At 57.3% G+C, this 57035-nt stretch carries 50 protein-coding genes, 1 tRNA gene, 1 pseudogene and 1 riboswitch (1 of these 53 only partly in view); of the genes and pseudogenes, 25 read left to right on the top strand and 27 right to left on the bottom strand.

All coding sequences use genetic code 11. The annotated features are described in order from the left end of the window. Positions 1 to 266 precede the first annotated feature (266 nt). A complete protein-coding gene (locus AC6I7A_RS16475; RefSeq protein ID WP_058956442.1) occupies positions 267 to 1688 on the top strand; it encodes a GGDEF domain-containing protein in 1422 nt (473 codons plus the stop codon). A gap of 21 nt (positions 1689 to 1709) precedes the next feature. On the opposite strand, the gene ddlA is transcribed toward AC6I7A_RS16475, so the two are convergent. From ddlA to AC6I7A_RS16440, 7 genes and pseudogenes are all read right to left on the bottom strand, one after another. Continuing rightward, the gene (gene ddlA / locus AC6I7A_RS16470) at positions 1710 to 2807 is read right to left on the bottom strand and encodes a D-alanine--D-alanine ligase (RefSeq protein ID WP_058956441.1); all 1098 of its coding nucleotides are present in this window, start codon (positions 2805 to 2807) and stop codon (positions 1710 to 1712) included. 92 nt (positions 2808 to 2899) lie between these two features. Continuing rightward, positions 2900 to 3451, bottom strand: coding sequence for a DUF1120 domain-containing protein (locus AC6I7A_RS16465; RefSeq protein ID WP_058956440.1), 552 nt, complete (start codon positions 3449 to 3451; stop codon positions 2900 to 2902). Continuing rightward, entirely contained in the window at positions 3448 to 5811 is a 2364-nt protein-coding gene (locus AC6I7A_RS16460) for a fimbria/pilus outer membrane usher protein (protein ID WP_082668163.1), read from the bottom strand. Before AC6I7A_RS16460 ends, AC6I7A_RS16465 begins: the two co-directional genes overlap by 4 nt. 18 nt (positions 5812 to 5829) lie before the next feature. Continuing rightward, positions 5830 to 6510, bottom strand: a complete 681-nt coding sequence (locus AC6I7A_RS16455; protein ID WP_082668162.1) for a fimbria/pilus chaperone family protein — start codon at positions 6508 to 6510, stop codon at positions 5830 to 5832. A 63-nt stretch (positions 6511 to 6573) separates the two neighbouring features. Then, positions 6574 to 7263 (bottom strand): DUF1120 domain-containing protein, encoded by a 690-nt coding sequence (locus AC6I7A_RS16450; RefSeq protein WP_058956438.1) that lies wholly within the window; start codon positions 7261 to 7263, stop codon positions 6574 to 6576. A 753-nt stretch (positions 7264 to 8016) separates the two neighbouring features. Next, positions 8017 to 8331, bottom strand: a complete 315-nt coding sequence (locus AC6I7A_RS16445; RefSeq protein WP_009087309.1) for a DUF5862 family protein — start codon at positions 8329 to 8331, stop codon at positions 8017 to 8019. An 872-nt stretch (positions 8332 to 9203) separates the two neighbouring features. Then, a pseudogene (locus AC6I7A_RS16440) lies at positions 9204 to 9764 on the bottom strand (sigma 54-interacting transcriptional regulator); the annotation flags it as partial. Positions 9765 to 9898: 134 nt separating this feature from the next. Here AC6I7A_RS16440 and AC6I7A_RS16435 point away from each other — a divergent pair. Continuing rightward, on the top strand, positions 9899 to 10249 hold the full coding sequence (locus tag AC6I7A_RS16435) for a hypothetical protein (protein ID WP_153009167.1): 351 nt from the start codon (positions 9899 to 9901) through the stop codon (positions 10247 to 10249). A 218-nt stretch (positions 10250 to 10467) separates the two neighbouring features. On the opposite strand, the gene AC6I7A_RS16430 is transcribed toward AC6I7A_RS16435, so the two are convergent. Then, positions 10468 to 10543 (bottom strand) — tRNA-Ile (locus AC6I7A_RS16430). Positions 10544 to 10917: 374 nt separating this feature from the next. Here AC6I7A_RS16430 and mug point away from each other — a divergent pair. Continuing rightward, positions 10918 to 11448, top strand: a complete 531-nt coding sequence (gene mug, locus AC6I7A_RS16425) for a G/U mismatch-specific DNA glycosylase (RefSeq protein ID WP_058956436.1) — start codon at positions 10918 to 10920, stop codon at positions 11446 to 11448. A 42-nt stretch (positions 11449 to 11490) separates the two neighbouring features. Here mug and rpoD read toward each other — a convergent pair whose 3' ends face one another. The 3 genes from rpoD to rpsU form a co-directional block, all read right to left on the bottom strand. Continuing rightward, positions 11491 to 13332, bottom strand: a complete 1842-nt coding sequence (gene rpoD / locus AC6I7A_RS16420) for an RNA polymerase sigma factor RpoD (protein WP_009087305.1) — start codon at positions 13330 to 13332, stop codon at positions 11491 to 11493. Positions 13333 to 13563: 231 nt separating this feature from the next. Then, entirely contained in the window at positions 13564 to 15309 is a 1746-nt protein-coding gene (dnaG, locus tag AC6I7A_RS16415; protein WP_009087304.1) for a DNA primase, read from the bottom strand. A 118-nt stretch (positions 15310 to 15427) separates the two neighbouring features. Then, positions 15428 to 15643: a 30S ribosomal protein S21 gene (gene rpsU, locus AC6I7A_RS16410; RefSeq protein WP_001144069.1), complete on the bottom strand. Its 216-nt coding sequence runs from the start codon at positions 15641 to 15643 to the stop codon at positions 15428 to 15430. Positions 15644 to 15920: 277 nt separating this feature from the next. Here rpsU and tsaD point away from each other — a divergent pair, with 277 nt between their 5' ends. Then, entirely contained in the window at positions 15921 to 16934 is a 1014-nt protein-coding gene (gene tsaD / locus AC6I7A_RS16405) for a tRNA (adenosine(37)-N6)-threonylcarbamoyltransferase complex transferase subunit TsaD (RefSeq protein ID WP_046102564.1), read from the top strand. Between the two features lie 29 nt (positions 16935 to 16963). On the opposite strand, the gene plsY is transcribed toward tsaD, so the two are convergent. Continuing rightward, complete coding sequence (plsY, locus tag AC6I7A_RS16400; RefSeq protein WP_009087302.1) at positions 16964 to 17569, bottom strand: glycerol-3-phosphate 1-O-acyltransferase PlsY; 606 nt, start codon at positions 17567 to 17569, stop codon at positions 16964 to 16966. A 108-nt stretch (positions 17570 to 17677) separates the two neighbouring features. Here plsY and folB point away from each other — a divergent pair, with 108 nt between their 5' ends. Beyond that, positions 17678 to 18037 carry a bifunctional dihydroneopterin aldolase/7,8-dihydroneopterin epimerase gene (folB, locus tag AC6I7A_RS16395; RefSeq protein ID WP_010249061.1) on the top strand — a complete coding sequence of 120 codons (360 nt, stop codon included), beginning with the start codon at positions 17678 to 17680 and terminating at the stop codon, positions 18035 to 18037. 190 nt (positions 18038 to 18227) lie between these two features. Further along, complete coding sequence (gene bacA / locus AC6I7A_RS16390) at positions 18228 to 19046, top strand: undecaprenyl-diphosphate phosphatase (RefSeq protein ID WP_009087300.1); 819 nt, start codon at positions 18228 to 18230, stop codon at positions 19044 to 19046. A gap of 15 nt (positions 19047 to 19061) precedes the next feature. Here bacA and AC6I7A_RS16385 read toward each other — a convergent pair whose 3' ends face one another. Together AC6I7A_RS16385 and AC6I7A_RS16380 are read right to left on the bottom strand one after the other, a co-directional pair. Continuing rightward, the gene (locus AC6I7A_RS16385; RefSeq protein ID WP_058956529.1) at positions 19062 to 20294 is read right to left on the bottom strand and encodes a multifunctional CCA addition/repair protein; all 1233 of its coding nucleotides are present in this window, start codon (positions 20292 to 20294) and stop codon (positions 19062 to 19064) included. A gap of 158 nt (positions 20295 to 20452) precedes the next feature. Continuing rightward, positions 20453 to 21073: a TIGR04211 family SH3 domain-containing protein gene (locus AC6I7A_RS16380; RefSeq protein ID WP_009087298.1), complete on the bottom strand. Its 621-nt coding sequence runs from the start codon at positions 21071 to 21073 to the stop codon at positions 20453 to 20455. Positions 21074 to 21343: 270 nt separating this feature from the next. Here AC6I7A_RS16380 and AC6I7A_RS16375 point away from each other — a divergent pair, with 270 nt between their 5' ends. From AC6I7A_RS16375 to hldE, 3 genes are all read left to right on the top strand, one after another. After that, on the top strand, positions 21344 to 22654 hold the full coding sequence (locus AC6I7A_RS16375) for a CYTH domain-containing protein (protein ID WP_058956435.1): 1311 nt from the start codon (positions 21344 to 21346) through the stop codon (positions 22652 to 22654). A gap of 33 nt (positions 22655 to 22687) precedes the next feature. After that, a complete protein-coding gene (glnE, locus tag AC6I7A_RS16370) occupies positions 22688 to 25540 on the top strand; it encodes a bifunctional [glutamate--ammonia ligase]-adenylyl-L-tyrosine phosphorylase/[glutamate--ammonia-ligase] adenylyltransferase (RefSeq protein ID WP_058956434.1) in 2853 nt (950 codons plus the stop codon). Between the two features lie 70 nt (positions 25541 to 25610). After that, complete coding sequence (gene hldE / locus AC6I7A_RS16365) at positions 25611 to 27035, top strand: bifunctional D-glycero-beta-D-manno-heptose-7-phosphate kinase/D-glycero-beta-D-manno-heptose 1-phosphate adenylyltransferase HldE (protein WP_009087295.1); 1425 nt, start codon at positions 25611 to 25613, stop codon at positions 27033 to 27035. A 39-nt stretch (positions 27036 to 27074) separates the two neighbouring features. On the opposite strand, the gene ubiK is transcribed toward hldE, so the two are convergent. After that, positions 27075 to 27470 (bottom strand): ubiquinone biosynthesis accessory factor UbiK, encoded by a 396-nt coding sequence (gene ubiK / locus AC6I7A_RS16360; protein ID WP_009087294.1) that lies wholly within the window; start codon positions 27468 to 27470, stop codon positions 27075 to 27077. A 170-nt stretch (positions 27471 to 27640) separates the two neighbouring features. Next, positions 27641 to 27798: riboswitch (FMN riboswitch) on the top strand. 110 nt (positions 27799 to 27908) lie between these two features. On the opposite strand from ubiK, the gene ribB reads away from it, so the two are divergent. Continuing rightward, positions 27909 to 28565, top strand: a complete 657-nt coding sequence (gene ribB, locus AC6I7A_RS16355) for a 3,4-dihydroxy-2-butanone-4-phosphate synthase (protein ID WP_009087293.1) — start codon at positions 27909 to 27911, stop codon at positions 28563 to 28565. Positions 28566 to 28721: 156 nt separating this feature from the next. Further along, positions 28722 to 29507: a 4,5-DOPA-extradiol-dioxygenase gene (gene ygiD, locus AC6I7A_RS16350; protein ID WP_009087292.1), complete on the top strand. Its 786-nt coding sequence runs from the start codon at positions 28722 to 28724 to the stop codon at positions 29505 to 29507. 51 nt (positions 29508 to 29558) lie between these two features. On the opposite strand, the gene AC6I7A_RS16345 is transcribed toward ygiD, so the two are convergent. From AC6I7A_RS16345 to tolC, 3 genes are all read right to left on the bottom strand, one after another. Further along, the gene (locus AC6I7A_RS16345; protein WP_046102560.1) at positions 29559 to 30719 is read right to left on the bottom strand and encodes a glutathionylspermidine synthase family protein; all 1161 of its coding nucleotides are present in this window, start codon (positions 30717 to 30719) and stop codon (positions 29559 to 29561) included. 6 nt (positions 30720 to 30725) lie between these two features. Then, entirely contained in the window at positions 30726 to 31397 is a 672-nt protein-coding gene (locus AC6I7A_RS16340) for a DUF1190 family protein (protein ID WP_058956433.1), read from the bottom strand. Between the two features lie 144 nt (positions 31398 to 31541). Beyond that, a complete protein-coding gene (gene tolC, locus AC6I7A_RS16335) occupies positions 31542 to 33011 on the bottom strand; it encodes an outer membrane channel protein TolC (RefSeq protein WP_058956432.1) in 1470 nt (489 codons plus the stop codon). A 211-nt stretch (positions 33012 to 33222) separates the two neighbouring features. Between tolC and nudF the strand changes: the two genes are divergently transcribed. The 6 genes from nudF to AC6I7A_RS16305 all read left to right on the top strand — a co-directional run bounded on the left by nudF (position 33223) and on the right by AC6I7A_RS16305 (position 38677). Then, positions 33223 to 33858, top strand: coding sequence for an ADP-ribose diphosphatase (nudF, locus tag AC6I7A_RS16330; RefSeq protein ID WP_009087285.1), 636 nt, complete (start codon positions 33223 to 33225; stop codon positions 33856 to 33858). Then, positions 33855 to 34280 carry a DUF1249 family protein gene (locus tag AC6I7A_RS16325; protein WP_009087284.1) on the top strand — a complete coding sequence of 142 codons (426 nt, stop codon included), beginning with the start codon at positions 33855 to 33857 and terminating at the stop codon, positions 34278 to 34280. The genes nudF and AC6I7A_RS16325 overlap by 4 nt, the downstream gene beginning before the upstream one ends. Before the next feature lie 42 nt (positions 34281 to 34322). Then, entirely contained in the window at positions 34323 to 35150 is an 828-nt protein-coding gene (cpdA, locus tag AC6I7A_RS16320) for a 3',5'-cyclic-AMP phosphodiesterase (protein ID WP_058956430.1), read from the top strand. Between the two features lie 3 nt (positions 35151 to 35153). Further along, positions 35154 to 35735, top strand: coding sequence for an esterase YqiA (yqiA, locus tag AC6I7A_RS16315; protein ID WP_009087280.1), 582 nt, complete (start codon positions 35154 to 35156; stop codon positions 35733 to 35735). 48 nt (positions 35736 to 35783) lie between these two features. Beyond that, positions 35784 to 37679 carry a DNA topoisomerase IV subunit B gene (parE, locus tag AC6I7A_RS16310; protein WP_009087278.1) on the top strand — a complete coding sequence of 632 codons (1896 nt, stop codon included), beginning with the start codon at positions 35784 to 35786 and terminating at the stop codon, positions 37677 to 37679. A gap of 98 nt (positions 37680 to 37777) precedes the next feature. Beyond that, a complete protein-coding gene (locus AC6I7A_RS16305; protein WP_058956429.1) occupies positions 37778 to 38677 on the top strand; it encodes a LysR substrate-binding domain-containing protein in 900 nt (299 codons plus the stop codon). A gap of 293 nt (positions 38678 to 38970) precedes the next feature. Here the strand turns inward: AC6I7A_RS16305 and AC6I7A_RS16300 are convergent, their stop codons facing one another. Both AC6I7A_RS16300 and AC6I7A_RS16295 read right to left on the bottom strand, forming a co-directional pair. After that, positions 38971 to 39279, bottom strand: coding sequence for a putative quinol monooxygenase (locus tag AC6I7A_RS16300; protein ID WP_009087274.1), 309 nt, complete (start codon positions 39277 to 39279; stop codon positions 38971 to 38973). 48 nt (positions 39280 to 39327) lie between these two features. After that, entirely contained in the window at positions 39328 to 39909 is a 582-nt protein-coding gene (locus AC6I7A_RS16295) for an NAD(P)H-dependent oxidoreductase (RefSeq protein ID WP_009087272.1), read from the bottom strand. Positions 39910 to 40064: 155 nt separating this feature from the next. Here AC6I7A_RS16295 and AC6I7A_RS16290 point away from each other — a divergent pair, with 155 nt between their 5' ends. The 4 genes from AC6I7A_RS16290 to ftsP all read left to right on the top strand — a co-directional run bounded on the left by AC6I7A_RS16290 (position 40065) and on the right by ftsP (position 45656). Then, complete coding sequence (locus AC6I7A_RS16290) at positions 40065 to 40829, top strand: transporter substrate-binding domain-containing protein (protein WP_111208169.1); 765 nt, start codon at positions 40065 to 40067, stop codon at positions 40827 to 40829. 193 nt (positions 40830 to 41022) lie between these two features. Then, the gene (parC, locus tag AC6I7A_RS16285) at positions 41023 to 43296 is read left to right on the top strand and encodes a DNA topoisomerase IV subunit A (protein ID WP_058956427.1); all 2274 of its coding nucleotides are present in this window, start codon (positions 41023 to 41025) and stop codon (positions 43294 to 43296) included. A 45-nt stretch (positions 43297 to 43341) separates the two neighbouring features. Beyond that, positions 43342 to 44079, top strand: coding sequence for a 1-acylglycerol-3-phosphate O-acyltransferase (locus AC6I7A_RS16280; RefSeq protein WP_046102557.1), 738 nt, complete (start codon positions 43342 to 43344; stop codon positions 44077 to 44079). A 146-nt stretch (positions 44080 to 44225) separates the two neighbouring features. Continuing rightward, positions 44226 to 45656, top strand: coding sequence for a cell division protein FtsP (gene ftsP / locus AC6I7A_RS16275; RefSeq protein WP_058956426.1), 1431 nt, complete (start codon positions 44226 to 44228; stop codon positions 45654 to 45656). Positions 45657 to 45737: 81 nt separating this feature from the next. On the opposite strand, the gene dkgA is transcribed toward ftsP, so the two are convergent. Further along, positions 45738 to 46562, bottom strand: coding sequence for a 2,5-didehydrogluconate reductase DkgA (gene dkgA / locus AC6I7A_RS16270; RefSeq protein WP_058956425.1), 825 nt, complete (start codon positions 46560 to 46562; stop codon positions 45738 to 45740). A gap of 203 nt (positions 46563 to 46765) precedes the next feature. On the opposite strand from dkgA, the gene AC6I7A_RS16265 reads away from it, so the two are divergent. Then, entirely contained in the window at positions 46766 to 47674 is a 909-nt protein-coding gene (locus tag AC6I7A_RS16265; protein ID WP_058956424.1) for an AraC family transcriptional regulator, read from the top strand. A 32-nt stretch (positions 47675 to 47706) separates the two neighbouring features. On the opposite strand, the gene AC6I7A_RS16260 is transcribed toward AC6I7A_RS16265, so the two are convergent. Both AC6I7A_RS16260 and metC read right to left on the bottom strand, forming a co-directional pair. Beyond that, positions 47707 to 48369 carry a DedA family protein gene (locus tag AC6I7A_RS16260; RefSeq protein WP_009087255.1) on the bottom strand — a complete coding sequence of 221 codons (663 nt, stop codon included), beginning with the start codon at positions 48367 to 48369 and terminating at the stop codon, positions 47707 to 47709. Positions 48370 to 48540: 171 nt separating this feature from the next. After that, complete coding sequence (gene metC, locus AC6I7A_RS16255) at positions 48541 to 49731, bottom strand: cystathionine beta-lyase (protein ID WP_009087253.1); 1191 nt, start codon at positions 49729 to 49731, stop codon at positions 48541 to 48543. Between the two features lie 261 nt (positions 49732 to 49992). Between metC and exbB the strand changes: the two genes are divergently transcribed. From exbB to AC6I7A_RS16240, 3 genes are all read left to right on the top strand, one after another. Further along, positions 49993 to 50715 (top strand): tol-pal system-associated acyl-CoA thioesterase, encoded by a 723-nt coding sequence (gene exbB, locus AC6I7A_RS16250; RefSeq protein ID WP_009087251.1) that lies wholly within the window; start codon positions 49993 to 49995, stop codon positions 50713 to 50715. 6 nt (positions 50716 to 50721) lie between these two features. After that, on the top strand, positions 50722 to 51144 hold the full coding sequence (gene exbD / locus AC6I7A_RS16245) for a TonB system transport protein ExbD (RefSeq protein ID WP_009087249.1): 423 nt from the start codon (positions 50722 to 50724) through the stop codon (positions 51142 to 51144). A gap of 236 nt (positions 51145 to 51380) precedes the next feature. Then, positions 51381 to 52703 carry an MFS transporter gene (locus tag AC6I7A_RS16240; RefSeq protein WP_046102555.1) on the top strand — a complete coding sequence of 441 codons (1323 nt, stop codon included), beginning with the start codon at positions 51381 to 51383 and terminating at the stop codon, positions 52701 to 52703. Here the strand turns inward: AC6I7A_RS16240 and AC6I7A_RS16235 are convergent. The 4 genes in view from AC6I7A_RS16235 to AC6I7A_RS16220 are tightly spaced (at most 25 nt apart) and all read right to left on the bottom strand, a layout consistent with a single transcriptional unit that may run on beyond the window. Beyond that, positions 52700 to 53689 (bottom strand): Csu type fimbrial protein, encoded by a 990-nt coding sequence (locus AC6I7A_RS16235; RefSeq protein ID WP_195910793.1) that lies wholly within the window; start codon positions 53687 to 53689, stop codon positions 52700 to 52702. The two genes, AC6I7A_RS16240 and AC6I7A_RS16235, sit on opposite strands and share 4 nt — an antisense overlap. Continuing rightward, positions 53686 to 56133, bottom strand: a complete 2448-nt coding sequence (locus tag AC6I7A_RS16230; protein ID WP_058956423.1) for a fimbria/pilus outer membrane usher protein — start codon at positions 56131 to 56133, stop codon at positions 53686 to 53688. The genes AC6I7A_RS16235 and AC6I7A_RS16230 overlap by 4 nt, the downstream gene beginning before the upstream one ends. Positions 56134 to 56140: 7 nt before the next feature. Beyond that, complete coding sequence (locus AC6I7A_RS16225) at positions 56141 to 56836, bottom strand: fimbrial biogenesis chaperone (RefSeq protein WP_058956422.1); 696 nt, start codon at positions 56834 to 56836, stop codon at positions 56141 to 56143. 25 nt (positions 56837 to 56861) lie between these two features. Next, a protein-coding gene (locus AC6I7A_RS16220) for a Csu type fimbrial protein (protein WP_009087239.1) crosses the window boundary here: on the bottom strand, positions 56862 to 57035 show its 3' portion. Its footprint extends 318 nt past the window's final position; the window shows 174 of its 492 coding nt (coding positions 319-492); its start codon lies beyond the right edge, outside the window; its stop codon occupies positions 56862 to 56864.

Raw genomic sequence — 57035 nt, 5'->3', positions numbered from 1 at the left:
GAAGCGCAACGGCAGCATCAGCAGAAGAGCAAAAATCGGATATCTCGGATAGCCGATTTTTTTACTGAAGGGGCATAATAAAGCCCCGTTTTCTGCTGTCATCTGCTGTGCTTACCCGGCGCCGGGGCATTTTATTGAGTTAGCCCATGAAGTGGGGTTTTATCGCAGGATGACATTGAGGGCATTCAGGATTTAATCATTCTGACACCACGCGCCTGTTCAGGCTGGCGTGGAGAGCCAGCCTCACCGCGATAAGGTCCGGACGCATGCGCACACCGCTGTTTGAAGAGCACAACGCAAAGAAGAACGCAGTTTTGCTGTTTTTAATCACGCTGCTGTTTTGTTTTATCGGCGGACATCTGCGCTTTCCCAAAGAGCTCTCTCTCTTCTGGCCGGTCAATGCGATCGTGACGGGCGTCATCGTCCGCAATCCCTTTCTGCATCGGGGCCGCTACTACCTGGCTATCCTGGCCGCCATGGTGTTCAACGACACCGTTTTTTCGGGCTGGGCGTTCTCAGCGTTAACCCTTAACGTGGCGAATGTGCTGTTTGTGCTGGTGGCGGTGACGCTGCTGGTCAGGCATCTTCAGCACGATTCCGGCAGTGAGCGGATTACCAGCGTGCTGCGAATCTTCCCGGCCTGCCTGCTGGCGGCGTTCACCTGTGCCAGCTGGGGCGCGCTGGCGCAGCAGGCTGATTTTGATACCGGGCTGGCGGTGGCATGGGCTGACTGGTTCAGCGAGCAGTTCTCCACCGGGCTGATGCTACTGCCGTTTTTGCTGACCCGCGACTGGTCGTCGCTGTCGCCCCGCCAGTTTCTGCACATCCGCAAGCTGCTCCCGGTTATCGCCGTGGCGGGTTCGCTGACAATCGGGGCGATGATGGGTGGCGCGGGCAGCCTGACGTTCCCGGTTCCTGCGCTGATCTGGTGTGCGGTGGTGTTGCCCATGCCGCTGACCAGCCTGGTGATTTTGCTGACCGGCATTACCGAAATTATCCTGGTGTCGCACGGCGTGATGAACATTCAGGGCAGCGACGCGATGCTGCCGCTTAACCATCTCACCTCGGCCCGGCTGGGGGTGGCGACTATCTCCATCAGCCCGCTGATCGTGGCCGCGAGTATGGATGCGATCCGCCAGCTTAACCAGCGCCTGGCGCTGCGGGCGAATTACGACTTCCTGACCCGGTTGCTGTCGCGCTCCGGTCTCTATGAAAGCCTGCGCAGTGAACCCATCTTCCCTGAACGCAAAGCGGGCGTTATCCTGCTGGATGTCGACTACTTCAAAGCCATTAACGACAATTTTGGTCACGACGCGGGCGACAGCGTGCTGGAAGAGATCGCGCGCCGGATGCAGCGGGTGGTGGGCAAAGCGGGACGCATCTGCCGTTTTGGCGGCGAGGAGTTTGTGGTGGTGCTGTTCGATCAGAACCCGGAGAGACTCTATTTTCTGGCTGAGAATATCCGGCAGACGATGGCGAAAGAGAAGTTCTGGCTGCAGGGGAATACCGTGACGGTGACCGTCAGTCTGGGACTGGCGCATGGCAGCGCCGCTGAGGCGACGGAGTGGCCCCCCGTCATCAACCGGCTGATCTCTGCGGCAGATAAAAACCTCTATCTGTCGAAACGCAACGGCCGCAACCAGACCTCACCGGTTAACTACCGCACCTTCACCAGCGACGTGGCCTGACGCGCCACGCCGCCGATGCACTCAGCTGACGCTGCTTTTCAGGGTGCTGGCCTGCTGGTGGCGCTCGATGGCCAGGTCGATCAGGCGGCTGATCAGATCCTGATAGCTGAGTCCGGCTGCCTGCCATAATTTCGGGTACATGCTGATATTGGTGAAGCCGGGCAGGGTATTCACTTCGTTGACAATAATCTCGCCGTCGTCGGTTAAAAACACATCGACGCGCGCCATACCAAAACACTCCAGCGCCGTGAAGGCTTTAATGGCAACCTCACGAATGGCATCGCTGGTTTCCGTGGAGAGGGCGGCGGGCACCACCGTCTGCGCGCCGCTTTCCGAGATGTATTTGGTGTCGTAGGAGTAGAAGGCATCATGCACCACCACTTCGCCGCAGGGGCTGGCTTCGGGCGCATCGTTGCCCAGCACCGCGCACTCAATTTCGCGCCCTTTAATGCCCTGCTCGATCAGCACTTTACGGTCAAAGGAGAAGGCGAGCGTCAGCGCGGCGTCAAATTCCTCCGGGCTGTCCACTTTGCTGACGCCGACCGATGAACCCTGATTGGCGGGTTTGATAAACAGCGGCAGGCCAAAGCGGGCAATGACAGCCTCTGCATCCAGCTGGGCGCGCTGCGCCTGGGTGACGCTCAGCCACGGGGCGACCTTCAGACCGGCATCGCGTAACAGGCGTTTGGTAAAATCTTTATCCATGCTGACTGCAGAACCGAGCACGTCGGAGCCGACAAAGGGTAACGAAGCCATCCGCAGCAGGCCCTGCAGAGAGCCATCCTCTCCCAGCGTTCCGTGAACGATAGGGAAGATGACATCGATCTGCGACAGCGGATGTGCGTTGTGACGGGTGATAACCTGCTGCTGAGAATGACCGGGCACCAGCGCCACATCGTCAGCCGCGCGATTCAGGGCGATCAGTGACGGATTCTCAGCGTTCAGTAAGAAGTTGGACGCATCGTTAAGACGCCAGTGCCCCTGTTTGTCGATGCCCAGCAGCACCACGTCAAACCGGGTTTTGTCTATCGCCTCAAGGATATTTTTGGCCGACTGCAACGACACTTCATGCTCAGCCGATTTCCCGCCAAACACGATCCCTACCCGCAACTTAGTCATCAATTTTGCCCACTGAAAAATCAAAACCTTAAGATAGCATGGGGTTTGCGCGGGAAAACAGGGTAAGGCGCGAGATAATTTTTCAGCGGCCGTTAACCCTCATCGCTGACGATAAAGCTGCCGTTAAGCTGCCACTGTTTCCGCTCACTGACCCGGGTGGCATCGGCAGGCAGCCAGGTGACTATCGTCACTTTTGCACGCAGCGTGCTGCCGGAGGCGATCTGGCCATCTTTGTAGAACTGCAGAGGCTGACTGGCGCTGAACGCCATCGCTGCCGCCTCTGTGCCGGCTCGTTCGATCGTGACCGGACGATCGTCGAGCGTCACATCATGCAGGGTCAGTGTCGCCCGGCCCTGGTCGCCAAACTGGTAACTTTCGGCGTCTTTCGCAGGCCCGCTGAACGTCAGTTTCAGCGGGGTCGGGCGGTCACAGATGACCGTGATCTCTGACTCATGCTGGTCACCCATCCGCAGTTCGACAGCAGTCAGCGCATTGCCCGGGCGACCGAGCAGCTCGCCCCGTGTCATTTCACCGTAATCAATCCGGGGATCGCTGAGCTGAATTTCGCACGCCGCACGGGCAGGGAGTGCGGCAAAAAGGCCACTGAAAGCCAGCAGCAGAGGCAGAACAGAGAGCTGTTTCATGGGACGCATCTCGCGGAAAGTGAGGCATAAAGGGTGCCGGGCTGGTTATACCAGGGCGTAAGCATATCGATGGCACACTGGCTGCCATTGCGGTCGAGGCTGAATAGCGGATCGTCCGGCAGGTCGTCGAAAAAGAGCGTGCCATCTTCATTCACAAAGGCGATCAGGTGACCTTTGCCATTTTTGACAGGGGCACCCGGTGCCGGACTTTGCTCTGGCGGGAAGCTCACCAGCGCCCGGCGAACCGTATAGGCGGGCAGAATCACCGGCACTACCGCGCCGCGGTAAGGCGTGATGTCTGCAATACCGCTGATGACCTGGACATTGTCAGGCAGGCTCTGGTTTTCGATCTGTACGGTATTCTTCTGCCACGGTGTCCAGGAGGTGATGGCATGACCCGTGTGGTCGCTCCACACCACGCCGCCAGGGGTGTGGATACTGACGTCAGGCTGGGGGCTGTTAAGGGAAATAATGCCAAAGGTATCGCCTGTTTTGCGGGGCGAAAAGGTCACTCCCTCGCTATGCAGGACGGCGCTGCCGCGCGCGCCCGCGTTGTAACTGGTGCTGTTTTCATTATGCGAAACGCCGCCGCTCAGCTGACTGTATTTGGTGGTCCAGGTTGCGGAACCCGCAACTGACGCATCCTCACGCTGACTTTTCTCCCCGGAGACGCTCCAGGCAAATTTATCATTCAGGGTGCTGTCAAAACCCATGCCGGCGCGTATTTTTCCCCGGGTGTCATTAACCCAGCTGCGCACGCTGCTGCGGCTGCCGAGCGGAACAGCGAAATTGAGGTAAACGTAATGGTCATCAGTGTGGCGCTGATCCTGCGTGAGCCGGTTTTTCTGGATGCCGAGATTGACGTTCACTTTTCCGAAGGTGCGGCCCCAGCTGAACATGTAGCCCAAACTTTCTGCATTCTGCCAGCTCTGTGACAGACTGCCGGAAAAGGCGAGCACGCCGAGCTGCGGCTGGCTATAGCTTATCCCCGCGGCGTACTGTGACCGGATCTGTCCATTCTCCTGACGGGCGTCTCCGGCGCGCCATGAGCTGCCTGGATCCCTGAAATCACGGCTGCGAAAGCTGGCGGAAGAGGTCAGTGATAATCGGGGCGTCACGCCTGCGCTGATGCTGAGCTGGTGATTGAGGCCCTGCATGTTGCCTCGCTCCCCGGCCGAATCCTGCACCTGCGAGGCAGTCTGGGTCAGGGAAGCGATAAGGCGTTCTGTCAGCCGCAGCGTGGTGCGCCAGGAGGCGGCCTGATAGTGCTCGCTCATCAGCCCGCCTGCCGTCACGGCCATGAAACCATTCTGATAAAGTCCGGCGGAACCGACGAACACCGGGAACGACTCATCGGTCAGGCGCAGACGTCCGGCGGCCAGAGAGAGTCCGGCATTCGCCAGAGAAACCGTGGTCTGAGCCTGAATATAGGGGATCGTCTGCTGCTGACGATGACCGGACTGGTCATGGCTGATGATCTCAAAATCATCGGACTGATTGATCGCCGGGATGTCAGCCAGTGTGTTCATGCCTGCTGTGACCTGATAGGTCTTCAGCAGGATGCCCGCCTGCCAGACCTCGGCAGTACCGGCTTGTGAGAAGAGCAGATTCAGCGACACGCCGCTGTTTCCGCTATTTTCTGCACTGCGTTCTGGCATGAGTTGTGCGCCCAGCAGGTTGATGCCGGAAAACAGGGTGTCGCCCGCGGTGATCTCACCTATCTGCACGACCGACGCCCAGCCGGGAAGGGAGCGCTGGGCATAACTGTAGAGTCGGGTCAGCTGGTGGTGTTCATTCTGGCTGGTATAGCTCTGCCCGCTGCGGAGTACCCAGTTGTTGATATTGCCCCCAATCTCGGAGGTCAGCGTCTGCGAGTGGTGGTTTTGTCCGGCGCGCGTCTGGTACTGATAGCGTCGGCCATCGTAATTCACCACCAGCGCATTTCCCCCGCTGGAGAAGCGCGGATGCGCAGACAGGTCGCCTGCCGGGACCTTGAGCAGCAGGCTGCTGCGATTAACCTGCTGCTCCAGCAGAATCGGGCTGTCGGATGGCAGCTGCAGGCAGCGCGCATCCTCTGCCTGCTGAAAACGATCGGGGATGATCCCCAGCTTCTCTGGCAGATCGGCTGGCCAGCAGGGATTACCGGCCTGATCAAACGTCAGGATATGCACCCCTTTGCTTTGACCGTTAACGACAATATTGACGGGCTGTTTCCCCGGCAGAAAGTGCGTACCTGCATCAAGCAGTTCAGCGGCACTGGCGTCGTAGCCGAGCGCTTTGAGCATCTCTTTGTCATAGCGGTTTGCCGCCTGCACACAGGCTGAACTGACCACAAGGCTGAGTATCAGAAATTGTTTCATAGATAAAGGTGAATGGGCTCAGAGCGGCACATTAAAAGGGGCGGTTAAAATTCCATATCGGGTGACGGGGTGCAGAAGCAGGGCTTTCACCTTATTCGCGGAGGCAGCAGGCAGAGCCACATCAAACTTTTCACCCGGAAGAATGTAGGAATTTTTCAGTTCAACCGACCCTTTGCCGGGCAGTAAATTAATCTCTCTGGTGAGCCTGACGATATAAGGTGTCGGATTTTCAATGTGCAGAGAGGCACCTGAAAGATGGAAGGTCAGCCCTGTCCAGGGCGCGGTGTTTACCGGCAGACTGGCGGGGGAGATAATGACCGGAATATTCTGGCCAATGAGAATGCGAGCGCGATTCTTTTTACCATCGTCCTGCGGGATAGAGACAAAATTAATTCGCTGCATCTTCTGGGTATCCAGCCTGACACCCTCTTTTAACACCACCCGGATCTGCTGGTTTTTCCCTCCATCGACACGAACCAGTTGAGGGGTAATAATCAGCCGGTTTTCAGGGTCTTCAGGAATTGTCTGCAGGCTGCTGTGCAGCAGCGCCGTATCCCTGTCTGTGTTCAGTACATTAACCGTCACTTCACGATTCTGGTCATCGAGAAATAAAGCCGGTACTTCAGGCTTCATGCCGGCTGCAAATATGCCGGGTACAGACAAGGAAAAGAGAATGGCAACAGAGAGAATTATTTTCATTTTATTTTTACCCTGTATTTAAAACGCGAAGGCCGGACGGCCTTCGCTGACAATCATTAACAATTACAGATAAACCACAGAGAAAGTGACGTTACCGTCAATAGGCACTTCTTCACCGCTCGGGTAGGCATCCGCTTTCTTCAGAATCATTCTTGACGCAATGGAATAGGAGGCTTTAGTCATGGCTGCCGGGGTGGTGCTATTGGCATCCGCCGCCAGGGTAAAATAGCCGTTTTTGGTCAGCGTTGCGGGTGCTGTAGCCGTCACATGAGTGAGAGACCATGCCGCTTTATCGCTACTGGTCAGCACATTGGTATTCGCTGCACCGTCGGCGGTTGCGTCGGTAATCGCCAGTGCCATCGCCCCCACGTGTCCCTGAGCGCTGTCTGTCCCTAAGCCGAAAATGTGTGCATCTGATAAGCCTGAAACGGTTGCTTTCATCTCTTCAGACATGTTCGCCAGCGTCATGGCACTTGCCGCACGGTTATCTGTGGTCTGAACGGCAATCGCGACAGGCGCTTCACAATCCACATTCAGGGTAACGGTGTTGCCCTGTTTAACATTGCTGTCCTTCAGCAGTGTCGCTGCGGCGATGGTGCCAAGATCAATGCTTGCAGAGCTTAATGCCACACCACAGGCGGCTGGAGTGATGGTACCCGTGATGGAAAGGGTCGCAGATTCTGCAGCCTGACCCGCAAAACTGACGGACGCCATCGCGGCAATAATGGTGGTGCTTAATAATAATTTTCTCATATTATCTCTCTTATCAGATTTGTTATAAATGAGCAGTTCTGAACAGACCGAACGCTCTCTTTGCTGTGCGGAGTAATCAGCGTGCAAAGTGATAATGAATAAGAGATATGAGGCGCATAATATTCTTATCCCTTAAACTGAGCGCACTGATTAATCGCCTTCTCCTGATTTTTAATTTTGATTCAGGAAGGTCAGGCTAACATAGAAGTTTATTAATGGTTTAGTTAACGAATAAGTAAAGTTGTCTTCATTTGAAGGTGAGTGTTTATAGCATGTTTGATGCGTTATAGTTTTTTCTGTTTAACCTTATATTTATAATTTAAAATTAACGGCAGGGAGAAAATGGTAATAGCAACCTCCCCTGAAATAGATTTATTTTAAAAAAAAGATGTCTAAGCGCGGACAGTTTTGGGGAGCGTAAGCAATCCTGCCTGCTAATGCGCAAAAGGTGAGGTATGCTCTGGGTGAGTGTTGAACGCGGCTGTCAGCGATCGGGGTGTCGGGGATAACGTTAATCGGCATCATGCCACCCCCGCCCTTAAATCAGCATCATTATCAGCGGCGTTTAACGCGCTTGTTTTCGATAGATTCGATCACAACGAATGCCAGCATAAGGGCGGGGATTTTTGAAGTCCGTTATTTTAGCGGTCAATTTCTGCCATTCGCTACGGCAAAACTTAAAGGCTGAGTTTATCCGGGAGGGGTAAGGATTTACGTCAGCATTTATTTGATCGGTGATAACGGGCTGGGCTGTTATACCAGCAACTGTGAACCGCTGGTACCGTAGTTGACGCGGAAGTCAGCAGCGTATGCGGCGACAGCATCTTTTCCCCACAAGGCACCCATAATGACGCATACGGCCGGGCCAATGACGCCGCCCAGAACCGCACCACAGAGCTGAGCAATAGGTCCGAATACAGCACTGCGGCTTGCACTTCCACCGACCGTGACACCGGTTGCCAGACCTTCGATAAAGCCCCAGATAGCCCCTTCAAGCGCCCCTTCAATGGTAGAGACAAATTCACCACCGCTTACGGTTTCAATTTCACACAGAGTTAAATCACGCATATTTCAATTCCTTTTAATGTATTTTCGGTTAGTTAAAGCATCTTTACTGCTGTTATACCCGCGTTATGAAGCTGATGCCTTTTAAAAGCGCGCCACTGCATTACGCTGAGTTCTTTACCTCCAGGCCGATACCTTAAGCGACTAATGCTACATGGACGAAAAGAGGGCCTGTTAAATAATACCGTTTACCATACTGCGGAAATCCTTCCGCCTATGCCTGCAGCGGGAAACGTTGCCTGACTGAAAATCGTGGTGAATTGAATCATCTTTAAAACTGTACCCCGGCTCACTGAGTTTTATCGGGCTGGCCTGACGATGAATAACGGAAAAATCTTCTCTCTGTAATAATCTGTTTTGCGGAATGTAACAATATATTTTTTTATGCATAAATAAAGTTTTTTCTGATGACTGGAATCACTTATTTGTCCTCATTTTGCATCATTTGTTTTTTATCTTTACATTTTATAATCAAGTCGATTCATCGTCATCTGGCTAAAATGGCTGCCTGTTCATCTGAGTAACTGTCTGATGTCAGGGTTTTTATTTAGAGTTTGATTTGCCTTTTTCTGTATCAATAATTCATAACCGCTATCACCGCGGATAAACCGGAGTATTAAGCATAATAAGTAGGCTATGGGTCTCCTTTTTAAACAGGGCGCAGACAGATTTTGGGATCAGCCGTCTTGTCGGTCCCCTATGAATATCACCGGAAAAAAGGGAGCATGGCATCTGTTATCAGAAGAGCTTCACGGAATCAGTCAGATTTAATCCGATGTTCTGTGAATTCATCGGTGTAATAGAAAAAGCAGCGCGTCATACATGATGACTTATTACAGATGTGCTGAAATTCGCTGGCAGGCCAGCCCCCAGGGCGCGCGGAACGTTCTGTCTGCCACCATCTGCCGAAGATCGCGATTGGTGGCGGCGATCAATCTTACATCCACCGGGATCAGCCTGTTTCCCCCGACACGCTCGAACTCCTGCTCCAGTAAAATATACAGCAGCTTCTCTTTCAGGCTCTTAATCTGCTGACAGGCGAGCGCATTATCTACCGCAATCGCAATACGCTCAGCAATCTGCTGCAACACCCGCAGATTGGCTGCAGTAAAACTGTTGAACTGGCACTGAACCAGTTTCAGCACCCCCCAGCGTTTTAGGGTAAAACCCAGTGGCAGGATAGTGAGGGTTTTGCTCTGATCGCGCCAGGACTCGTGAAAAAGGGAACGCTCATGATCTTCTGGCTCCTCGTTCGGGCCAACATGTGTCAGCAGCCTCTCTCCACTTGTCATTACCTGCTGATCTGCAGAGCCGGCCAGCAGCATGCGCGACTGTTCACGCTGAGCCACCTGAGGCTGAAGATAATGAGTCACATAAACACTGGCCTGCTTACTCTCTTTATCCGCCTCACAGAGCACAATGCCTATCGCGTTGATCATCTTCTATTGTTGGGGCTATTTTACAATTTCGACAGTAGACTCAGATTTAGTTAAGAAAATTATAATCTGGTTGAGTAGGGGTATTTATCTACGCCATCAATGAATGGTTAGAAAACGATGATCAAATAACAATGGATTTGAATATTTATAATGGTAAATTCGATGGAGCAATTTCAACTCCAGCTATCAGGAATTTCATTCGAGCAACACCACACATTACTGATTACTTCTTATTGAAAGGATACAAACAACCCTTTAGAAATTCGGGCGTTGGATATGTCTATGAAATTATTATGGGTAAAAAATATTTATTTGCAGTTGTTGACGTAAAGTTAGAAGGGGAAAGCCTGGTATTAACTGACAAAACAGAAGGAGGCAGTGAATTTCTTCCTAAAGAAATCACCCTTCTAAAAAGGTCGGATGAGGCATCTGGCGAACGTCTTAATGCACACTCCTCGGATAGAGTTAAGCAAAAAAATTGAACAGTTCAGCAAGGCTCGATAACGAGCAGGGGAATGATGAGGTTACAGGATGCGGATTCGAAGAGCTGTGTTTCAGTTTCACTGAGTTTGGCGTTCTTACATGCAATTGTGAAGTTAAAGAAAAAATGTGGGGGGACAAAAAGGGGGGCATTAATTTGCAGAAACAAAAAAGCCACCCTGAAAGGTGGCTCTAATTTGCTGATTTAACAGCTAAAATTTGGTGGCCCCTGCTGGGTTTGAACCAGCGACCAAGCGATTATGAGTCGCCTGCTCTAACCACTGAGCTAAGGGGCCAGCGGAGCGGGGATTATAAAGTATCTCTTCAGGGCGATCCAGCACTCCGCCATCGGTTGCTGAAATAAACAGCAGCGATTTACCTGCTGATTTCTATAACAAAACTGGCGAACGGCGTTAGCGAAGTTTTAAAACAGCGTGGAAAATGCGACGCCATGCCTTTAGCGAAACTGGACATCAGGCTGCAGCAGCCGTGTGCTGCCTCTGTCACGTCGATAGCGTAACGCGTTAAGTCCTGAAGGCTGGAATGTACTGAGCGTAATCACTACTATCTTAGCCAGAGATTACGTGGCAGAAAGCACAGGACGTTCTATGGAGAAGCAGAGCAGCAGAGCGCTTACGCCACAGCGTAGCGACATTAAGGCGGGAAAGGCATGAGTGAACACGCTATCCGCGACATTATCACTCCGGGGCTTGATGTGCTGTTCTGCGGCATTAACCCCGGCCAGTCAACTGCCCATCAGGGCTTTCACTTTGCGCATCCCGGTAACCGGTTCTGGAAAGTCATCCATCAGGCCGGATTCACCCGTGAGCAGCTGAAACCGGAAGAGGAGCAGCGCTTAACCGAAACCGGCTGCGGTATCACCATGCTGGTTGAGCGACCCACGGTGCAGGCGAGCCAGCTTGCCACGGATGAACTACGTGAGGGCGGCAGACGCCTGATGGAAAAGGTGCTGAATTACCAGCCCGCCGCGCTCGCCATCCTGGGTAAGGATGCGTTTCGTCACGCCTTTCAGCAGCGCAAAGTGGAATGGGGTAAGCAGCCCGTCTTTATGGGGAAAACCCAGGTGTGGGTGTTGCCGAATCCCAGCGGGCTTAATCGCGCCTCACTGGAGGAGATGGTCGAAGCCTATCGTCAGCTTTACCGGGAGCTGCATCCGGAGGAGAGCAGGGCAGGGGAGTAGCAGGCAAAAAAAAACCCCGGCGAACCGGGGTTTTTGTCGGACTTAATCGTCGAGGAAGCTACGCAGCACTTCCGAACGGCTCGGATGGCGCAGTTTACGCAGGGCTTTCGCTTCAATCTGACGAATACGCTCACGCGTTACGTCAAACTGTTTGCCCACTTCTTCCAGCGTATGGTCGGTGTTCATATCGATACCGAAACGCATACGCAGTACTTTCGCTTCACGCGCGGTCAGGCCAGCCAGCACGTCATGGGTGGCAGAACGCAGGCTCTCTGAGGTAGCAGAATCCAGCGGCAGCTCCAGCGTGGTGTCTTCGATAAAATCGCCCAGATGTGAATCTTCATCATCACCAATCGGCGTCTCCATCGAGATCGGCTCTTTAGCGATTTTCAGCACTTTGCGAATTTTATCTTCTGGCATCAGCATGCGTTCAGCCAGCTCTTCCGGCGTCGGCTCGCGGCCCATCTCCTGCAGCATCTGGCGCGAAATACGGTTGAGTTTGTTGATGGTCTCAATCATATGCACCGGAATACGGATGGTACGTGCCTGGTCCGCGATAGAGCGGGTAATCGCCTGACGGATCCACCAGGTCGCATAGGTCGAGAACTTGTAACCACGGCGATATTCAAACTTATCTACCGCTTTCATCAGGCCGATGTTACCTTCCTGAATCAGGTCGAGGAACTGCAGACCGCGGTTGGTGTATTTCTTGGCAATCGAAATAACCAGACGCAGGTTCGCTTCCACCATCTCTTTCTTGGCGCGACGTGCTTTGGCTTCACCGATCGACATGCGACGGTTGATATCTTTAACCTGCTCAATGGTCAGGCCGGTCTCTTCTTCGACCTGCGCCAGTTTCTGCAGGGAACGCATAACGTCATCCTGCACTTCCAGCAGCTTTTCAGACCACGGCTTGTTCATCGCCAGCGCCGCTTTGAACCAGCTCTCATTGGTTTCGTTGCCGGTGAACAGCGTGATGAAGTTTTTCTTCGGCATTTTGCACAGCTCAATACAGAGCTTCATGATCAGACGTTCCTGAGTACGGACACGTTCCATCATGGTGCGCATGCTGCCTACCAGGTAATCGAACTGCTTCGGTACCAGGCGGAACTGTTTGAAGACGTCAGAGAGGTTCTGGATTTCAGCAACGGCGGCGGCATGGCTGCGACCTTTGCTTTTGATCACGCTGCGGGTGGTTTCGTACTGCTTGCGCAGATCGGAGAACTTCTCGCGCGCCAGTTCCGGGTCGATGGAGTTATCGTCCTCGGAGTTGTCGTCTTCATCTTCGTCTTCATCTTCGTCGTCGTTACGATCGGCTTCAGACAGCTCAGAGCCCACGTGCGTAGCCGTTGGGGCCAGATCTTCTTCTGCGTTAGGATCGACGAAACCGGTAATCAGATCGGAAAGGCGTGATTCACCTGCTTCAACTTTGTCGTACTGATCCAGCAGGTAAGTAATCGCTTCAGGGTATTCGGCAACGGAACACTGAACCTGGTTGATACCGTCTTCGATACGCTTCGCGATGTCGATTTCGCCTTCGCGCGTCAGCAGTTCAACAGTACCCATTTCACGCATGTACATGCGAACCGGGTCAGTCGTACGCCCGATTTCAGATTCAACGCTGGATAACACCTGAGCGGCAGCTTCCGCGGCATCTTCGTCAGTATCGGAGCTGTTTTCGTTCAGCATCAGATCGTCGGCATCAGGGGCTTCTTCAACCACCTGAATACCCATGTCGTTAATCATCTGGATGATGTCTTCGATCTGATCGGAGTCGACGATATCTTCCGGCAGATGGTCATTGACCTCAGCATAGGTCAGATAGCCTTGCTCCTTACCACGGGTGACAAGAAGCTTGAGCTGTGACTGCGGGTTTTGCTCCATAAGACGGTATCCACACTTCTGTTAATTAGATTGGTGTCGGTCGGCAGCGAGCCAACAATAGCAGTGAAGGCCTTTAATTCTTGCCGCTGCCTTCGTCGCGGCGTGGGCTTTGCCCATCAGTAATCGGCACTTAAGCCGCGTGTATAAATCGTTGGTGGTACAGGCCTGGCTTAACGCCCACGGCCTTAAAACAGCCACGCCGCCCTCCATCAGAACGGGCAGCGTGCTAAATTATTTTCGGGCAAACGCCTGACTGAGTGTCCAGAGCTCACGGCGCTCATCGGCGCTCAGTCCCTGGGTGCGTTCACGCGCTATCAGAAACTCCAGACGCTCTTCCAGAGCTGAGTCGTAGACGCTGGCCAGCGAGTCCTGAAACACCGCTTCGGCTTCTTCATCTACTATCATGTGGTTCCAGATCGCCAGCGTTTCAAGCGTCTGACTAAAATTTGTTCCGCGATATAACTCTAGTAGCTGTCCGGTGGTCAATCCAGGATTCTCATTACAGCGACCGACTAATTCAATAAACAGCGGTAAACCCGGCATTTTTGACTCAGACAGCCCGTCAAGCGAAGGCACCATCGACGCCAGCTGCGGGTTCTGAATCAGTAACGCAATCAGCACGCGCATGGTGGTACGCTTAAGCGGCGGGGCAACCGGCGCCGTTCCGCTTGTGGCCAGCTTTGGCATCAGCTTTTCAAGCTGATTGTCATCGAGAATACCCAGTTTATTCCCCAGCTCCTGACGCATATAAATACGTAAGGTCTCACCGGGGATCTGCGTAATCAGCGGTAAAGCCAGCGTGCTGAGGCGCGCTTTACCGTCGCGTGAGCTCAGATCCACCTGCGGCAGCAGGCTATCAAACAGAAACGAAGAGAGCGGCATTGCCTGCTCCATCCTCGCCTCGAAAGCGGCTTTACCCTCTTTACGGACCAGCGTATCCGGATCTTCGCCATCGGGTAAAAACATAAAGCGTAGCTGACGACCATCATTCATGTAAGGCAATGCGGTCTCAAGCGCACGCCATGCTGCTTCACGTCCGGCCCGGTCGCCGTCGTAACAGCAGATCACGGTGTCGGTACTGCGGAACAGCAACTGAATGTGTTCAGCCGTGGTGGAGGTGCCCAGCGACGCAACGGCATAATCGATGCCATACTGCGCCAGCGCAACCACGTCCATGTATCCCTCGACCACTAACAGGCGGGCGGGTTCAGGATGATTTTTTACTGCTTCATACAGGCCATAGAGCTGGCGGCCTTTATGGAAAATCGGTGTTTCCGGCGAGTTCAGGTATTTCGGCGTTTCGTTACTCAGGACACGTCCGCCAAAACCGATGACGCGGCCACGCTTATCGCGAATCGGAAACATGACGCGGTCGCGAAACCGGTCATAGGTACGGCCTTTGTCATTGCTGACCAGCATGCCCGCTTCCATCAGTGACTCGCGGTCTTCGGATTGCTTGCCAAAACGCTTGAGAACGTTGTCCCAGCCGGCGGGGGCATACCCTATCGCAAAGTGATCGATGATTTCGGCGCTGAGACCACGACGATCGAGATAGTCGCGGGCTGGCTGCGCGCTGGACTGCTGCAGGCTCTGCTGATAAAAACCGTTCAGGCTCTCCATCAGCTGATACAGGCTCTGGCGCTGATGGCGTTCCATCTGGCTGGGCCCGCTGCCTGCTTCATAAGGCACGTCTAAACCGTGGGCGGTGGCTAACTCTTCGATACTCTCAACAAACTCCAGACGATCAAAGTTCATTAAAAAGTCGATGGCATTGCCGTGTGCGCCACAGCCGAAACAGTGATAAAACTGTTTTTCGCCGTTTACGGTGAAAGAGGGGGTTTTTTCATTGTGGAAAGGACAGCACGCGTGGAAATTCTTACCCTGCTTTTTCAGCTTAACGCGGGCATCGATAAGATCCACGATATCCGTGCGGGCAAGTAAATCGTTGATAAATACGCGTGGAATTCGTCCAGCCATACGCCCCGGTTTTTCAGCTCATAAACGGCAACAAGCCGCGCTTCCTTTCGGAAAGCACGGCCTTTTACTTGACTCTGTCTGCGTGAATCACGCGGTGGAGGCGGACCTCCGGAACGACTTAGTACAGACGAGTGCGGCGTGCGTTTTCGCGAGCCAGTTTCTTGGCGTGACGCTTAACTGCTGACGCTTTAGCGCGCTTACGTTCGGTAGTCGGTTTTTCATAGAACTCACGACGACGAACTTCAGCCAGAACGCCTGCTTTCTCGCAAGAACGTTTGAAGCGACGCAGTGCTACGTCAAATGGCTCGTTTTCACGTACTTTAATTACCGGCATGTAACTCTCACCTCGATAAAATTCGGTTTTGCTGCTGACTGCGGCGCCAGCACATTTCAAAATGGTGCAGCATTTTACTCCAACCCAGGTTGGTTTGTAAAGCACCATGGACAATTTGAAACCAACAGGAGCGTTTGCCTGTGCGGCTGCCGGTTTTTCCAGGGGCGGGAGTATAGCGCACTCTTTAGCCGACAGAAAATGACTTTTTACGCGGGATGGCCGCGCTGCATCTCCCATTGCTGTGATAAACTGCGCGCCGCAAGAATGAGGTGATGCAATGCGAATTCTGGGTATTGAAACGTCGTGCGATGAAACCGGCATCGCAATCTATGATGACGAGGCCGGATTACTGGCTAACCAGCTCTACAGCCAGGTTAAAGTGCACGCAGATTATGGCGGCGTGGTGCCGGAACTGGCCTCACGCGATCACGTGCGTAAAACCGTGCCGCTGATTCAGGCGGCGCTGAAAGAAGCCGGTCTGGCACCACAGCAGATCGACGCGGTGGCTTACACCGCCGGGCCAGGGCTGGTCGGGGCGCTGCTGGTCGGGGCGACGATCGGTCGCGCACTGGCGTTTGCCTGGAAAGTGCCGGCGGTGCCGGTTCACCATATGGAAGGTCATCTGCTGGCACCGATGCTGGAAGAGAATCCACCGGCGTTTCCGTTTGTCGCGCTGCTGGTGTCGGGCGGACATACTCAGCTGATCAGCGTCACCGGCATCGGGGAATATCTCCTGCTGGGTGAGTCGATTGATGATGCGGCAGGTGAAGCCTTTGATAAAACGGCGAAGCTGCTGGGTCTCGACTACCCGGGTGGGCCGATGCTCTCCAAAATGGCGCAGCAGGGCACGGCGGGGCGGTTCACCTTCCCGCGTCCGATGACCGATCGTCCGGGGCTGGATTTCAGCTTCTCCGGGCTGAAGACCTTTGCCGCGAACACCATTCGCGCTAATGCGGATGACGATCAGACCCGAGCCGACATCGCCCGCGCCTTCGAGGATGCGGTAGTGGACACGCTGGCGATCAAATGTAAGCGCGCACTGGATGAGACCGGCTTTAAGCGTCTGGTGATTGCGGGCGGCGTCAGCGCCAACCGGACGCTGCGCGAGCAGATGGCGGTCATGATGCAAAAGCGCGGCGGTGAAGTCTTCTACGCCCGTCCTGAGTTCTGTACCGACAATGGTGCGATGATCGCGTATGCGGGCATGGTGCGACTGAAAGGAGGAACGCGCGGGGGGTTAGGCGTCAGCGTGCGACCGCGCTGGCCACTGGCGGAACTGCCCGCCATCTGATGTGAAAAAAGCCGGCTTGCCGGCTTTTTTTATGGCTGAGATTTCTTTTTGCGCTTCCAGATCTTGCCTTCCTGTCCCCGCCAAAGCCGCTGAATATTATCGTGATGACGCAGCAGGATCAGACAGGAGAGCATGGAAACCGGGAAGGTGAACTGCGGTTTGAACCACCAGACGTAAAACGGCGCAATCAGCGCGCTGACGATAGCGCCCAGTGACGAGTAGCCGCTGAGCAGAACCGTTAACAGCCAGGTGCCGGTGACCAGGCCGGTCAGATCCCAGCCAATCGGCGCGATGGCACCGAATGCCGTCGCCACGCCTTTTCCGCCACGGAAGCGAAAGAACACCGGATAGATATGACCCAGGCAGGCGGCAATCGCGGTGAGGCCAAGATAAAGCGGGGGAACGTGCATCAGCCAGGCCAGCCAGACCGGCACCATTCCTTTCAGCACATCAAACACTAATACGGTGGCGGCTGCGGCTTTACCGCCCAGGCGCAGCACGTTGGTCGCCCCCGGATTGCCGGAGCCGTGCGTGCGGGGATCGGGCAGGCCAGCGACTTTACAGACCAGAATAGCACTGGAAATCGAACCGCAAAGATACGCGAAAATAATCATACCAAGCGCGAAAGCACTCATAACACCGTACCGTTCCCTTCAGGGTCGTTTTGATCTCTTCAACCGTGGATAATACGCATAATCCGCCGGAAGTGGTATCCGGCTTAGCCAAAAACAGAGAGTCTTATCATGGATATCGTATTTATAGAACAACTCACGGTGTTCACCACCATTGGCGTTTACGACTGGGAACAGGGCATACAGCAGAAGCTGGTGCTCGATGTCGAAATGGCCTGGGATAACCGGCTGGCGGCCAGCAGCGACGATGTGAAGGACTGCCTCAGCTATGCCGATGTCTCCTCGGCCATTCTGACGCATCTGACCGGCAGCCGTTTCGCTCTGGTGGAACGGGTTGCTGAAGAAATTGCGGATCTGTTGATGAACCGTTTCAATTCGCCTGGCGTACGCATAAAGGTCAGCAAACCGGGCGCTGTGGCCCAGGCGGCGCAGGTTGGCGTGCGAATCGAGCGCGGGACTATTCCTAAATAAATACGATGTGATTGCCATCACAATGAAACCAAACCAAATTACTGTCTGTCATAGCCTGTACCGATGCGTTACAGCAGGCGAATCGGTTAGACCTTAAGGTTTACTTCAGGCTAACAGCGGCATGATTTCAGGCGATAGCAGCGCGCTACCGCCTTTTTAATGGTTTTGAAACGGATAGAGGGAACATTTGATGGCAGATATTCATCAGCTTTGGGTAGCTGCAATCCTGGGCGTTGTGGAAGGGCTGACCGAATTTTTACCGGTCTCTTCCACAGGGCACATGATTATAGTGGGTCACCTGCTGGGCTTTGAGGGTGAAAAAGCCGAGACCTTTGAAGTTGTGATCCAGTTAGGATCGATTCTGGCCGTAGTGGTGATGTTCTGGCGCCGTCTGTTCGGGCTGATCGGCATCCACTTTGGCGAAGTGAAACATGAGGGTGTCGGCAGCGGTCGTCTGTCGCTGATCCATATTCTGCTGGGCATGGTGCCGGCGGTCGTTGTGGGTCTGGTGCTGCACGATCAGATTAAAACGCTGTTTAATCCGATCAACGTGATGTACGCGCTGGTGGTCGGGGGTGTGCTGCTGCTGGCCGCCGAGTTCCTGAAGCCAAAACAGCCGAAAGCCGTGGGCGTCGATGATATTACCTATCGTCAGGCGTTTATGATTGGCTGCTTCCAGTGCCTGGCGCTGTGGCCTGGCTTCTCCCGTTCCGGTGCCACTATCTCTGGCGGGATGCTGATGGGCGTGAGCCGCTATGCCGCGTCGGAGTTCTCCTTCATCCTGGCCGTGCCAATGATGATGGGCGCGACCGTGCTGGATATGTACAAGAGCATCGGCTTCCTGACGATGGCCGATTTCCCGATGTTCGCGGTGGGCTTTGTGACGGCATTTATCGTGGCGCTGATTGCGATCAAAGCCTTCCTTGAGCTGATCAAACGCATCTCTTTTGTCTCGTTCGCCATCTACCGCTTTATCGTCGCGGCAGCGGTCTACATGGTCTTCATGTAAACCGCAGGCAGACTGCTAGTCAGTCTGCCCGATCGCCAGACCCTGCGCGACGGCGTCAACCCGTCGTCGCGTTAACTCCTCCCGCACTTCCGCACCTTTAAATCCCGCCTCGATCACGGCTTTAGTGGGAACCGCCTGGGCCAGCGCAAAAGCGCGACGCAGATAGTCACCCTGCGGATAGGCCATACTCTCCAGCCCGGCACGCCCGCGTGCGTCCGCTTCACTGGTCAGCGCCATCTGTTCGACGCGCTGCGGCTTGCGCCACGCATCAATCCGGTCGAACAGCGCCACCAGCGACGCCGCGGATTGCCGCTCAATGGTGTGCACCACGTCGTGAAATTCGGTCACGATCAGGGCCAGATCGCGAATCGCGTTGGGCACCCGCAGCCGCTGACACAGCGCCTCAACCAGCGGCACACCCGCCAGACCATGACCATGATGGCTGGGCCAAAGCTCAGGCGGCGTCAGTGCCTTACCGACGTCATGGAACAGCGTGGCGAAGCGCACCTCGATCTCTCCGGAGAGCGCGGCAGCCATCGCCAGCGTCATCAGCGTGTGAATGCCGGTGTCGATCTCCGGGTGCCACTTCGCAGGGGCCGGGATGCCAAACAGATTGTCCAGTTCGGGGAAAAGCACCTTCAGCGCACCGCAGTCGCGCAGTACCTGAAAATAGACCTGCGGATTACGGGTGCTGAGCGCTTTTTCCGTCTCCTTCCACACCCGCTCAGCCGTAAGATTTGCCAGCTCTCCGCTCTCCGCCATCTGCTGCATCAGCTGCCGGGTTTCAGGGGCGATACGAAAGTTGAGGTGAGCAAAACGCGCCGCAAAGCGCGCGACCCGCAAAACCCGCAGCGGGTCTTCACTGAAAGCCGCAGAAACATGGCGCAGCAGGCGCTGAGCGATATCACGCTGGCCGTCGTAGGGATCGACCAGTTTGCCATGCTCATCCTGCGCTATAGCGTTAATCGTCAGATCGCGCCGCTGTAAGTCCTGCTCCAGCGTCACGTCGGGAGCAGACCAGGTCACAAATCCGGTATAGCCTTTCCCGTTTTTCCGCTCGGTTCGTGCCAGCGCATACTCTTCGCGGCTGACAGGATGCAGGAAAACGGGAAAATCGCGACCGACCTGCTGATAGCCCTGCTCCAGTATGGCTTCAGGCGTGGCACCGGTCACCACCCAGTCTTTGTCTGTAACCGGCAGATTCAGCAGCGCATCACGCACCGCACCGCCAACAAGAAACGTCTTCACGTAAAACTCCAGAGAAAAAGAAATGATCGGCACGCCGGGCGCATCCCGCGCCTGAAATCAGCGGTGCATCTGGTTTTATTGTTGCACAGATTGCCCGGATTGCAGACATGCCAAAGGGGGGATCGTCTGATCCCCCCTCTAAAACCGGCAGAATGCGGTCAGTTCATCCAGCGATCGCTTTTCTTGCGGCGCGGCAGCATGTGCGGCAGTAACAGACCCAGCAGCAGGCCGACGCCCAGCACGCCGCCGCCATACATAAACCACTGCATGATGATGGTACGCTGCTTGTCATCCAGCTGAACGTTGGCGGCGCTGACTTTCTTCTGCGCGACGATCAGCTCATTTTTCAGCTTCTGATTTTCGTCTTTCAGCCCGTTGATGACACCGTCGCTGCTGGCGACTTTGTTCTGCATCTCGGCGGTGCGCTGGTTCCAGCTGTTGTCGATGTTATCCAGCTTGGCGGTCAGATCTTTGACCTGCTGCTCAAGCTGCGGCACCCGGGTGCGCAGGCTCGGATTTGCGCTGAGCTGCGACAGGGGGATCCAGGTGGTGCGGCCTTCCGAATCGCGGATCTGGCCATAATGAGTATCATTGTTGGTCTGTAACAGCTGCACCTCTTCCCCGGCGTTCAGCTTACCGAGCAGGCGGAACTGGTCGCCGGGGCCGCTGCGCACCCAGGTCGAGAGTTCATCAGAGACATAGCGTTTTTCGTCGGCGTGGGCAGGTGCAAGGGTGCTGAGGGCCAGCAAAGTGATTCCAGCGAGTGTGATTTTTTTCATTCGATTTCGTTTGGCTTAATCTGACTAAAAATTTACCGGCACAGTCTGGAGAGGCCCCGCATAAATCTGAATGAGAACTATCCTGGTCTCATGGGAGTGCGAAAAGGTCTGCAAAGCGCAAAGAAAGCAGAGACAGCGCCGCTTCTGTGCATTAATCTTCGCCTCATAACCCCTTGCCCTCAGGCGACAGCGTAACCAGCCTGCTGATAATCGCCTGAAATATGCAGGAAAAACCCTCTTAAGTGCCAGCGGCGTAGTGAATAAAAAATTATGACCATCGAAATCGAACTAAAGTTCATTGCAACTCCACAAGCGGCCGGGAAACTGGCTGAGTACTTCTCCACTTTGCCGCATCAGCACCAGGCGGCCCGTGAACTGACCAACATCTACTTTGAGACCGATGACAACCAGCTGCGACGCTGGGACATGGGCTTACGCATTCGTGGCATCGATAAACAGTATGAGATGACCCTGAAGGCCGCGGGGCAGACGCTGGGCGGACTGCATCAGCGCCCGGAATACAACGTTGAACTCAGCGAACCGGTGCTCGATATTGCGCGCCTGCCCGCCACGATCTGGCCGCAGGGCACCGATGTCGCGGCGCTCCAGTCGCGCTTACAGCCGCTTTTCACCACCCATTTCCAGCGCGAGATCTGGCTGATTACCGCTGGAAACAGCGAAATTGAAGTGGCGTTTGACCAGGGCGAGGTGTCGGCCGGTGAGTTCAGCGAACCGCTGTGCGAGGTCGAGCTTGAGCTGAAGCGTGGCGAACGTCAGGATCTGCTGACCTTTGCACAGCAGCTGGTGGCGCAGGGGGGACTGCGGATGGGCAGCCTGAGTAAAGCCGCTCGGGGTTATCAGCTGGCGCAGGGGAATCCGCCGCGCCTGATCAAGCCGTTCCCGCTGCTCAAAGCGGGGGCGAAAGCCACCGTGGAGCAGGGGATGGTCGCCGCCATGTCGGCTGGCCTCAGCCACTGGCAGTATCATGAAGAGGTCTGGCTGCGGGGCAACGCGGCAGCACAGGATGCGGTGCGCGAAGCGCTGGATCTGCTGCGCCAGGCGTTCAGCCTGTTTGGTGCGCTGGTGCCACGCAAAGCCAGCAGCGCGCTGCGTCAGCAACTGACCACGCTGGAAGAGACGCTGGTGAATGAAGAGCAGGCCGCTGCTGCCTTCTGTCTCTCTTCACTCTCCGTTGAGACCCAGCTGGCTCTGACGCACTGGCTGGCGGAATCTCAGTGGCGTCAGTGGATCGACGCCAAAGGGGAAGCCAAGCTACAGGGCTCCTTTAAACGCTTCAGCGACATTATGCTGAGCCGCGTGAATGCCGATCTGAGGGAGACCTTTAGCACGGTGAAACAGCCGAACGAATATCAGGACAAGGCGACCCGTCTGGCGCGTCAGCTGCTGACGGTTCATCTGCTGGCCGGATCCTACGCGCCTGAAACCGTCGCCAGCTGGCTGGAACCCTGGCAGCAGCTGCTGTCAGCCATTCATGAAAAGCAGGAGTCGGGCTTAGCCTGGCTGGCCTCGCAGGCAATGAAACAGTCGCCATTCTGGCTCACCAGCGGCACAGGCCGCTAACCGCTTTCAGGTCACGCCATCAAGGAGGGCGTTATGTTGTCAGCACTTCCCGCATTGTTACGCAATCAGGCCGAAGAGGCCGCCCGACAGCTTGGGGTGCCGCTGGCCTCGCTCAGCCCGGAGGAGGCTGCCGGGCTGGCTTTCAGTGATTTCGTGCTGGAAAACCTGCAACAACATCCCGACTGGTGGCAGGCGATACGCGACCAGCCGCCGCAGCCTGATGAGTGGCAACACTATGCCGCGTGGCTGAATCAGGCGCTGAGTACGGTTGACAGTGAAGCGAGCCTGATGCGGGAACTGCGGCTGTTTCGTCGTCGTATGCTGGTGCGGGTCGCCTGGATGCAGGCGCTGCAACAGGCGACGACCGTACAGAGCCTGCAGCAGCTCAGCGTGTTAGCGGAAGTGCTGATCAGTCGGGCGCGTGACTGGGTTTATCAGGCCTGCTGTCATGATTTCGGCACACCCTGCAATGCTGATGGCGAGGCACAGCCGCTGCTGATCCTGGGGATGGGCAAGCTGGGCGGCGGTGAACTCAATTTCTCCTCTGATATCGACCTGATTTTTGCCTGGCCAGAAAACGGCACCACGCGTGGCGGACGACGTGAACTCGACAACGCGCAGTTCTTTACCCGTATGGGGCAGCGGCTGATCAAAGTGCTCGATCAGCCCACCATGGATGGCTTTGTTTATCGGGTAGATATGCGGCTGCGCCCCTTTGGCGACAGCGGCCCGCTGGTGATGAGTTTTGCCGCGCTCGAAGATTATTACCAGGAGCAGGGGCGCGACTGGGAGCGCTATGCCATGGTCAAGGCGCGGCTGATGGGCGATGACCAGGATCGCTGGAGCCTTGAGCTGCAGCAGATGCTGCGGCCCTTTGTTTACCGGCGCTATATCGACTTCAGCGTGATCCAGTCGCTGCGTAACATGAAAGGGATGATCAGCCGCGAAGTGCGGCGACGCGGACTGAAAAACAATATCAAGCTGGGCGCGGGCGGCATTCGCGAAACCGAATTTATCGTGCAGGTGTTTCAGCTGATTCGGGGCGGACGTGAGCGCTCACTTCAGCTGCGTGCGCTGCTGCCAACGCTGGAGGCGATTAAAACGCTGGCTCTGCTCCCTGCTGAACAGGTTGATGCGCTGCGCGAGGCCTACCTGTTTCTGCGGCGGCTTGAGAATCTGCTGCAGAGCCTGGGCGATGAGCAGACACAGACCCTGCCGGAGGATGCGCTGCATCGCGCCCGGCTGGCATGGGCAATGGATTGTGCCGACTGGGCGACGCTGATGACGCAGCTCGACAGCCAGATGGCGGCCGTGCGCACTATCTTTGACGAGCTGATTGGTGAGGACACCCCAGACATTGACGACCAGCGTGAGCTGGCGGAGTTTCAGGTTCTGTGGCAGGACCAGCTGGAGGACAGCGAGCTGGCTCCGCTGGTGCCGCAGCTCAGCGACGATCAGCGGCTGTCGCTGCATCAGACGCTGGAGGCTTTTCGTCAGGACATCAGCCGGCGCACCATCGGCCCGCGTGGCCGTCAGGCGCTGGATCAGCTGATGCCGCGGCTGCTGAGTGAAGTCTGCCTGCGCGAAGATGCGGCGGTCACGCTTAGCCGCGTGACGCCGCTGCTGCTGGGCGTGCTGACCCGCAGCACCTATCTTGAGCTGCTCACCGAATATCATGGCGCGCTGCGTCATCTGATCCGGCTATGTGCCGCCTCACCGATGGTGGCCAGCCAGCTGGCACGTCACCCCTTGCTGCTGGATGAGCTGCTCGATCCCGCCACGCTCTATCAGCCCACCGCCACCGACGCCTATCGTGACGAACTGCGACAGTATCTGCTGCGTATTCCCACCGAGGATGAAGAGCAGCAGCTGGAAGCGGTGCGGCAGTTTAAACAGGCTCAGCATCTGCGTATTGCCGCCGCCGACATCGCGGGCACGCTGCCGGTGATGAAAGTGAGCGATCACCTGACCTGGCTGGCGGAGGCGATTATCGACTCCGTGGTGCGGCAGGCGTGGACGATGATGGTGCAGCGCTACGGCCGCCCCTCGCACCTGACCAGCGAACATGAGCGCGGCTTTGCCGTGCTGGGCTACGGCAAGCTGGGGGGCTGGGAGCTGGGTTACAGTTCCGACCTCGATCTGGTCTTCCTGCATGACTGCCCGGCAGACGCGGTGACGGACGGCGAGCGCAGCATCGATGGCCGTCAGTTCTATCTGCGTCTTGCTCAGCGCATCATGCATCTGTTCAGTACCCGCACCGCCTCCGGCATTCTCTATGAAGTGGATGCGCGGCTGCGTCCTTCCGGTGCGGCGGGCATGCTGGTCAGTACCTTTGACGCCTTTGACGACTATCAGCGCAACGAAGCCTGGACCTGGGAGCATCAGGCACTGGTCCGGGCGCGCGTAGTGTTTGGCGAGGCGGCGCTGGGGGAACGCTTCAATGCCATTCGCCGGGCGATCCTCTCGCAGTCGCGCAGCGCGGAAGCCCTGCAGACCGAAGTGCGTGAGATGCGTGAAAAGATGCGCACTCACCTCAGCAACAAGCACAAAGGTCGCTGGGATATTAAAACGGACGCGGGCGGCATCACCGATATTGAATTCATCGCGCAATATCTTGTCTTACGCTACGCCGCTGAGCAGCCTGAACTCACCCGCTGGTCAGATAATGTGCGCATTTTTGAGCTGATGGCGACGTACCACAAAATGGCCGCCGATGAAGCGGAAGCGCTGACGCAGGCTTACGTTACCCTGCGGGACGCCCTGCACCATCGCGCGCTGCAGGAGCTGCCTGGCCACGTGGAGCCAGAGGCCTATGGCGCGGAGCAGCAGACGGTGCTGAGCAGCTGGCAGCGCTGGCTGGTAACGCCTGCGTCTATCCTGGCGTGATGCTGATAGCACAAATCGCAACTGTGCTATCATCCGCGCACTATTTTTAATGCAGTCTGGAGTGTCTGGAATGAAAGTGACTCTGCCCGCGTTCGGTCAAGCCTCAGTGCTGGTCGTCGGCGATGTAATGTTGGACCGCTACTGGTATGGCCCAACCAGCCGTATCTCCCCTGAGGCACCGGTGCCGGTGGTGAAAGTGGACACGGTTGAAGAGCGTCCTGGCGGCGCAGCAAACGTGGCGATGAACATTGCAGCACTCGGTGCCGCGTCACGCCTGATTGGCCTGACCGGCGAAGATGATGCGGCGCGCGTGTTAAGCAGCACGCTGAAAGATGTCAACGTACACTGTGACTTCGTGGCGGTTAAAAGCCATCCGACCATCACCAAACTGCGCGTGCTTTCCCGCAATCAGCAGCTGATCCGCCTCGACTTTGAAGAGGGCTTTGATCAGGTTGATCCGGAACCGATTCATCAGAAGATGCGTGAATCCCTGGTAGCTGCCGGTGCGCTGGTGCTATCCGATTACGCCAAAGGCGCGCTGGAAAGCGTGCAGACCATGATTACTCTGGCGCGTGACGCCGGTGTGCCGGTTCTCATCGACCCGAAAGGCACCGATTTTGCCCGCTACCGTGGCGCGACGCTGCTGACGCCAAACCTTTCAGAATTTGAAGCCGTGGTCGGCAAATGCAAAAGCGAAGAGGAGATTGTCTCGCGCGGCATGCAGCTGATTGCCGATTTCGATCTCTCTGCGCTGCTGGTGACCCGCTCCGAGAATGGCATGACGCTGCTGCAGCCAGGCAAAGCGCCGCTGCATCTGCCGACTCAGGCGCAGGAGGTCTATGACGTGACCGGTGCCGGCGATACGGTCATTGGCGTACTGGCGGCGGCGCTGGCGGCAGGCGATTCACTGGAAGAAGCCTGTTTCCTCGCCAATGCAGCGGCCGGTGTCGTGGTCGGCAAACTGGGAACCTCGACGGTCAGTACCGTTGAGCTGGAAAACGCCATTCATGCCCGACCGGAGCAGGGGTTCGGCATCATGACGGAAGCGCAGTTAAAAGCCGCCGTTGAGATGGCGCGCCGCCGCGGTGAAAAAGTGGTGATGACCAACGGGGTGTTCGACATTTTGCATGCCGGTCATGTCTCTTATCTGGCGAACGCCCGCAAACTCGGCGATCGGCTGATTGTCGCGGTTAACAGCGATGCATCAACCAAACGTCTGAAAGGGGAGAGCCGTCCGGTCAATCCGCAGGAAAACCGCATGATTGTTCTCGGTGCGCTGGAAGCGGTCGACTGGGTGGTGCTGTTTGAAGAGGATACCCCGCAGCGGCTGATCGCCAGCATTCTGCCTGACCTGCTGGTCAAAGGCGGCGATTATAAGCCGGAAGATATCGCGGGCAGCAAAGAGGTGTGGGCAAATGGCGGCGACGTACAGGTGCTGAACTTCGAAGACGGTATCTCAACCACCAACATCATCAAAACCATCCGCAGCAGCTGACAGCGGCGTTAAGCGGGAGCCGTGCTCCCGCTTAACGGCTTATTCTGGCTTGTTATCCGCAGCAGGTTTAACCACATCGGCAGCCGGTGTTGATACCGGTGCTGCTGCAGGGGAAGTTGCTACGGATGACGGCGGGGTAACCGGCGCAGCAGGGGCAACCGGTGCGGTCGCGGTCGGCGGCGTACCTGCTGATGAACCCTGACTTTCCAGCTGGGCCAGACGCTGCTCCAGTGCCGCCATTTTCTCACGCGTACGCAGTAACACCTGCGTCTGCACATCAAACTCTTCACGGTTAACCAGATCCATCCGGGTCAGCTGCGCCTGGAGAACCTGACGAATTTTCTTTTCGACATCATCGCCAAACTCGCGAACGCCTTTAGGCATCGCGTCGTGAACCTGGCGGGCAAGTTGTTCAATTTTTTTCGTGTCGATCATGATGATTTCCTGGTTACGGGAGCTGTGTCAGCGTGTTTACCAACGTAATAAGTGTTAAGTGTAATGCCAGAAATGAAAAGGATAAACCTCAAATCGGTAACGCAGAAAATGCAAAAGCAATTGCGCTATTGATGATTGCCGCTACAAACGATCGGCGTTATAGTTGATTTGCTTATTCTCAGGGCGGGGCGCAATTCCCCACCGGCGGTAAATCAGCCTCGGCTGAAAGCCCGCGAGCGCTTAATTCCACTGAAAAGCGGGGTAAAGGACAGCAGATCCGGTGCAATTCCGGGGCCGACGGTTACAGTCCGGATGGGAGAGGGTAACGACACCTGTCGGACAATTGTGTCTGCATCACGTTATTGCCACGTCTTTTTGACGTCACTCCTAAGCATGCCCTGATTCTGGTAACCCATACATTTTAAGGTTTTTATTACCATGAATCAGACGCTACTTTCTGAATTTGGCACGCCTCAACAGCGTGTAGAACGTGCTATCGCCGCCCTGCGTGAGGGACGCGGTGTGATGGTGCTCGACGATGAAAATCGTGAAAACGAAGGCGATATGATCTTCGCCGCAGAAACCATGACCGTTGAACAGATGGCCCTGACCATTCGTCACGGCAGCGGCATCGTGTGCCTCTGCCTGACCGAAGAACGTCGTCAGCAGCTCGACCTGCCAATGATGGTGGAGAACAACACCAGCTCGTTTGGCACCGGCTTCACGGTGACCATCGAGGCTGCAGAGGGCGTTACCACCGGCGTTTCTGCTCAGGACCGTATTACCACGATCCGTGCGGCGATTGCTGATGACGCTAAACCCACCGATCTGCATCGCCCTGGCCATGTCTTCCCGCTGCGTGCGCGTGAAGGTGGCGTCTTAAGCCGTGGCGGTCATACCGAAGCGACTATCGATTTAGTGACGCTGGCCGGCTTTAAGCCCGCAGGCGTACTGTGTGAACTGACCAACGACGACGGCACTATGGCGCATGCGCCTGAGGCGATTGCGTTCGCGCGTCAGCACAACATGCCGGTGGTGACCATTGAAGATCTGATTGCCTGGCGTCGTGAACACGAGACGCGTCACGCCAGCTAATCACCGACAGTCAAAAACAGGTCACGCAGCGTGACCTGTTTTCCTTTCTGAGTTATTCAAATTTTCTGATAATCATCATCACGCTTATCAGCGTGCTAACGTCGGGAATGCGCGTATCGTAGTGGCTATCACCTAACCGATCCCGGGGGATCACGAATGAGCCAGTTACGCATGCCGGCGCTGTTTTTGGGCCACGGCAACCCAATGAATGCCCTTGAAGAGAACCGTTATACGGCCGCCTGGCGCCATGCAGGTGAGACTCTGCCACGCCCGCGGGCGATTGTGGCGGTCTCTGCGCACTGGTATACGCGCGGGACGGCGGTAACGGCGATGGCCTCCCCCAGAACCATTCATGATTTTGGCGGCTTTCCGCAGGCGCTGTTCGACACCCGCTATCCTGCACCGGGCTCGCCTGAGCTGGCGCAGCAGCTGGTGGAGCAGCTGGCGCCGGTGGCGGTAACGCTGGATCATGAATGGGGGTTCGATCACGGTTCCTGGGGCGTGCTGATTAAGATGTACCCGCAGGCCGATATTCCGGTGGTGCAGCTCAGCATCGACGGCACAAAACCTGCTGCATTTCACTTTGAGATGGGGCAGAAACTGGCCGCACTGCGCGATCAGGGGGTGATGATCGTCGCCAGTGGTAACGTGGTGCATAACCTGCGTAAGGTGCGCTGGGGAGGCGGAGACGAGGTCTATCCCTGGGCCAGCCGCTTTGAGCAGTTTGTCCGCGATAACCTTGAGGTGCAGAGCGATGCCGCTTCCCATCCGCTGGTGAACTTTATGACGCATCCTGATGCGGCGCTGGCTAACCCGACGCCTGAGCACTATCTGCCGCTGCTCTATGTGCTCGGTGCGCGTCAGCCGGATGACGCCATCACCCTTCCGGTTGAGGGTATGGAGATGGGTGCCATCAGCATGTTGTCGGTTCAGGCAGGTTAGGGCTGCTGAGAGAAAACAGGCCAGAGGCTGGCCTGTTCTTGTCGCGCTGCGTTAACCGATAAACGCGTGCGGATAGAAACGCGAAAGATCCTGAGTAATCAGCTCGCGATCTTCACGCAGGCCGATACCGGCGGGTTGATCGTCAATCAGCCAACTGCCGATCAGCGTGTAGCTGTCACCAAACTTAGGCAGCGGATGAAACTGCTGGACGATCATTCCCTCTTCACCGTAAGGCCCATCGACGCGGGCGATCTCCTGACCCTTCTCAATGATGCGGATGTTCGCGCCCTCGCGGGAAAACAGCGGCTTAACCACATACTTTTCCATCGGCGGGACATCATCTTCCGCGAACCAGGCGGGCAGCAGATTAGGGTGATTCGGGAACATCTCCCAGAGCATCGGCAGCAGGGCTTTGTTCGACAGAATGCTCTTCCAGGCCGGTTCGAGCCAGCGCACGCCAGCATCAGCCAGCTTGGTGGAGAACATCTCACGCAGCATGAATTCCCACGGATAGAGCTTAAACAGGTTGCTGATCACCTGATCCTGGGCATCGGTAAACTCGCCTTTTTCTCCCAGGCCAATTTCATCAATGTAGAGAAATTCAACCGGCAGACCCGCTTCGGTCGCGCAGTCCTGAAGATACTGCACCGTGCCGCGATCTTCCTCGGTGTCACGGCAGCAGGCGAAATGCAGCAGGTTAAACCCATGCTGCTGATGCAGGGTGGCAAAGCGCTCGATCAGTTTTTCCTGCAGGCTGTTGAACTGATCGCTGCCAGCCGGGAGCTGGCCGGCATTAAGCTGGTCTTCCAGCCAGAGCCACTGGAAAAAGGCCGCTTCATATAACGAGGTCGGCGTGTCAGCATTGTTCTCCAGCAGCTTGATGTCGCCTTTGCCATCCCAGGCGAGATCGAGGCGCGAATAGAGCGAGGGCTGACGCTGACGCCACGAATCCCGCACAAAATCCCAGGTGTGCCGGGGAATGCGGAAGCGGGTCAGCAGGGCTTCACTGTTGACCACTTTTTCCACCACCTGCAGACACATCTGGTGCAGCTCAGCCGTCACCTCTTCCAGATGATCGATTTGCGCCAGCGTGAACTGGTAGTACGCCTCTTCGCACCAGTAGGGCTCGCCATGCATGGTGTGAAAACGAAAACCGAACTCGGTGGCTTTTTCGCGCCAGCCCGGACGTTCTGAAATGGCAATGCGTTCCATCGGGGATTAGCCTCCCATTGAGCGGCTGGAGGTACCGCTGGCGCTGCTGCGCTGCATGCTGTTCTGCTTCGCCACGGTTTCACCGAAGCCACCACGGGTAATGGTGGAGGTCGTGGCCGGTTTAGGGGCCAGCGCCGTTTTCGGCACGTTCATGGTTTTGCCGGAGGTCGCGGCACCATAATTACGGCCGGAGGCATCCACAAACTGGCCATTTGCCGGACTGCGCGGGTTTTTCGACGTGAAGAGCGGCTGCTGTGCAAAGCCTGCGCCACCGCCCATCATGCGACCCATCATGTAACCGGCCATCAGCGGCATCCAGAAACTGCCGCCACTCTGCTGGGCTTCAGCATTGGTGGTGCCGGCGCCCGCCTGAGCCGGGGTCTGCTGACACTGGTTTTCACCAAATTCAGCGACACAATCTTCACGTGTGGCATATTTTGGCGCGGTGCGCTCCGCCTCTTTTTTGGCTTCATTGAAGGCGGTGGTACATTGCGCACTCTGACCCGGATTAGCTTTAGAACAGTCATCGGCGTTCTGATACATCGAAACCGTTTCATCGTTCTGCTCGCAGCCTGCCAGCATAAATACCGCTGAAACCGCGATAGCAACAGGCGTTAAATGGCGCGCCTGCCAGCTCTTACGAAAAGCGGCATAGCGAATAGATTTTGTGCGTTTCATTATGATTATCCTGTGCCCAAAGGTAGCGCATAGAATAGGGGATGGGGGGGTAAAATTGAAGCTGAAGGCCTGATGCCGCAGGGATCTTTACTTAGTTATACGTTCAACAGAGAGACGGGCCGCAAAGCAGCCCGTCAGTGCTGATTAGTTACCGAAAGGGTTACCGCTTTTCTGGCGGGCAGCGGCAGGACGTGCAGCCTCTGCTGAACCCGTCGCGACCGGACCGTTGTCCACGCGCGCGGTCTGCTGCGCGTTTTCCGGTGCCACGGTTTCCGGAGAGGTCGGGATCTCTTTACCCAGCTGGCTGTTCAGTTTCTGCAGGCTCTGCTCGTTGAGCGTGCCCAGCGCATAGCTGATGTTCAGCTGGTTAATCAGGTAGCTGTAGCGCGCATCAGAAAGCTGCTGCTTGGCATTGTAGAGTACGGTGGTCGCATCCAGCACGTCGACGATAGTACGTGTACCCACCTGATAACCGGCTTCTGACGCATCCAGTGAACTCTGCGCAGAGACAACGGCCTGTTTATAGGCGTTGATGCTGCTGATCGAGGCGTTCACGTTGTTGAACGATGAGCGCACGGTCTGCACCGCAGTGCGGTGAGCGCTTTCCAGCTGTTCGCTGGCGCTGACGAAACCGTACTGCGCCTGTTTCACCTGAGAGGTCACGCCGCCGCCGCTGTAAAGCGGCAGGGAGAAGCTCAGACCCACCTGGTTTGAACCGGTGATGGAGTCGGTAGAGCCTGCACTCTGGTTAGCACGGCTGCCGCCATATTTGCTGTTCGACATGCCGGTAGAGGCGGTCAAATCCAGCGTCGGCATATGACCGGTTTCCGCGGAGCGGATCTGCTCACGGGCCAGATCCTGGTTCAGACGTGCAGAGAGCAGCGACAGGTTACGACTCTCGGCCTGCTTGAGCAGCGCACTGACCGCTTCCGGCTTATCGGTTCTGAAACGGTCGATATTCAGCGACGCCAGCGACAGGTAGTCCATGCCGGTGATCTGACGCAGCGTCTCTACGTTGTTATCCAGATTGTTTCGCGCGGTCACTTCGTTAGCCAGTACGCTGTCATACTGCGCGCGGGCGTTCTGAACGTCAGTGATCGCCACCAGGCCGACGTTAAAGCGCTGAGTCGTCTGGTCCAGCTCACGATAGATGGACTGTTTCTGCGCTTCGGTGTAAGAAAGCGTATCAATCGCTTTCAGCACATTGAAGTAGGCGGTGGCGGTGTTCAGAATCAGATCCTGCTGCGCAACCTGATAGGTCACATCCTGAATACCGGCCGCTTTTTCCTGCAGGGTCAGCGCGCGCCATTTCGACATATCGAAAATGGTCTGGGTTAATTGCAGCGAGCCACTGGTCGTGTTGGAATGGAGTCCGCTGTTATCACGATAACCGCTGTTGTAGGTGTAATCTGCACCCAGGCCGAGCTGTGGTAATAATGGGCTACGCGCTTCGTTGATTTTCTCAAAAGCAGAATCGCGATCGGCTGCGGCGCTGCGCAGATCCGGGTTGCTCAGACGTGCCTGCTGGTAAACCTGCAGCAGATCTTCGGCCTGGCCGGTAAAGCTGAAACCGCCCAGGCTCAGCCCAATAAAAAATGGGAGCAGTTTTTTCATTTGCATTCCTTTTGTTGCAGCAAATTGCAGTGCGTGCGCTGCCGGGTAAGCCAAAAATTATCGCCGATTCTAGCAGAGGGCAACTGTGAGATAAGTTGGCTGAACGTGCCTTCTCCCTCTAATTTACGTAAATAATTCAGAAAGAACACCCTACATGGAGCACGGTCAGAGGCTTTTTTCGCTCCACCCAATCTGCATAAGGAACCTGATGATGCCGGAAGAAAAAAAATCCCCCGTGACTTTCACAAAAAACGATGTAGAAATTATTACACGCGAAACCGTCTATGATGGTTTTTTTTCCGTTGTACGTTACCGCTTCCGCCACCGCCAGTTTAATGGCGAAATGAGCGGCGAAGTGCAGCGCGAAGTTTTTGAGCGCGGACATGCCGCCGTGCTGCTACCTTATGATCCCTTACGCGATGAAGTGGTGCTGATTGAACAGATCCGCATCCCGGCTTATGACAGCAGTGCCTCGCCCTGGCTGCTGGAGATGGTCGCCGGCATTATCGAGCCGGGGGAGTCTGTTGAGCAGGTCGTGCGTCGTGAAGCCGTGGAAGAAGCAGGATTAGAGGTCGGCCGGATTAAGCCTATGCTGAGCTATCTGGCCAGCCCTGGCGGCACCAGCGAACGACTGTCGGTGCTGATCGGGGAAGTGGATGCCAGCCTGGCAGAGGGATGCCATGGTCTGGAGGAAGAGAATGAGGATATTCTTGTCCATGTGGTGAGCCGCGAACAGGCTTATCGCTGGGTGGAAGAGGGGATTATCGATAATGCGGCGTCTGTCATCGCCCTGCAATGGCTGGCGTTGCACCATGAAAAACTACGTGAAGAGTGGATACAAAAATGAAACAGCGCTATACCCCTGATTTCCCCGAAATGATGCGGCTCTGCGAAACCAATTTCGCCCAGTTACGCCGCCTGCTGCCGCGCAGCGATGAGGCGGGCGCATCGGTGATCTATCAGGTGAGTGGCGCCCGTTATCAGCTGACCATCCAGGAGTCGACCCGCTACACCACGCTGGTGGAGATTCGCCAGGTCGCGCCTGCCGTGAGTTACTGGAGCCTGCCTTCGATGTCGGTCCGGCTCTATCACGATGCGATGGTCGCTGAAGTGTGTTCAACTCAACAGATCTATCGCTTTAAAGCGCGCTATGATTATCCTAATAAAAAATTGCATCAGCGCGATGAAAAACATCAGATAAACCAGTTTCTCGCAGACTGGCTGCGCTACTGCCTGGCACATGGCGCAATGGCAGTTCCGGTCTGCTGATGCGTATAATGCAGTAAATGGCGTGGAGACGAAGGAAACGCTTTGGATAGCCTGCTAACTCTTCCTGTGGCGAACGGTTCCGAAATCAGGATTTTACAAATCACGGACACCCACCTGTTCGCTGGAAAACATGAGTCGCTACTTGGGGTGAATACCTGGTCGAGCTATGAAGCGGTCGTGGAGGCAATTACTGCGCAGCAGCGCGACTACGACCTGATCATTGCCACCGGCGATCTGGCTCAGGACCACTCAGTGGAGGCCTATCAGCATTTTGCTGAGGGTATCTCACGTTTGCCCCGCCCCTGCGTCTGGCTGCCGGGAAATCACGATTTCCAGCCCGCGATGGTCGATACGCTGGCAGCCGCCCACATCAATGCCCACAAGCAGGTGCTGCTGGGCGAACAGTGGCAGATCGTCCTGCTCGACAGCCAGGTGCCCGGTGTGCCGCACGGCATGCTGAGCGACTACCAGCTGGAGTGGCTCGATAACGCGCTGGCCCGCTTTCCACAACGACACACGCTGGTCCTGTTGCATCACCATCCGCTGGCCTCAGGCTGCACCTGGCTCGACCAGCACAGCCTGCGCAATTCCCATCAGCTTGACGCGGTGCTACAGCGCTATCCGCTGGCCCGGACGCTGGTGTGTGGTCATATTCATCAGGAGCTGGATCTGCTGTGGCATGGCCGCCGGGTGCTGGCGACGCCATCGACCTGCGTGCAGTTCAAACCCCACTGCACCAGCTTTGCGATTGATACCGTCGCGCCAGGCTGGCGCTGGTTTACCCTGCATCCGGATGGCGGCGTAGAGACCGAGGTTAACCGGCTCGACACCGACGCTTTTCGTCCCGATTTAGACTCAGAAGGATACTGACGCGTGGCGGCACTGCTCTATCTGCACGGTTTTAACAGCTCGCCGCAGTCGGCGAAGGCGACGCAGTTCCGGCAATGGTTAGAGACGCATCATCCGTCGATTAAGATGATTGTGCCGCAGCTGCCAACCTTTCCGGCGGACGCTGCCGCCCTGCTGGAAGAGCTGGTCCTGAGCCACAGCGGTGAAACCCTGGGGCTGGTCGGCTCGTCGCTGGGGGGCTATTACGCCACCTGGCTGTCACAATGCTTTATGCTGCCGGCGGTTGTCGTCAACCCTGCGGTACGCCCCTTTGAGCTGCTGGCCGATTTCCTCGGCGACAATCAGAATCCCTACACCGGCCAGCAATATGTGTTAGAGTCACGCCACATTTACGATCTGAAGGTAATGCAGATCGAACCGCTGGAAGCGCCCGATTTACTCTGGCTGCTGCAACAAACCGGCGATGAAGTTCTCGATTACCGTCAGGCGCTCGACTACTACAGCGCGTGTCGCCACACGGTAGAAGAGGGCGGAAATCATGCATTTACTGGATTCGAGCGCCATTTCCCGCAGATTCTGGACTTTCTTGGTCTGAATCACACCTGAGTAACGCGGAAATCGCACCCCATTTCACCCATCTGACAGACATTTACGATGAGTCAATCAAATTATAACGCGGATGCCATTGAGGTCCTGACTGGCCTTGAGCCTGTTCGCCGTCGCCCGGGGATGTACACCGATACGACGCGGCCCAACCATTTGGGTCAGGAAGTGATTGATAACAGCGTCGATGAGGCGCTGGGCGGCCACGCGAAGCGGGTTGAAGTGATTCTGCACGCCGATCAGTCGCTGGAAGTCATTGATGACGGGCGCGGCATGCCGGTGGATATTCACCCGGAAGAGGGCGTGCCAGCCGTCGAGCTGATCCTCTGCCGCCTGCATGCGGGCGGCAAGTTTTCCAACAAGAACTACCAGTTTTCGGGCGGCCTGCACGGCGTCGGGATCTCGGTCGTTAACGCCCTCTCTAAACGTGTCGAAGTCACGGTGCGCCGTAATGGCGAGATCTATGACATGGCGTTTGAGAATGGCGACAAAGTTCAGGATCTGACCGTGACCGGCACGGTGGCAAAACGCAACACCGGTACGCGCGTCCACTTCTGGCCCGATGAGAGCTTCTTCGACAGCCCGCGTTTCTCGGTTTCGCGCCTTTCACATCTGCTGAAAGCCAAAGCGGTGCTCTGTCCGGGCGTTGAGATAATCTTTAAAGACAAGCTCAACAACACCGAACAGCGCTGGTGCTATGAAGATGGCCTGACCGACTATCTGTGTGAAGCCGTGAACGGCCTGCCTACGCTGCCTGAAAAACCGTTTGTCGGCAGTTTTGCCGGTGATGTGGAGGCGGTGGACTGGGCGCTGTTATGGCTGCCGGAAGGCGGTGAGCTGTTAACGGAGAGCTACGTCAACCTGATCCCGACCATGCAGGGGGGAACCCATGTTAACGGTCTGCGTCAGGGGCTGCTGGATGCGATGCGTGAGTTCTGCGAATACCGCAATATCCTGCCGCGTGGCGTGAAGCTCTCTGCGGAAGATATCTGGGATCGCTGCGCCTATGTGCTGTCGGTGAAGATGCAGGATCCGCAGTTTGCCGGTCAGACCAAAGAGCGCCTGTCATCACGTCAGTGTGCCGCCTTTGTGTCGGGCGTGGTGAAGGATGCCTTTAGCCTGTGGCTGAACCAGAACATCCAGACGGCAGAACTGCTGGCTGAACTGGCGATCTCCAGCGCCCAGCGGCGTATGCGGGCCGCCAAAAAGGTGGTGCGTAAGAAACTCACCAGCGGGCCGGCGCTGCCAGGCAAGCTGGCGGACTGCACCGCCCAGGATCTGAATAAGACAGAACTGTTCCTGGTCGAAGGGGACTCGGCAGGCGGATCGGCCAAGCAGGCCCGCGATCGTGAATATCAGGCGATCATGCCGCTGAAAGGCAAGATCCTGAACACCTGGGAAGTCTCTTCCGATGAGGTGCTGGCGTCGCAGGAAGTGCATGACATCTCGGTGGCGATCGGTATCGATCCCGACAGCGAAGATCTTTCTCAGCTGCGTTACGGCAAGATCTGCATCCTGGCGGATGCGGACTCGGATGGGCTGCACATCGCCACGCTGCTCTGTGCGCTGTTCGTGAAGCATTTCCGTTCCCTGGTCAAAGGCGGGCACGTCTACGTCGCCATGCCGCCGCTTTACCGTATCGACCTCGGCAAAGAGGTCTACTACGCGCTGGACGAAGATGAGAAAGAGGGCGTGCTGGAGCAGCTGAAACGCAAAAAGGGTAAACCTAACGTACAGCGCTTCAAAGGGCTGGGTGAAATGAACCCGCTGCAGCTGCGTGAAACCACGCTCGATCCGAATACCCGCCGTCTGGTGCAGCTGACCATCAGCGACGAGGATGCGGATCAGACCCTGCGCATGATGGATATGCTGCTGGCGAAAAAACGTTCCGAAGACCGGCGCAACTGGTTGCAGGAAAAAGGCGATATGGCCGACATCGAAGTGTAAAAAGCAGGACGCGAAAGCGTCCTGTTCTTTTATGCCCGACGCATCACCCGTGAACGGTGGCCGGAAAGCCAATCCACTCAGCAGAGACAGTAACCCTTGTGAAAATTACCCTGGAAGAGCTACGCGCCTGGGTGGCGGTGGTGGACAGCGGCTCGATTACGGCGGCGGCCTCTCAGCTGGCGCAGACCAGTTCCGGTATCAGTCGGGCACTGTCGCGGCTGGAGAGTAAACTGCAAACCACGCTGCTGCATCGCACCACCCGACGGCTGGCACTCACCGAAGAGGGGCAGGTCTTTCTGGAGCATGCGCGCCAGATTCTGGCCTCGGTTGAACAGGCTGAAGAGCAGATTGCCCTGCGGCGTGAAATGCCGTCAGGACGGCTGCGGGTCAACGCAGCGACGCCCTTTATGCTGCATGTGATCGTGCCGCTGGTGGAGGATTTCCGCGCCCGCTATCCGCTGATCCAGCTTGAGCTGAATACCGACGATATCCTGATCGATCTGCTGGAGCAGCAGACCGACGTGGCCATTCGCATTGGTGAACTGCGCGACTCCACGCTGCGCGCCCGGATGCTGGGCAGCAGCGCGATCCGGCTGATGGCCAGTCCGGCTTATCTGGCGAAGGCGGGCACACCGCAAAGCGTTGCCGATCTGGCGCAGCATCAGACCATTGGCTTCAGTCATCCTGAGATCCATAACCTCTGGCCGGTCTGGCAGGCGGAAGGGGAGTTTATGCGGGTTAAGCCGACGATCGCGGCTTCCAGCGGAGAGACCATCCGGCAGCTGGCGCTGGCAGGACAGGGGATTGCGCGCCTTTCCGACTTTGTCAGTCGGGAAGATTGCGCCGCCGGGCGACTGGTGCCGGTGCTGGCAGCGGAAACCCGCGAGCTGCGACTGCCGGTGCATGCGGTCTACTACCGAAACACCACGCTCACTTCGCGCATTGGCTGCTTCCTGGATTTTCTCCGCAGCGAGATCGACCGTCGACAGCTGCTCTGAGCCGTCTGTCAGAAATAAAAAACCCCTGTCGCGGGACAGGGGGTCAGATGAGAAATCTGGCCGGATTTGCTGTGATACCGTGCCTGCACAGGGAACAGGGTCAGATCGGAAAGACGCAAAAGCCGCCATCCCTGGCACGCTCGGCCCGCGCCATCCCTGGCGCGGGACGCTTTCCTCTTCTGACCCTGTTCCCTGCGTGTTGCGCTAATCTGTTGCTGCCAGAGGCTCTCTGCTTTACGTTTTCTGCGGTCTTTACAACATCTGACGACCCGGAGCAGAAAGATCAGCAACAATCAGGCGCTGGGTTCCAGCACCAGAATCTTCACATCCACCACGTCATCTTTGATCAGCGCGCGATGGGCATCCATGTGCGGCATCTGCTGATGCTGCTCCAGATGGCGCAGCGTTTCCCACTGTTCCAGCATGAAAATAGAGTCGGGGGAGTTCTGCTTCCACGGCACCTGAGCCTGATGATCCAGCAGCGCGTCATACTGATGGCAGCCATCTTCTGCCAGCACCTGCGGGATCAGCTTGTTCACGGCATCAAGCACGGCCTGACGGCGTCCGGGTTTGACACAAATTTCTGCTACGACAGTTAACATTCGCGAATTCCTCTTTCGTGGGAAAAGTGTAAGTCTCCACCCTCTATCTTAGGCAAAAACCTGGCTAAGATGGTTCCGATAAGCGGCGATGTCGCGTGGCACGTCCGGGGCTTTAATCACGTCGTTGCAGATAAAGGTCGGCAGCGCTTCCATTCCCAGGAACTGATTCGCTTTGTGGAAGTGCAGATAGAGACCATCCACGCCAACGCCTTCAAAGAACTGCTCCGGATCGGTAAAGGCCTGCAGCGGCGCGTTCCAGGTCAGTGACAGCATATATTTTTTGCCCTGCAGCAGGCCGCCGGAACCATACTTTTTCGCGGCATCGGAGCGGGTACGACCATCGCTGGCGTAGAGCGAGCCGTGGCCTTCGGTGAAGACTTCATCGATGTAACGTTTCACGGTCCAGGGCTCACCCATCCACCAGCCCGGCATCTGATAAATCACCACATCGCTCTCAACGTACTTCTGTACTTCATCGGCTACCACGTAGTCGCTGTCCGCGACGGTGACAGAAACCTCATGTCCCATGTCACGCAGCTGACTGGCCGCCACATCGGTCAGGGTGTGGTTCAGTTCGCCTTTAGAGTGGGCAAAGGTTTTGCCGCCATCGATAATTAAAATTTTGCTCATCAACTGTTTACCTCATTGTCTGAATATGGGGCTCAGCTTACGCGCGCTGCGGCCGCAGAAAAATGGGACGTTGATCACAAGACTTTTGCTGTTGCAGCAATAATCGGCCCGTTTATGGCACGATGAACAGGCAAACTCATCATGAAAAAACGCCAATGAAAAAAATCGTCTTCGCTTTGCTGCTGGCCAGCGGTGCTGTCCAGGCTCAATCTCATCTCGACACTATCCTCAGTTCTAAAGTCCTGAAGGTCTGTACCACCGGCGACTACAAGCCTTACAGCTTCCTGCGTCCCGATGGTCAGTATGAGGGCCTGGATATCACGATGGCTGACGCGCTGGCGACCTCGCTGAACGCTAAGGTGCAGTGGGTGCCGACCACCTGGAAAACCCTGATGCCCGACTTTCTGGCGAAGCAGTGTGATATCGCCGTCGGGGGCATTTCGGTCACCCTGAAACGCCAGCAGACCGCCTGGTTCGCCCAGCCGCTGGATGTCGATGGCAAAATCCCGCTGGTGCGCTGCGCCGACAAAGCGCGCTTTCAGACGATTGAGCAGCTCAACCGTCCCGATGTGCGCCTGATTGAACCGGCAGGCGGCACCAACGAAGCCTTTGTTCACAGCCATCTGCCCAACGCATCACTGACGCTGTTCCACGATAACGTCACCATCTTTCAGCAGCTGGTGGACAACAAGGCGGATGTCATGATCACTGACGCCTCCGAAGCGCGCTATCAGCAGCAGCACTATCCGACGCTCTGTGCCCTGAATGCTGACAAGCCGCTGCAGTATGGTGAGAAGGCGTACATGATTCCGCGTGATGACATCAGCTGGAAGCTCTATGTCGATCAGTGGCTGCATCTCAGCACCGCGACCGGGGAATACCGTGATATTGCCCGCCAGTGGATGGGTGCGGCGCGCTGACCTGCTCCTGCCTGACGACGCGAGGCGTGCCGGTCACTGACTGACACGCCTCCGGCGGCTGAAATCGCGCGGGTGCACGGCGCGCAGACCCGCGCTTCCCCTGTGACTAACACCAGCGAATAAGGTACTATCCTCGCCAAACCACCGCCGGGTGTCCCGCCGTTGTGGGCCACGATGTGAGGATGAGAAATTAATGAGTGAACTGACTCAGGATGGTGCAGAGCGTCTTGCCCTGCATACGTTTACCGAGAACGCGTACTTAAACTATTCAATGTACGTCATCATGGACCGCGCCCTGCCTTATATTGGCGACGGGTTAAAGCCGGTCCAGCGCCGTATTGTCTACGCCATGTCCGAACTGGGACTGAACGCCAGCGCAAAATTTAAAAAATCGGCGCGTACTGTCGGTGATGTGCTGGGTAAATACCATCCGCACGGCGACAGCGCCTGCTATGAAGCGATGGTGCTGATGGCGCAGCCTTTCTCCTACCGCTATCCGCTGGTTGATGGCCAGGGAAACTGGGGGGCGCCGGACGATCCCAAGTCGTTTGCCGCGATGCGTTACACCGAATCGCGCCTGTCAAAATATGCTGAAGTGCTGCTGAGCGAACTGGGGCAGGGGACGGTCGATTATCAGCCGAACTTCGACGGTACGCTGCAGGAGCCGAAGATGCTGCCGGCGCGCCTGCCGAACATTCTGCTCAACGGCACCACCGGTATTGCAGTCGGTATGGCGACCGACATCCCGCCGCACAACCTGCGCGAAGTGGCGCAGGCGGCGATTGCCCTGATCGACTCGCCAAAAACCACGCTGGAACAGCTGCTCGATATTGTTCAGGGGCCTGATTATCCGACTGAGGCGGAGATCATCACGCCGCGTGACGAAATCCGCAAAATCTATCAGTCCGGGCGTGGCTCCATCCGCCAGCGCGCGGTCTGGAAAAAAGAAGAGGGCGAGGTGGTTATCACCGCGCTGCCACATCAGGTTTCAGGCGCGCGCGTGCTGGAGCAGATCGCCAGCCAGATGCGCAATAAAAAGCTGCCGATGGTCGAGGATCTGCGTGATGAGTCGGATCATGAGAACCCGACCCGGCTGGTGATCGTGCCGCGATCCAACCGCGTCGATCTCGATCAGGTCATGAACCATCTGTTCGCCACCACCGATCTGGAAAAAAGCTACCGCGTTAACCTCAACATGATCGGGCTGGATAACCGTCCGGCGGTGAAAAACCTGCATGAGATCCTGACCGAATGGCTGTTGTTCCGTCGCGAAACGGTAAAACGCCGTCTTAACTACCGTCTGGATCGCGTGCTGCGTCGCCTGCATATCCTCGAAGGGCTGCTGGTGGCGTTCCTCAACATCGATGAGGTGATCGAAATCATCCGGACGGAGGATGAGCCGAAGCCGGTGCTGATGTCGCGTTTTGGCATCAGTGAAACCCAGGCCGAATCGATTCTCGAACTGAAGTTACGCCACCTGGCAAAACTGGAAGAGATGAAGATCCGTGGCGAGCAGGCGGATCTGGAAAAAGAGCGCGATCAGCTGCAGGCTACGCTGGCCTCAGAGCGCAAGATGAACACCCTGCTGAAGAAAGAGCTGCAGGCTGACAGCGCCAGCTACGGCGATGAGCGTCGTTCGCCGCTGCGTGAGCGTGAAGAAGCCAAAGCCCTGAGTGAAACCGAGCTGGTGCCGTCTGAGCCGGTCACCATTGTGCTGTCGCAGATGGGCTGGGTACGCAGTGCCAAAGGGCACGATATCGATCCGGCGGGCCTGAGCTACAAAGCGGGTGACAGCTATCTGGCTGCCGCACGCGGCAAGAGCAATCAGCCGGTGGCCTTTATCGACTCCACCGGTCGCAGCTACACCCTGGACCCGACGTCGCTGCCTTCTGCACGCGGACAGGGCGAGCCGCTGACCGGCAAGCTGACGCCGCCGCCGGGCGCAGTGGTTGAACAGGTGCTGATGGAAGCTGATGACCAGCGTCTGCTGATGGCCTCGGATGCGGGTTACGGCTTTATCTGCACCTTCAGCGACCTGGTGTCGCGCAACCGCGCCGGTAAAGCGCTGCTGACGCTGCCGGACAACGCCCGCGTGATGACGCCGATGGCCGTGCATCATGAAGATGACATGCTGCTGGCGATCACGCAGGCGGGACGGATGCTGATGTTCCCGGTCGGAGAGCTGCCGCAGATGTCGAAAGGCAAGGGCAATAAAATTATCTCCATTCCTTCCGCGGAAGCGGCCGCCGGTCAGGACAAACTGGCCTGGCTGATGATCCTGCCACCGGGCAGCGCGATTACGCTGCACGTCGGCAAGCGTAAAATGTTGTTGCGCAGTGAAGAGCTTCAGAAATTCCGCGCCGATCGCGGACGTCGCGGCACGCTGTTACCGCGCGGCCTGCAAAAAATTGATCGTGTTGAACTGGATGCGCCTGCGCGTCCGGCGAGCCCGGATAGCGAAGCGTAAACAACCCGGCTGACCCCGCGTCAGCCGTGGCTCAATGAGGGAACTATGCTACTGATTCTGCGTACCATTATTGTCATCATCTATTCGATTTTGATCTGTGTCTTTGGCTCTGTCTGGTGTCTTTTTTCACCGCGCGATCCGCGTCACGTCGCCACCTTTGGCCATCTGTTTGGCCGCTTATCGACGGTGTTTGGCCTGAAAGTCGAACTGCGTAAACCGGAAGGGGCGGAGAACTACGGGAATGCGATCTACATCGCGAACCACCAGAACAACTACGACATGGTCACCGCCGCCAAAATTGTGCAGCCCTCGACGGTCACGGTCGGTAAGAAGAGCCTGTTGTGGGTGCCGTTTTTTGGCCCGCTCTACTGGCTGACCGGCAACCTGCTGATTGACCGTGACGACCGTGCCAAAGCGCGCGGCACCATCGGTGAGCTGGTGGATCAGTTCAACCGCAAGCGCATCTCCATCTGGATGTTCCCGGAAGGCACGCGCAGTCGGGGCCGTGGCCTGCTGCCGTTTAAAACCGGGGCATTCCACGCTGCTGTCGCGGCGGGCGTGCCGATTATTCCGATTGTGGTCTCCAACACTCATGACAAGATCAACCTTAACCGCCTGAAAAATGGCCTGGTCATCGTTGAGATGCTGCCACCGGTTGACGTAAAGGCGTTCGAATCGGTTTCGGTGCGTAAGCTGGCTACCCACTGTCGCGAACTGATGGCCGCGAAGCTGGAAGAGCTGAACGCCGAAGTGGCCGAGCGCGAAAAAAACGGAAAAATCTGACCGGCGAGCCGTTCGCCGAACTATCCTGCATGGATGCCACACGGCGTGGCAGTGACTGCCCGCCGTCGTGAACGCAGCACAGCAAAAACAGAGCAATAAAAACAGGGTCGGCGCGTTAGCGCCACGCGTAAAGGGTCAGAAGTTTTATGTCTTTCAGCAGACGTCAGTTCATCCAGCTTTCTGCCGGAGTGGCGCTTAGCGCCGGTATCATCCCTCATGCGGCCCGTGCCGCGTCTTCTGCCAGTGGCGACACACCGCTTCCGGTTCCGCCGTTGCTGGAGTCCCGTCGCGGCCAGCCGCTGTTCCTGACGATGCAGCGCAGCCACTGGTCGTTTAATGGCGACAACAATAAAGTACCGGTCTGGGGCATCAATGGTCTCTACCTGGGTCCGACCGTCCGGGTTTACAGCGGCGATGACGTTAAGCTGATCTACAGCAACCGGCTGAATGAACCGGTCTCCATGACCGTCAGCGGCCTGCAGCTGCCAGGCGCCCTGATGGGCGGCGCGCCGCGCATGATGTCGGCTGGCGTTGACTGGGCACCGGTTCTGCCGATTCGTCAGGCCGCCTCGACCTGCTGGTATCACGCCAACACGCCAAACCGCATGGCTCCGCATATCTACAATGGACTGGCGGGCATGTGGCTGGTGGAGGATGACGTCAGCAAGCAACTGCCGTTGCCAAAGCACTACGGCGTGGATGAATTCCCGATTATTATTCAGGACAAGCGGCTCGATAACTTTGCCACGCCGGTCTACGACCCGCCGCAGGATGGCGGCTTTCTGGGCGATACGCTGCTGGTAAATGGCGTCCGCAATCCGTACGTCGAGGTGTCACGCGGCTGGGTGCGTCTGCGTCTGCTGAATGCCTCGAATGCGCGACGCTATGAGATGGTGCTGAGCGATAATCGTCCGTTTATGGTTATTGCCAGCGATCAGGGTTTTCTCTCTGCCCCGGTGGCGGTGCAGCGTCTCTCGCTGGCACCCGGTGAACGCCGGGAGGTGCTGATAGACATGTCGCAGGGCGATGAGGTGTCGATTACGGCGGGAACGGCGGCGGGCATCATGGATCGGCTGCGCGGCTTCTTCGAGCCCTCATCAATTCTGACCTCTACCCTGATCCTGACCCTGCGGCCCACCGGTTTACTGCCGCTGGTGACCGATAACCTGCCGATGCGGCTGCTGGCCGATCAGATTCTGGATGGGGCGTCGGTTCGCACCCGCGAATTCCGTATCGGCGACACGATGCCGGGCATCAACGGCGCGCTCTGGGATATGAACCGGATTGATACCACCGCGCAGCAGGGCACCTTTGAGCGCTGGATCCTGCACGCCGACCGGCCACAGGCGCTGCATATTCAGGGCGTCATGTTCCTGATTAAAAGTGTTAATGGCGCACAGCCGATGGGCGAAGATCGTGGCTGGAAAGATACGGTGTGGGTCGATGGCAGTGTGGAACTGATGGTCAGCTTCCCGCAGAGTTCGTCAGACCATTTCCCGTTCGTCTATTACAGCCAGACGCTGGAACTGGCCGATCGTGGCACGGCCGGTCAGCTGGTGGTACAGCCTTCTGCATAACGCACAGGGTCAGGCGGGGAGACCCCACCTGACCTACGCTTTCTGCTCTGCAGCCGCAGAGCGGTCAGTGCGTTACCGGGCTTAGTTAAAAGTTTCCGGGTCCGGCCCCAGACGATTGCCGCTGTCCAGCTTCGCAATATCACTCACTTCATGCTTATCCAGACGGAAGTCGAACACCTTAAAGTTCTCTTCGATACGGGCTGGGGTCACAGATTTCGGGATCACCACCAGGCCACTGTCCAGATGCCAGCGGATGACGATCTGGGCCGGGGTCTTGCCATACTTCTTCGCCAGCGACTTGATGATCTCCTGATCGAATACCCCTTTGCCGCCCTGCGCCAGCGGACTCCAGGATTCGGTCTGAATCTGGTGCATCGCGTTCCAGGCGTGAAGGGTGCGCTGCTGCAGCATCGGGTGCAGCTCAATCTGATTGACCACCGGGGTGACACCGGTTTCATCCATCAGTCGCTTCAGATGTGCTTCATGGAAGTTGCAGACGCCGATACTTTTGGTCAGCCCCTGCTGCTGCAGCTCAATCATCTTCTTCCAGGCATCCACATAGTGATCTTTTTCCGGGCAGGGCCAGTGCATCAGGTAAAGATCGACCTGCTCCAGCTGCAGTTTCTGCAGGCTGGTTTCCATCGCCTGCTGAACGTTCTGCTGATCGTCATTCCACAGTTTGGTGGTGATAAAAATCTCTTCACGCGGCACGTCGGTTTCCTGCAGTGCCTGACCAATCGCCTCTTCATTTTTGTAGGCCGCGGCGGTGTCGATTGAGCGATAGCCGACTTCCAGCGCTTTCAGCACCGCATGACGTGCATCTTCAATGCTGGCCTGCCACACGCCGAGTCCCAGTTGCGGCATCATATTGCCATCGCGCAGTTTAATAATGGGCTGGTCTGCCATAGTTGCTCCTTTCCGTTGCGGTTAACCCATGAGATTTCACTGTGCTTAAGTCTAGCCAACAATTTTCAGCCTGCTCAGTGAAGCGCTCCGCCCGCGTTCTGAAGCCCTGCCTGATTCGGTAAAATTCTTGCCTGATTCTCCAGCCCGCTGGTGATTTGCACATCCGCGCGGCACACTGGATTTTTACCCGTAAAGGAGTCGCTATGGCGCACGATGCACTGTGTCACCGGCTGGCACAGCAGGTAGTTAACTTAATGACTCAGGGTCGCAACCGGCTCTGTCAGGTCGAAAATGTGTCGCTGATCTACGCAAATCAGTATCGTCCCCGGACGCCGATGATGTATCAGCCCGGCATTGTCATTTTGTTTCAGGGCAGCAAAACCGGCTACCTTGGCAGCACCGTCTTTCAGTATGACGCCAGCAAATATCTGATGCTCACCGTGCCGCTGCCGGCGGAGTGCGAAACCTGGGCGTCGCCGGAAACCCCGATTGCCGGACTGTGTCTCAATGTGGACACCGCCAGCCTGCAGGATCTGCTGATCGAAATCGGCGATGACGATCAGTTTCAGCCGCAGCCGCTGACCTCCGGTATCCACTCGGCGTGGCTGACAGAGCCGATGCTCTGTGCCGCAGAACGCCTGCTTGATGTGATGACTCAGCCGCGCGAAGCGCGGGTGCTGGGACCACACATTGTGCGGGAGATTATCTATTACGTGCTGACCGGCCCGATTGGCGGCGCGCTGCTCTCACTGGTGAGCCGGCAGACCCAGTTCAGCCAGATCGCGCGTGCGCTGCGCCGGATTGAGAATCACTATGCGGATAACCTCAGTGTCGATGCACTGGCGGCAGAAGTGAACATGAGCGTTTCCGCTTTTCACCATAACTTTAAAGCGGTCACCCAGACGTCGCCGTTGCAGTACCTCAAGCGCTATCGTCTGCATCAGGCGCGGCTGCTGATGTTGCACGATGGGCTGAAAGCGAGCGCGGCGGCGGTGCGGGTTGGCTATGAAAGCCCTTCACAGTTTTCGCGGGAGTTTAAGCGCTACTTTGGCGTAACGCCGGGGGAAGAGGTGAGTCGGGTCAGGCAGACGGTCGCGGATCCGTCCGCCTGAGAGGCGGCAGATCCCGGCACCGCGTGCTGCGATCAGGCCTGTTTCTGCCGACGCTTTTTCCAGATCACCAGAATGCTGCCAAACAGGCCGACCACCAGCAACACCATCGGCAGCACCATCAGGATCGCCATCACCTGATCTTCATGACGCTTGATAAACGGCACCTGGCTGATGCCATAGCCAAAGGCGACCACAATGCCGACCCACAGCACGCCGCTGAGCCAGTTAAAGAGCTGGAAGCGACTGTTCTGCAGGCCCGCAATTCCCGCCATGGTGGGCAGAATGGTGCGGATAAAGGCGAGAAAGCGGCCGACCAGCAGCGCCATCAGGCCGTGACGGTTAAACATATTCCAGGCACGCTGATGATACTGCGCGGGCAGATGCATCAGCCAGCTCTTCACCAGACGGGTATTGCCCAGCCAGCGCCCCTGCAGATAACTCAGCCAGCAGCCGAGGCTGGCGGCGGTCGTGAGGATCACCATTGTGGGGACAAAATCCATGACCCCTTTGGCCACCATCGCACCCGCCAGTAACAGCAGGCTGTCGCCCGGCAGGAAGGAGGCAGGTAACAGACCATTTTCCAGAAACAGCGTCAGAAACATCACGCCATATACCACCCATACCACATCCGGATTTGCCAGCGCGGCAAAATCCTGATGCCAGAGCGCCTGGACAATCTCGTGTAAAACACCCATTAGCGATTCCATCACGTCACAAGGAACTATTCGTCTGCATTCCGCGCGCGCAGTGACTGCACTGACACGCTGAACGATACGGGATAAATGTTAACAACAAATCCGTCATAGCCCGGCAAACTCACTGGTCAGCCGCGACCCGGTTTATCTTCTGTTTACTTTTTTCTTTGCTCAGCGCGTCAGACGCGCAAAACCGGCCTCCAGATCGGCGATCAGGTCATCCACATGCTCCAGACCGATGTGCAGCCTGACCAGCGTACCGGTAAAATCCACGCCGCCCGCCGGACGAATCGCGGCCAGTTCTTCAGGCTGATTGGCCAGGATCAGCGATTCATAGCCGCCCCAGGAGTAAGCCATGCTGAAATGATGGAAGTGATCGAGATATTCCGCCAGCTGCGGGGCGCTCAATTTTTCCTGCAGAATGAATGAGAAGAGGCCGCTGCTGCCGTTAAAGTCGCGCTGCCAGAACGTATGGCCTTTGCTCTGCGCCAGCGCAGGATGGTTGACGCGGGCCACCTCGGGCCGTGCTGCCAGCCACTCCGCAACCTGCAGGGCGCTCTCTTCATGCTGACGCAGACGGGTGCCCAGAGTGCGCAGGCCGCGGCTCGCCATATAGGCGGTATCGGCATCGACCATCTGGCCCATCAGATAGGAGTTTTCGCGCAGCTGATCGATGCAGCGCGCATTGGCGACCGCCGTGCCGATCATCGCATCGCTGTGTCCAATCAGATATTTGGTCCCAGCCTGAATCGAGATATCGACGCCGTGCGCCAGCGCATCAAACAGGATACCGGCTGCCCAGGTGTTATCGAGCATGATGATCGCCTCGGGCGCGATGGCGCGCACCGCCGCCACAATCGCCGGAATATCCTGCACTTCCATGGTAATTGAGGCGGGGGACTCCAGAAACACGACGCGGGTGTTGGGCTGGACCAGCGCACCGATTTCGCTGCCGATGCTGTGATCGAACCAGCTGGTCGAGACATTCATCTTCGCCAGAATTCTGGTGCAGAAATCCTGCGTCGGTTCATAGACCGCGCCGCTCATCAGGAGATGATCGCCCGCTTCGACGAAGGCCAGAATCGCATTCGCCACCGCTGCCGCACCGCAGGGGTAGAGCACGCAGCCCGCGCCGCCTTCCAGCTCTGTCATCGCATCCTGCAGCGCGAAGTGCGTCAGGGTGCCACGACGGCCATAAAAGAGTTCACCTTTTGCCCGTCCTGCGGTCGCGCGTTTTTTCTCCGCGACCGTATCAAAAACCAGCGAGGAAGCGCGCTGAATCACGCTGTTCACCGAACCCTGGGTATAACGCTTGCTGCGTCCTGCACTGACGAGCGTGGTATCAATTTTTCTGGTGGTCATGAGTCGCCCTTGCCGCTTCTGACTAAGCTCTCACGTTACCACGAAACGGCCAGCAGGGTTGAGACTCAATGGCGATTATCAGAACAGAGAGCAGGATAAAAAGCGGGTTGAAAGCCGCGCGGGTCACGGCAAAGCGGGCGGTCAGAGTTTGTAAATAGTAATGAGAACTACTATCAATTCGCCATTATTTTGCTATTATTCGCGCTTGTCCCGCATCCCTGTATATGAAGTTGGAGAAGCAGCGTGGTAGCCAGTGATTTGATGCAAACGGACCTCTCCGTTTGGGGCATGTATCAGCATGCCGATATCGTGGTAAAGGTGGTCATGATTGGCCTGTTGTTGGCCTCCGTAGTGACCTGGGCGATATTCTTTGGCAAATATGCCGAACTCAGCGCCGCGAAGCGCCGCCTGAAGCGCGAGCAGCTGGCGCTGGGCGAAGCGCGCAGTCTGAATGACGCCGCCCGCATTGCCCAGTCGTTTACCGATCACAGTCACAGCGTCGTACTGCTGAACGATGCGCAGAATGAACTGACGCTGTCGGCAGGTGTGGAAGATACCAACGGCATTAAAGATCGCACCAGCTTCCGCCTGGAGCGCCGCGTTGCTGCGTTCAGCCGCCACGCCGGACGCGGAAATGGCTTCCTCGCGACCATCGGTTCTGTCGCGCCCTTTATCGGTCTGTTCGGCACCGTCTGGGGCATCATGAACAGCTTTATCGGTATCGCCAAAACCCAGACCACCAATCTGGCGGTGGTGGCACCGGGTATCGCCGAAGCGCTGCTGGCGACCGCGATTGGCCTGGTCGCGGCGATCCCGGCGGTGGTGATCTACAACGTTTTTGCCCGCATGATCGCCAACTACAAAGCCTCGCTGGGTGATGTCGCTGCGCAGGTGATGCTGCTGCAGAGCCGTGACATCGACCTGGGCACCGTGGCGACTGAGGTTCCGCGTCCTGCAGCGGCTCAGAAACTGCGCTTAGGGTAAGTTCTTATGGCAATGCGATTAAACGACGATCTGCAAACCGATGGTGAAATGCATGAGATCAACGTGACGCCGTTTATCGACGTCATGCTGGTGCTGCTGATCATCTTTATGGTGGCCGCGCCACTGGCCACGGTCGACGTGCGCGTCAATCTGCCCGCCTCTACCAGCGCGCCGCAGCCGCGTCCGGAAAAACCGGTTTACCTGTCGATTAAAGCGGATAAGCAGCTTTACGTCGGTAACGACGCGGTGACGCCGGATTCACTGGTGAATGTGCTGACCAGCCAGACCCAGGGCAATAAAGAGACCACCATTTTCTTCCAGGCCGACAAGTCGGTCGATTATGAAACGCTGATGAGCGTGATGGATAAGCTGCGCACGGCGGGCTATCTGAAAATTGGTCTGATGGGCATGGAAACCGTGAAGAAATAGCAGGTTATCCGGCACGACAAAGAGGCGACTGAGGCAGTCGCCTTTTTTTATGGCCCTCTGCTGACCAGATGATATCTGGCTGATCCGCCGTGACACCGATCACTTATGCTGGCTGGTCCGTATTGTTAATTTGTTGTTACTTATGTACATAGAATTGTAAAGTGCAATGGTGAGCCAGGTCACATTATTCTCGCGGCAGGCAGGCTAAAACGGCTAAAAAACAACAGGAAGCCGTTATGAGTCACGCCCCGTCTTTACAAAAGCCCCCGAAAAGCGCCGCCCGAACCATCTTCAACGTCACCAGTGGTAACTTCCTGGAGATGTACGATTTCATGGTCTTTGGCTACTACGCCACGGCCATTGCTAAAACCTTCTTCCCCGGCGATGACCCGTTCGCTTCCCTGATGCTGACCCTGATGACCTTTGGCGCAGGCTTTCTGATGCGCCCGCTGGGGGCGATTATTCTGGGCGCGTACATCGACCATCATGGTCGCCGCAAAGGCCTGCTGCTGACGCTGGGCCTGATGGCGATTGGCACCCTGACTATCGCGCTGGTGCCGGGTTACGCCACGCTGGGCGCTGCGGCGCCGATTCTGATCCTGCTGGGACGCCTGCTGCAGGGCTTCTCCGCGGGCGTTGAGCTGGGGGGCGTGTCGGTCTACCTGGCCGAAGTGGCGCCGAAAGGGCGCAAAGGCTTTTTCGTCAGCTGGCAGTCGGGCAGTCAGCAGATTGCGGTGATCTTCGCCGCCCTGCTGGGTCTGATGCTGAACCATCTGCTGGCGAAAGAGGCGGTGACGGAGTGGGGCTGGCGTATCCCGTTTGTGGTGGGCTGTCTGATTGTGCCGTTCCTGTTTTATATCCGTCGCACGCTGGAAGAGACCGAAGCGTTCAGCAAACGCAAGCATCATCCGCGCATGACGGAGATCATGCGCTCGGTCGCCAGCAACTGGGCGCTGGTGCTGGCGGGGATGCTGATGGTGGTCACTACCACGGTGATGTTCTACATGATCACCGCCTTTACCCCGACCTTTGGCAAAACCGTGCTGATGATGAGTGATAAGCAGGCGTTCATGGTGACGCTCTGCGTCGGCGTCTCCAATCTCTTCTGGCTGCCGCTGATGGGCGCGCTGTCGGACCGCATCGGGCGTCGTCCGCTGCTGATCGCCTGTACCCTGCTGATGATTGTCACCACCTGGCCGGTGCTGCACTGGCTGGTCGGTTCAGCCAGCTTCGCCCATCTGCTGGAAGCAGAGCTGTGGCTGTCGTTTCTCTATGCCAGCTACAACGGGGCGATGGTGGTCTATCTGGCAGAAATCATGCCTGCTGAAGTGCGCGCGGCCGGTTTCTCCATGGCGTACAGCCTGGCGACGGCGCTGTTTGGCGGCTTTACCCCTGCCATCTCCAGCTACCTGATCCACGCCACCGGCGACAAGGCGATGCCGGGCGTCTGGCTGACCTTTGCGGCCATCTGCGGGCTGATCGGCACCCTGCTGATAGGCCGGATGGTGAAGCAGTATCAACTGCGCCACAGCGGTACGCCGGTCAGCGCCTCGCTCTAAAAGGCTAAATCGACCACCACGCTGTCGCTGTAGTTTCCGGCGGGCGGCGTGGCCTGCGTCGTCAGGATGCGCGCGGTGTAGTTAAAGCCGCGCGTCAGTCCATCCGCAGAGACTGTGGTCGAGGTCGTGCTGCTCCAGCGCTCCGTCCCTGAGGGTCCCCAGCGATTGCTGGTCGTGCCTTTGTAGATCTCATAGCTCAGACGATTCGTTCCGCTCGCCATATTTCTCACGCTGCTCACGGGATAGCTGCCATTACTCAGGCCGACCGTATAGGTGCTGCCTTTGCTGCACAGCACATTGATGGTCTGCGACACCGCAGAGAAGCTGCCGACCAGCGGCGCGCTGCCGAAGCTGATGTTGGGCGAGGTAATGGTGGTGCAGTCATTGGTGAGCGTGGCGGTCACGGTTATCGGGATCACGCCACTGCCATTCTGTTCGCTTAAGCAGACGTTTCCCACGCTGACACTGGTACAGACGCGATACGTCACGGCCATGTTCAGCGTCACCTGATAGGTGCCGGCGGCCACCACCTGACCGGGAACGGTGCGCAGGTAAACCGGGATAGCGAAGTTGAGGCTGCCCAGTAACCCCGCCAGATTGACCAGCGTCTGTGACCCATAGACGTAGGCCGCGCCGCCAATCGTCAGTTCACTGGCGCAGGCGCTGTCGGTGCAGAGCCGCACCGGCACATTATCGCTGCCGGTGTCACCGCTGCGTTTCAGGGTGCCGCGCGTGCCGCTGACATTCGTCGCGCCGGTCAGCTGAAACGTAATCTGGTTATTACCCAGCAGCGAGAGCGCGCTGCCCGAGCCACAGTTGACGTTGGCGTTTGTGGTGGTGGCGTTCACGGTGGTATTCGCCACAAATGTCGTGAGGGAGCCGAAGCTGGCGGTGGAGGCGGGAAGGGTACAGGCAGCATAACCCAGCGATGGCAGACAGAGCAGCAGGCCCGCAGGGATCAGCCATTTCAGCAGAGTTTTTATCATGGTCGCGCTCCGGAAGAGAAAGTATCAGCGGGCGTGGCGGCGCTGCCTGTGGCCGGTGCAGGCAGCGGACAGGTCAGCGGGCCATAGGTTTTCAGCGCCTGCGGCTGACCGCTGGCGATGTGCAGTTCGGTTTCACAGCGGCGGCCGTCGGGCGTGACCACCGCGATCGGATTGCTGACCGTCAGCGCCTCCATCCAGACAATCCCATCCCAGCCCACATACTCTGTAGGATGATCGGGCCGCACGACCTGGCTTGAGACCGGCAGTGGCTGGCCCTGCGCATCGACCAGAATCACGCTGGCCGATCGCAGCTTCTCCACCGGGAAGTTGAGCAGATAGCCACTCTGACGCCGGACGGCAACGCGCTGCTCAACCTGCGGCGTGGTCATATCGGCGGGCAGATCCAGGGTGTCGATATCATATTTAGCCGGGTAGTAGCTGCTGATGGTGGGCACCAGCAGATAGCCCTGCTGGTTGGTTCGTCCCATCGACTGATTCTCGTAGCGGACGTTGACGTCGGGGTAGCGGGTTTTCACCAGCACAAAGGCGTCGTTGATGGCGTTGGCGGCAAAGACGCTGTTGTCCATCAGCACCAGCGCGCCGGAGAGATCGGCCCACTGCGTGAGGTTGTCGTCGTCGCCATAAAAGCCTCCCGAGGCGTCAACCTGGTTGTTGCGGTAGCGCAGGCTGCCCTGACGGTAATCGCCGCTGTCACCGCTCTGATTCGCCCAGGAGGCATCCCAGGCGAATCCGCCGTCGCTGGGCATGGCGCGTGAGGCGTAGATGCGCTGGCTGTTGCGGCCGCGCCGGTCGCGTTCGGTGCTGATCGCGGCACTGCCCTGTTCGCCAAAGGGGATCACCAGTGAGATCGCGCCGGTCCAGCTCTTCTCCTGCTGATCGCGACTGGCGGAGACGTAGAGGCTGCTGTTGCCCCACAGGTTTTTACTCCAGGAGAGATTCCACAGGCGGGTGCGGTCGCCCTGACCGTCGGTAATATCGATAAAGGCTGCGCCGACGCTGCCAAAACGGTTCAGTGAGACGCTGGCGCTGTACTGCGCACTGCGGCGCGACAGCGCGAAGCGGCTATCTGCCTGACTTCCGGCACGGCTGCCGACCAGCGCCAGGTTGCCAAAGTCGCGGCTGCGCCGGGTCTGCTGCGTGCCGAAATTGAACCAGCGGTTGTTGTACTGATAACCCCAGCTGTACTGCCCGCCGCGCTCGCCATCCAGCTGACTCTGCGCCACCGCGCCGTTTACCACCCCCCAGCTGCCGACGCGCAGCTGGCCGCCCAGCCCGCCCATTGCCAGGTTTTCGCTGCCTTCGGCCTGGCTCTCCAGCGTCAGCCAGTCGGTCATGCCATAACGATACGCGCCGCTGGCGGCGGCCTGTCCGTAATCGAAATTTTTAATACCGTAGTTCTCGCGGATCGCCCCGGCGGAAAAGGCGTAATCCGACAGTCCCGCTTTCAGCAGGTTACTGGAGACGTAAAAGGGCATGGTCGTGGTGACGCGACGGCCTGTTGCATCGGTGGTGGTGATCACTGCATCACCCGCGCCGTTGACGAACGGGACATTGGTCAGCGACCAGGGGCCAGGCTGCACGTTCGCCTGGCTGGAGCGATAGCCATTAATAAACAGATCCACAGTGGAGGGGACGGCGGCCTGGCCGGAAAAGGCGGGCAGCGGGTAGGTGACCAGATCGGGCCGGATGCTGAAGTCGCGACCGATGCGGATGCCGCCGAGCCGCACGCTGCTGCCCCAGGCGAGCGAGTCGCTGACCAGATCCCCGACCCGCCAGCTCACCGCCGCATTTTCATCTTCGTTGCTCCACCAGGTGTCGTAGCGGATGTAGCCATCATCCTGATAAGAGGAACTGCCTTCCAGCTGCTGCTGCCAGACGCCGTTGCTGGAGAGGTGCCCGGCCTCCCCGAACAGCCGCAGCTCATTCCAGGCGGAGAGGCGGGTGCCGCTGTTGTCGGTGCGGCTGGCGTAAAGATCGTAGTTAAGCAGCGCGCCGCTGCTGGTCCGTCCCGGATAGCGCGGCCCGTTTTTCGCCTCGCCGATCACCTGGCCGGGCAGCCACTCTGGCGGCACGGTCAGCAGCAGCCGCTGCCGCGCAGCATCATAGTCCACCCTGACCAGAGGCAGGCTGCTGACATCGACCTGCGGCTGCTGGCCCAGCTTTTCCCGCGGCAGACCGGCACGCTGCAGATCGCCGCTGCGCAGCCAGAAGTGACCGTCGCGCTGCTCTGCCGGTACGATATTGCCCTCTGCCTGCTGATTCACCACCAGCTCCAGCATATATTGCTGGCCGCTGTCGCGGGACTGCAGGCTCGGCGGCGGTGGCAGGGAGGAGTAAGTCTCCGCCAGCACGCTATCCGGCGAGCAGGCGTAGCAGAGGCTGGCAACCGCCAGCGCACAGGGATGAAGCGGGTAGCGTTTCATTCAGCACTTACTTCTGAGCCGCGCTGCGCCACGGGCGCTTGTTGACCTCAGCGCTCAGCTCGCCGCTGACCGGGGAGGTGAGCGGCCAGCGATGCATGCTGTCCGCCAGCACATAGCCATACAATCCTTCCCCCAGCTGGCGACCGCCAATCGTGACATTGCTCAGCCGGGCGTGGCCGCTGCCGCTGTTAGTCAGCTGAAGCCAGCGCTTGCCGCCGTCGCTGACCTGCTGCCAGCGCAGCACCGGCCGGGCGCTGTCGGTGTTCAGCCCGGTGCCATAGACAAACAACGGCACGGAATAGCGCATCTGAAACGTCAGCCCGGCCTGATTCTCACCGGGATTGCGCGGCGCCGGGATCTCATCCAGCACCACCCGATAGGCCAGCTCTTTACCGGCCGCAGGCGGCGTCTGTTTAATCAGCCTGACCAGCTGCTTCTGGCCCGGCTCCATCCGCACCATCGGCGGGCTGGCCACCACCTGCTGCTGAGTCTGATACTGCTCCTGGCCGCTGACCTGCTGCCAGCTGAAGACGCGGATCTGCATCAGCGTGGTGCTGTTACCGCGATTTTCCAGCCAGAGTTCGCTGGCTTTCTCGTCAGGATTAATGGCGGGATCGATGGGCCAGATCATCACCGAGTTAGCGGCGAAGGCCGGAGAGAGCAGGGTGGGGCTCAGCAGCAGCAGAGCGCACAGTGACTTCATGATCATATCCTTGTTTTTTATCGCCTCACCAGCTCAGGGTGACGGTCAGCGTGTCGGTATAAACGCCGGCGCGCGCGGTGCCGGGAAGTTGCAGCTGGCCATAAATCGGCAGCGTAATGTTACCGGCATTGCTGTAGCTCAGCGGCACGGCCTGGTTGACCGGGATCACCGTGGTGCGGCTGGCATTGCTAAAGAGCGT

This window comes from Type-F symbiont of Plautia stali (genome assembly GCF_059731105.1).
The sequence above is the reverse complement of the archived record's forward strand: the minus strand, read 5'-3'. Positions and strand labels throughout refer to the sequence as shown.

What these genes read in the sequence shown, in the direction of transcription:
- AC6I7A_RS16290 (WP_111208169.1), top strand. Translation starts at nt 40,065, where the DNA reads ATGAAAAAAATCGTCTTCGCTTTGCTGCTGGCCAGCGGTGCTGTCCAG.
- ddlA (WP_058956441.1), bottom strand. Translation starts at nt 2,807, where the DNA reads ATGACTAAGTTGCGGGTAGGGATCGTGTTTGGCGGGAAATCGGCTGAG.
- folB (WP_010249061.1), top strand. Translation starts at nt 17,678, where the DNA reads ATGGATATCGTATTTATAGAACAACTCACGGTGTTCACCACCATTGGC.
- AC6I7A_RS16225 (WP_058956422.1), bottom strand. Translation starts at nt 56,836, where the DNA reads ATGAAGTCACTGTGCGCTCTGCTGCTGCTGAGCCCCACCCTGCTCTCT.
- AC6I7A_RS16455 (WP_082668162.1), bottom strand. Translation starts at nt 6,510, where the DNA reads ATGAAAATAATTCTCTCTGTTGCCATTCTCTTTTCCTTGTCTGTACCC.
- AC6I7A_RS16260 (WP_009087255.1), bottom strand. Translation starts at nt 48,369, where the DNA reads ATGGGTGTTTTACACGAGATTGTCCAGGCGCTCTGGCATCAGGATTTT.
- dkgA (WP_058956425.1), bottom strand. Translation starts at nt 46,562, where the DNA reads ATGGCAGACCAGCCCATTATTAAACTGCGCGATGGCAATATGATGCCG.
- bacA (WP_009087300.1), top strand. Translation starts at nt 18,228, where the DNA reads ATGGCAGATATTCATCAGCTTTGGGTAGCTGCAATCCTGGGCGTTGTG.
- ftsP (WP_058956426.1), top strand. Translation starts at nt 44,226, where the DNA reads ATGTCTTTCAGCAGACGTCAGTTCATCCAGCTTTCTGCCGGAGTGGCG.
- AC6I7A_RS16325 (WP_009087284.1), top strand. Translation starts at nt 33,855, where the DNA reads ATGAAACAGCGCTATACCCCTGATTTCCCCGAAATGATGCGGCTCTGC.
- AC6I7A_RS16345 (WP_046102560.1), bottom strand. Translation starts at nt 30,719, where the DNA reads ATGGAACGCATTGCCATTTCAGAACGTCCGGGCTGGCGCGAAAAAGCC.
- rpoD (WP_009087305.1), bottom strand. Translation starts at nt 13,332, where the DNA reads ATGGAGCAAAACCCGCAGTCACAGCTCAAGCTTCTTGTCACCCGTGGT.
- AC6I7A_RS16230 (WP_058956423.1), bottom strand. Translation starts at nt 56,133, where the DNA reads ATGAAACGCTACCCGCTTCATCCCTGTGCGCTGGCGGTTGCCAGCCTC.
- AC6I7A_RS16235 (WP_195910793.1), bottom strand. Translation starts at nt 53,689, where the DNA reads ATGATAAAAACTCTGCTGAAATGGCTGATCCCTGCGGGCCTGCTGCTC.
- exbB (WP_009087251.1), top strand. Translation starts at nt 49,993, where the DNA reads ATGCAAACGGACCTCTCCGTTTGGGGCATGTATCAGCATGCCGATATC.
- parC (WP_058956427.1), top strand. Translation starts at nt 41,023, where the DNA reads ATGAGTGAACTGACTCAGGATGGTGCAGAGCGTCTTGCCCTGCATACG.
- AC6I7A_RS16450 (WP_058956438.1), bottom strand. Translation starts at nt 7,263, where the DNA reads ATGAGAAAATTATTATTAAGCACCACCATTATTGCCGCGATGGCGTCC.
- AC6I7A_RS16280 (WP_046102557.1), top strand. Translation starts at nt 43,342, where the DNA reads ATGCTACTGATTCTGCGTACCATTATTGTCATCATCTATTCGATTTTG.
- parE (WP_009087278.1), top strand. Translation starts at nt 35,784, where the DNA reads ATGAGTCAATCAAATTATAACGCGGATGCCATTGAGGTCCTGACTGGC.
- metC (WP_009087253.1), bottom strand. Translation starts at nt 49,731, where the DNA reads ATGACCACCAGAAAAATTGATACCACGCTCGTCAGTGCAGGACGCAGC.
- mug (WP_058956436.1), top strand. Translation starts at nt 10,918, where the DNA reads ATGAGTGAACACGCTATCCGCGACATTATCACTCCGGGGCTTGATGTG.
- ubiK (WP_009087294.1), bottom strand. Translation starts at nt 27,470, where the DNA reads ATGATCGACACGAAAAAAATTGAACAACTTGCCCGCCAGGTTCACGAC.
- nudF (WP_009087285.1), top strand. Translation starts at nt 33,223, where the DNA reads ATGCCGGAAGAAAAAAAATCCCCCGTGACTTTCACAAAAAACGATGTA.
- AC6I7A_RS16300 (WP_009087274.1), bottom strand. Translation starts at nt 39,279, where the DNA reads ATGTTAACTGTCGTAGCAGAAATTTGTGTCAAACCCGGACGCCGTCAG.
- AC6I7A_RS16460 (WP_082668163.1), bottom strand. Translation starts at nt 5,811, where the DNA reads ATGAAACAATTTCTGATACTCAGCCTTGTGGTCAGTTCAGCCTGTGTG.
- dnaG (WP_009087304.1), bottom strand. Translation starts at nt 15,309, where the DNA reads ATGGCTGGACGAATTCCACGCGTATTTATCAACGATTTACTTGCCCGC.
- AC6I7A_RS16445 (WP_009087309.1), bottom strand. Translation starts at nt 8,331, where the DNA reads ATGCGTGATTTAACTCTGTGTGAAATTGAAACCGTAAGCGGTGGTGAA.
- ribB (WP_009087293.1), top strand. Translation starts at nt 27,909, where the DNA reads ATGAATCAGACGCTACTTTCTGAATTTGGCACGCCTCAACAGCGTGTA.
- hldE (WP_009087295.1), top strand. Translation starts at nt 25,611, where the DNA reads ATGAAAGTGACTCTGCCCGCGTTCGGTCAAGCCTCAGTGCTGGTCGTC.
- AC6I7A_RS16295 (WP_009087272.1), bottom strand. Translation starts at nt 39,909, where the DNA reads ATGAGCAAAATTTTAATTATCGATGGCGGCAAAACCTTTGCCCACTCT.
- exbD (WP_009087249.1), top strand. Translation starts at nt 50,722, where the DNA reads ATGGCAATGCGATTAAACGACGATCTGCAAACCGATGGTGAAATGCAT.
- AC6I7A_RS16265 (WP_058956424.1), top strand. Translation starts at nt 46,766, where the DNA reads ATGGCGCACGATGCACTGTGTCACCGGCTGGCACAGCAGGTAGTTAAC.
- AC6I7A_RS16435 (WP_153009167.1), top strand. Translation starts at nt 9,899, where the DNA reads ATGGATTTGAATATTTATAATGGTAAATTCGATGGAGCAATTTCAACT.
- tolC (WP_058956432.1), bottom strand. Translation starts at nt 33,011, where the DNA reads ATGAAAAAACTGCTCCCATTTTTTATTGGGCTGAGCCTGGGCGGTTTC.
- tsaD (WP_046102564.1), top strand. Translation starts at nt 15,921, where the DNA reads ATGCGAATTCTGGGTATTGAAACGTCGTGCGATGAAACCGGCATCGCA.
- plsY (WP_009087302.1), bottom strand. Translation starts at nt 17,569, where the DNA reads ATGAGTGCTTTCGCGCTTGGTATGATTATTTTCGCGTATCTTTGCGGT.
- AC6I7A_RS16465 (WP_058956440.1), bottom strand. Translation starts at nt 3,451, where the DNA reads ATGAAACAGCTCTCTGTTCTGCCTCTGCTGCTGGCTTTCAGTGGCCTT.
- AC6I7A_RS16340 (WP_058956433.1), bottom strand. Translation starts at nt 31,397, where the DNA reads ATGAAACGCACAAAATCTATTCGCTATGCCGCTTTTCGTAAGAGCTGG.
- AC6I7A_RS16380 (WP_009087298.1), bottom strand. Translation starts at nt 21,073, where the DNA reads ATGAAAAAAATCACACTCGCTGGAATCACTTTGCTGGCCCTCAGCACC.
- AC6I7A_RS16240 (WP_046102555.1), top strand. Translation starts at nt 51,381, where the DNA reads ATGAGTCACGCCCCGTCTTTACAAAAGCCCCCGAAAAGCGCCGCCCGA.
- ygiD (WP_009087292.1), top strand. Translation starts at nt 28,722, where the DNA reads ATGAGCCAGTTACGCATGCCGGCGCTGTTTTTGGGCCACGGCAACCCA.
- rpsU (WP_001144069.1), bottom strand. Translation starts at nt 15,643, where the DNA reads ATGCCGGTAATTAAAGTACGTGAAAACGAGCCATTTGACGTAGCACTG.
- AC6I7A_RS16475 (WP_058956442.1), top strand. Translation starts at nt 267, where the DNA reads ATGCGCACACCGCTGTTTGAAGAGCACAACGCAAAGAAGAACGCAGTT.
- glnE (WP_058956434.1), top strand. Translation starts at nt 22,688, where the DNA reads ATGTTGTCAGCACTTCCCGCATTGTTACGCAATCAGGCCGAAGAGGCC.
- AC6I7A_RS16375 (WP_058956435.1), top strand. Translation starts at nt 21,344, where the DNA reads ATGACCATCGAAATCGAACTAAAGTTCATTGCAACTCCACAAGCGGCC.